Source organism: Micromonospora sp. NPDC002717 (genome assembly GCF_040295705.1).
Taxonomy (GTDB): Bacteria; Actinomycetota; Actinomycetes; order Mycobacteriales; family Micromonosporaceae; genus Micromonospora.
The window spans coordinates 1-57,671 of the sequence record NZ_JBEOVW010000017.1; the positions used below are offsets into that span (position 1 = coordinate 1).

A 57,671-nucleotide genomic window follows, 5' to 3' on the forward strand; every position below is an offset into this window, starting at 1 on the left:
TAGACAGGCTTGAGCGCCTTGGCGATCTTGTCCCAGTCCTGCCGGGCCGCGTACCGGAACGAGTTGCGCAGCAGGTGCACCACACACGTCTGCACGATCGTGCGCGGCCAGACCGTCTCCACCGCCTCCGGCAGGCCCTTGAGCCCGTCACACACGAGCATGAGCACATCGGCGACGCCGCGATTCTTCAGCTCGGTCAGCACGTGCAGCCAGTGCTTGGCGCCTTCGCCGCCGTCACCGGCCCAGATGCCGAGGATGTCGCGGTGGCCGTCGACGGTGACGGCGAGGGCGAGGTAGATCGGCCGGTTCGCGACCTGACCATCCCTGATCTTGACGTTGATGGCATCGATAAACACGACCGGATAAACCGGGTCGAGGGGCCGGTTCTGCCACTCAGCCATCCCGTCCATCACCTTGTCGGTGATGGTGGAGATGGTCTGCTTCGACACCTCGGCGCCGTACACCTCGGCCAAGTGGGCGCTGATCTCGCCGTGGGTCAGCCCTTTGGCCGACAACGACAGGACCATGTCGTCAACCCCGGTCAGGCGCCGCTGTCGCTTCCGCACGATCTGCGGCTCGAACGTCCCGGCGGCGTCGCGTGGGACCCGGACCTCGACCGGTCCGACATCGGTGAGCACGGTCTTGGTCCGGCTGCCGTTACGGGTGTTCCCGCTACCTCGACCTGCCGGGTCGTGCTTGTCGTAGCCGACGTGGTCGGTGATCTCACCGTCCAGAGCGGATTCGAGGACCCGCTTCGTGAGCTGCTGCAGCAGCCCGCCCTCGCCGGTCAGCTTCAGCCCGTCACCACGAGCTCGATCGACCAGCATCGCGATCAACTGTTCATCCGTGACCGCACTCACCGACCCGCCGGCCGGTTCCTGCCCCGAGGTGATCTCGGTCGTCATCTGGCGTCTCTCCCTTGATCGGTCGATCAGCCGTTATTTGTACAGTCCCCAGAGGGGTGCCAGCTGTGTGCGCTGCAGCCCAGGTGATGGCCGGCTGGTTGGTAGGTCGGAGGATTACCGAGTTTCCCGGGTCATGGTCTGGTCAAGGTGGGTTCTGCGGGTGGCATCAGGGCGATGACAGTTGTCCGGTCACGGCGAGGAACCTCTCGACCAGACCTGGTCGATGCTGCATGCGTTGCTCGCCGGACCCTGATATGCACCCGGACCCACCCTAACGCCGCGTCGATGATCGGAGACACTTGCACCGTGCGAAACGACCTGCACCAGATCGAAGCGGCGTTCGTCGGCACGCCATTGGCCGGCCTGCCGATCGGGCACGGTCCGTCGGGCACTGTCCTCGTCGCCGACATCGACCCCAATCGCCTGCACGAGGCCTGGCAGGCTGCCGACGCACTGGTGCCGGTCATCGGACGCCGGCCCGTCATGGTCACCGACGACTTCAACGACACACTGCGGATCCGGCCCGAGCCCGAGCCGGGTCCGTCGGAGTCGGAGCTGCGCGCGTTCGCCGAGGCGGCCGAGTCTTCCGAACCCTGGCTGACCTACCGCCACTACAGCGAGGACGACGAGGTCGACGAGTGTGAGGTCGAGTACTACACGCGTGGCATGGACCGCGTCGACCTGACGGACCTGGTGTCGGATGTGGTGCTGCCGACTCCGCGCCCGGTGCTGGAGCGGGCGCTGTACGGTCGGCTGCTCGCCGACGCCGACCTGTACGCCCGGGTGCTTGACAGCGTGCGGTTCGTGACGCAGACCGACTACTGGTATACGCCTACCAGCGTCCTGCTCATGTTGTTGCCCACCAGCGACGTCCGCAGCTCGGGGTACTGGGTGGACTTCTTCGGTGCGCTCACCCCGGAATACCAGCGGACGCTCGCCGAGGTGTTGGCGCAGTGGCATCACCGGTGGGACGCCCGCCTGGTCGCTTCATGGGGCACCATGCTGCAGTTCCAGGTGGGTCATCGCCCGGCACCGGGCGACGAGGCGTGGACCGCAGCCGGCCAGCTCGAGGCACTCGCCCCGAACCTCGGCCTGAGCCGCTGGGAGGTCGCCGTTGCCTTGCCCGCCGGTGACGCGTGGTTCGTACACAATCGCCCCTGACAACTCGGACGCAGATCCTCCGCAAGGTCTGTCGCGGTGGCTAGCGCTCGGCCGGCGGCATGAGCGTGCCCGTAGAACATGGATCGGAGGACATACTCGCAGGCATGTCTCTTGCTATTGATCTCGCGGAATGGACCGACTGGGACGGGGCTGCGTTCGTCTTTGGGCGAGCCCTTGGCCTGTTCGGGGACGACGGGTTCACTCGCGCTAAGCACGTCTTCTGGTCTGATACTGCCTTGGGCGAGGGACTTCATGACGCGCTGCTGGCCCTAGTCCGAGCGGGTGTGCTTGACCGGCGTGAGGCACCTGATGAGCAGTTCCGTTGGCACAGCAGCACGTAGTGGGAGGCCAACACCGGCACCGTCGGTGTGCGGACCCGACCCGGAAGCGGAAGGCGCCGTACCGCCGCCGTTGGCGCACGTCGGGTCATCGACATCGTCGAGCGGCGGCCCACCGACGTTGAGTCACGTTGCGTAACGCGCGGCTCGCGGCATGAGCGGAAACGTGATCAAGCGGTCCCGTATCCAGTTGGTCCGACCATGCTGAGCCGGAGACTGAGGACGCGCTCGACTATTCCTGCCCGGGCTGCAGCCAGCGTTGTGGTACGAGCCTCCCCGACCGCGTCGGCGCGCCCTGCCATCTCTGCGCCGCCGCCGCGACCTGGGACCGCCTGCCAGCCGGCACTCGGAAGGCCATCGACGACGCGATTCGCCGCGGTGCTATCGCCGGTCTCCTGGCGATGCGGGCAGCCGATCCGCCGATCCGGCTGCCCGACGCGGCAGACCTCCTCGCGTTCCGCCACAACGCCGGAGTCACCAGCGACATCTCAAGCCAATAGGCCACCTTCAGGAGGCCATGTTCCGCCGGACACGCTAGACGAAGTGCCGAATTTCGGATCCGCCTTCGCCGGGTTGGTGGTGACGGCTACGGCAGTCCGGCCGCGAGGGTCACCGGGCGTCGGCCGCGCGGCTGACGCGTCATCGCGGCGATAGCCAGCAGCGCCACGGTCATCGCCACCAGGTACCCGATCCGGAACGGGGCCGGGCTTCCGGCATGCTGCGCCGAGATCAACGGCGTCCACAACCCGGTTGGATTGTCATCGCCGGGCAACGTGAAGAAGTGCCACTGCGTCCAGTTCCAGCCGAGGTGAAGGCCGAGCGGGAGCGCGATGCTGCCGGTTCGTAGCGCGGCGACGCCAAAGACGATCGCACCGATCAGCGGCCCGGCGGCGGTCCAGAGCAGTTCGGTGCCGCCGCTCTTGACGGCCGGGCTCGAACCGATGCTGAGCAGGTGGTAGCCGCCGAAGATCGCCGCGAGGAGCACGACGGCCTTGATCACGCCGATGCCCTCGGCGAGCCGTCGTAATGCGTAGCCGCGAAAGATCAGTTCCTCGACCAGGACAGCGGCCACGAAATAGGCGGTACCCGAGGCCATGAGCGGGGCGGTGAACGACTGGTTCGGCTGCCAGTACAGGACCCCGCCAAGCATCAGCAGCCACGCCGGGCCGCCGACGAGCGCAACCCCACCGGCCAGGCCGGCGACGAACTGACCGAGCCGCCTCCCGTCGGGCACCAGACCCTCATCTGCCCAGCTCCGGCCTTCAAGCCGGAGGCAGAGCGCCCAGACACCGGCGATCAGCAGCGCGCTGACCGCCACCACCGGCCATGGCTGCCCGTCCTGCAGCGCCCAGGCCGGAGCGAACATTCCGGTGAGTACGGCGGCGACCATTATGGACACGAGGGACAGTACGAGGAAGCCTGTGACCTTCCACCCGGAGCGGACGTGGCCGGTTCGCCCCACGAAAATCCTCTTAAGCGCCACCGGTACACGTAAGCACGTGTGCTCAGGCCCGTCAACGAGATGTCCCCACCCACCGCATCGGCCGATGCGGCCACCAGCCACGCGGTCCGCGACAATCGGTGCATCGCGTATCCGCTCATCGGCAGAAGCGGACGCCGAGCGGCTCGCCTCGCTGGATGGTCGGTCGTTACACAACGTTACCGATCACCCCCGCGACCGATCCCGTCCACCCGGCGCTGCGCCAAGTACCGGCAAAGGTTCAGCGCCATAGACCTCTGAAGGTCACAGGTCTGCGATGCGGTTCGGCTGAAGCAGCATCTACCGGGCGTTCGAGGGGCGCGACGCGGCGTCGTCAAGGTGGAGAGCCAGAGTCGTCACTCATATCCCATGGCCGGGATGATCTTGCCGAGTGCTTCTTCGATGAACTCGCGGGTTTCGTGGTCGAGTTGGTTGTTGCGGTTCGTCAGCTTGTGCGACTGAAACGTTGAAGGGGTGGCGTAGTCGTCGACGTCGAGCCGTTCGAACAGGGCGCGGCGCTGGCCGGGCCAGTCGGCTGCGAGATCTTCTGCTTTCACCTCGATGTATCGCCTGCCCGTGAGGTCGACCGTGTTCTTCCAGGTGAGCCATCGGTGGTAGACCGGCTTGAGGTAGGCGAGCGCGCCGTCGACGGTGGACGGTGCCCATGGCTGGGCCAGGTGGGATGCGAGCACTGAGACCGGGTGACGCTTGATGTGCACGATGGTCGCTTCGGGGACCAGTTCCCAGAGGAACTCCATGCACAGCAGGTTGAACGGTGTCTTCTCGCACCAGGTCGGCTTGCCCGCGTCGGCGGCTGCTCCGCCGAACAGGGTGTCGATCAGGCCCCGCAAGATTCCGAGCAGTTCGTCCCGGTCGCTGAAATACCTGGGAAGTACCCGGCGGCGGCTCAGCGGCTCGAACGGCCCGGCAGGCCGGTCGGCGTTCCCGAAGCCTTCCGCGGGCGCAGGTTCGTCGTATGTGTACGCGATCAACTGCGGCCAGAGCTGTTGCACCGCGTCCCGGTAGCGCCGCTCGCCGACAAGTTCGGGAACGGTTTTGCCGCGATCGTCGCGCCGGCCCGGCACTCGTACGGTGAGGAAGTCGCTCACCCGGTGCAGGGCGTCCTCAGCGACGGTGGGGTCGTATCGATCGGTGAGCGCGTCGGCCAGGTCCCGCAAGCCACCCGGGTCGATGAGAAACCGGGTCTCCATGGGAATCCGATGGATCAGCGGATGTTCGCCGATGATGTCGGCGATCCGTGACGTTCCCGAACGACCCGTTCCCGCGACGAAGATCGGTGAGGGGGAAGGCATGGCGAGGAGTCAAACTCTCAACCCGGCGCCTGTGCAAGCCATTTATCCCCCTCACCCGCTGCTACGGGCCGGACCCGCACCCGCCGCGCCGAGGAGGTCCTCGCCGCTGGTCACGAAGCACCCGAACATGTCGCCGAGGACGGCTCGTTGATGTTCCGTGAGCGGGTTTACGAAACACGGCGGCACCGACCTCTGCGGCCCGGCACGCTTGCGCGATTTCGCGCGCTCTGCCGGGGCTAAACAGGGCGCGCCGCGAGAACGGCACGGCCACGAGCGGTGCTTCGTCGCCGGCCATCTGGTCTGCGAACCAGGTCAGATCACGATGTCCGGCCAGGGGTGAAGTCCAACCAACGCTCAGACCAGGCGAGGAAGTCCAGGTCGGTGTGGGAGTGAGGCGCGAAGAAGCCCTCGGCGTTGACCTCGACCAGACAGCCGCGGCCGGCTCCGGTGACGACGAGCAGGGTGAAATCGCTGCCTCCCCGGTAGACGACCGCGATCGCGCCCGCGAGAGCGGGCGCGGCGCCGCCTTGCCTACCGGCAGACCATGCGGCGGTGTGCACGTCAGGAACGTGGGAAATGGCTCGGCCAGCTTTCCGTTGACTCCCGCGGCCCCGAACACCCACCGTTCCGCTTGTTCGATCCGTCGGACGACGTGGTTGACGCGTTTCTGTGAGTGGCCGGGCCGGGGGTTCGCCCGGCCCGGCCACTCACGTACTGCCCGGCCTCAACGCTGGCCGCATGTCGCGGCGACCGCAGGAACCCGCGCCCTTCCGGCAGGCTGCCGATGACCCGGTTCGGTTGCGGTTCCCGCGCTGGTTCGGCGCGCGGTGACGAGCTCGCAAGAGGCGTGGCGCTGTCCCTGGCCGAGATTGGTGTTGGGGCCCGCCCCCACCGGATCGCGCGTCCGGTCGCTGGCCTAAACCCTAGTCGGCGCGGTGCGGCGCGACCACGGCAGCCGTCACGCCGTCACGCCCGACACGACGTCCGCGACGTTGCCCTGATAGCAGGTGGTGGTGGAGATGCTGGGGGCGGTAACCACCGGGCCGTAGACGACGTATCGCTGGCCTGTCTGCACGTTGCGACACTGGATTTGGACCCGGTAGGTGCCGGTGTCGCACTGGGCGGTACCGCGGCCGTACCAGTGGCTGCTCCCCTGGTGGACCCACTCGGCCCAAGAGACGCAACCGGTGACGCCGACCGTGGGCAGTGGGTCCTCGACGGGGTACACGCCCTCGGCGACGTTACCGCTGTAGCAGGTGGTGGTGGCCGTGCCCGGCGCGTTCACCGCATAGCCACCGTAGATGACGTACCCCACGCCCGTCTGCAGGTTGCGGCACTGAAGCTTGACCTTGTAGCGGCCGGTGGCGCACTGCACGTTGCCGCGACCGTAGTAGTAGCTGTTGCTGCCCTCCTGCACCCACTGCACCCACGTCGTGCAGCCTGTGGGGGCGACCTGAATGCCGAGGTCGGATTGCGCCACCGCGTGGGCCGGTGCCGGGGCGGCCTGCGCGGGTGCGGCCACGGCGGAAAGGCCGAGAAAAGCCGCTGCGACCAGCGAAAGCGAAAGCCTGATCAAGTCTGTCTCCTGACGGGGGATAGGGATATTTTGCCGAACGGCAGGGACCATATTAGGAAGAGCTTTGACCAGCGTCTATGGAGTCATCTTCATCGTCGGTAGCGGGCGCCTTCGGCGGCGGCTTGGAGGACGAGGATGGCCTGCGCGATCTCGGTGGCCCGGCGGGGTCAAGTCCGGCATCGCCACAGTCCTCGACCGGATCGTCAGACGCTGATCGACGGCACCCGGTTCGGCCGGGCACCCCGCCGGCTCTTCCCCAGCCGGCCCGCCCCGGCCACCTTTCCGCGGTCATGTGCGGGATCGGCGTCCCGGTCGCAGCCGTCCGCGGTGCCGCCATCCGACAGCAGTTCCTCGAACTGCCCGCCCCGTCATCGCGGACGCTCTCGGCTACCACGACAAGACCACCAGCCGCCTCCTCGAGGAGACCGGCGGGACGCGGAGCCGTGCGCGGCTGGCGATCACACAAGGTCACCAGCCGGTGGGACTCCTCGGAGAACTGGCGACAGTTGAATACGAGAGCCCACCAGTAGTCGGCCCATCCGGTGTCTGCCACGGCGTCACTCCCACCCGTCTCCGCGAGCAGCGGGGCAGAGTACGAGGTGTCGGCCCGCGACGGCTCCCGGATAAACGTGGTCAGCGTGCCGGTGACGCCCGTAACCGCCGGACGCTGAGCCCGCCGGTAGTTCCGGCGCGGGAATCGCTCCATCAACCGTCTTGTGGTGCTGGGCGCCGATCCCCTCGCATCCGAAGCCGCTGCGCGGACGGAGTCCCACCAACTACCGTGGGACGTGACACGGGTTTCGCGCCGGTCACATCCCAGGCCCCCGCCTGTCCCCGCTCGCCGATGAGGCCTTCCTGACCCAGGTGGTCGCTCCCCACCCCGCCTGACCGTCCCGACGTACACCGCCGGCAACGAGTCTTCACGGAGGCTGCCCCATGCCCGGAACCACCTCGACCGGCCCCGGCTTGCCCGGCGCCGAGGCGGCGGCAGCGGCGCACCCGCGGCGTTGGGTCGCGCTCGCGGTCATCGCGGTCGCCCAACTGATGGTGGTGCTGGATGCCACGATCGTGAACATCGCGCTTCCCCAGGCCCAGGCCGACCTGGCGATCACCGACGCCGACCGACAGTGGGTGGTCACGGCGTACACGCTGACCTTCGGCGGCCTGCTGCTGCTCGGCGGCCGGATCGCCGACTACTGGGGCCGCAAGCGAACCTTCCTGGTCGGCATGGCCGGCTTCGCGCTCGCCTCGGCTGTCGGCGGGCTGGCCACCAGCGGCGGGATGCTCTTCGTGGCGCGTGCGTTGCAGGGCGCGTTCGGTGCGCTCCTCGCCCCGGCCTCGCTCGCGCTGCTCACCGTGATGTTCACTGAGACGCGGGAGCGGGCCAAGGCCTTCGCCGTCTACGGCGCGATCGCCGGTGGCGGGTCCGCCGTCGGCCTGCTGCTCGGCGGCGTGCTCACCGAGTACGCCAACTGGCGGTGGTGCCTGCTGGTCAACATCCCGATCGCCGCCGTGGCGCTGGCCGCCGCGATCCCGCTGGTGCCGGAGAGTCGGGCGCACGGCGACACCCGGTACGACGTGCCCGGCGCGCTGGTGGTCACCGCCGGCCTGGTGAGCCTGGTGTACGGGTTCACCCGGGCCGCCAGGAACGGCTGGGGCGCCACCGCGACGATCACGCTTATCGTGGTGGGCGTCGCGCTGCTCGCCTCGTTCGTGCTGATCGAGCTGCGCTCCAGGCACCCGCTGCTGCCGATGCGGATCCTGCTGGACCGCAACCGCGGCGGGGCGTACCTCGCCTCCACGCTGATCGGCGCCGGCCTCTTCGGCGCATTCCTCTTCCTGGCCTTCTACTTCCAGGTGGTGCTGCGGTACACGCCGCTGGAGGCCGGCCTGGCCTCGCTGCCGGTAACCGCCGGCGTGCTGCTCGCCGCGGGTGGCGCCAGCCAGCTGCTGCCCCGCGTCGGCGCGAAGCCGCTGATGCTGGGCGGTGCAGCGCTCGCGACGTTGGGCATGCTCGTGCTCACCCAGATCGACGTGAACACCTCGTTCGTCACCCACCTCCTGCCTGCCCAGGTCGTCCTCGGCCTGGGGCTCGGCTTCACGTTCGTGCCACTGTCCAGCCTCGCCCTGTACGCGGTGCCCGAGCACGACGCGGGCGCCGCCAGCGCCACGCTGAACGCCACCCAGCAGATCGGCGGCTCGCTCGGCACGGCGCTGCTCAACACCATGTACACCAGCGCGGTCACCGGGTACCTCGCGACCCGGGCGCCGGGCCCGGCCACCCAGGTCAGGGCGCTGGTCCACGGGTACTCGGTGGCCTTCGCCTGGGGCGCCGGGTTGATCCTGCTCTCCGGCCTGACGACCCTGATTTTGATCAAGGTCCACCGGCAGGACGTCCCCGCCGGCGGCGCCGTGCACATGGGCTGAGCCGTTACCTCTCAGTGCGCTCTGGTGAGCACATGGTCGGCAGTCCCGCCTGATGGTGGGACGGTCCCGGTCTTACCCGTGTTGGTGGTGCCGGGTTGACGTTTCACGGCCATCTGCCCACCGGGGCGGGTCTCATGGTCGGCTCCACGTCCTGCCACCGGGCCACTCCCGGCGGTTGTGGCTTCACGCGCGATCGCGGCGAGGTTGCGTGCGGCGTTGAGGTCCCGGTCGAGGACGAGGCCGCAGGAGTTGCAGGTGTCGGTGCCAGTTGTAGGTCTTCCCGGACGACGATCATGGATTCATGGTCGTGATCGCCCCTCGGACACAAATTTGCGGCATCGATGCCGTCTCTTACGTACTGGTGGTCAAGGCTCCTTGACCACGTGAACCTGATCTTCGCGACCAACCTCGCCGACCTCTGCCGCAGGCCCCGCCCGGCGAGGCGGTCGAGGTCGACCGGACCGTCAGCCGCAGTGGTCACGTGTCCCGGGGCCAGCACATCACTCTGGCCGTGCACCGTCGTAGCCGGCGTCAGCCAGTGCCGGGCCACTGAGGTGCGCGGCGGAGTAACTCAGGGCGACGGTCACGCCGAGGTCCCGGGCGCAGCTCAGGTCGTGCAGATGGCCGGGTATCGCGTCGGAAGTCGGTCCGGAATCATGACCGCTTGGATGTTGGCGCCGAAATCGCGGTGCTTCCGGAGTGCCAGGCGTCGATCGTGCTGCCTTTGACGCTGGTGGTCGTCTCGGCCAGCCGGTCGCTGGCGACCAGTTCCCGTCGAAAATGACGAACGTCCAGTCGTCGTCGGCGGCCCGGCGCAGGGCGTCGTGTAGGTCAGGTCGTTGCGCGGCCAGGACCGCGATGCCTTCGGCGATGTAGCGGTACGCGGCCGCCTGCCGATGTGGGCCGAGGAATTGTGCTTCCCGGCGGGGCCGGGGAGGAGACGGTTGACCACTTTCAGGGGTGGGGGATCATGCGAAGGTGACGTTCGCGGTGCATTACCTCGTGCCGGCGGCCGGTCTGCTGCCCGTGCCGGACGGCGACGATGTGCTGGTGTTCGACGTGACGCTCGCCGTCGGTGCGGGGGAGCGCACCGTCGTGTTCTCGGTGTTCGCCGAGGGCGCCGGCCTGCGGATCGCCACCGACCTCGACCACACCGCGCTGCTGCGCCGCGAGCCGGCCGAGGTCGGCGCCGTCGCGGCGGTCGACGCGTGGGTGCTGGAGCGGGCGCCGCGCGCGATCCGGCTGCACGAGCTGCTGCTCGACGTGCTGCCGCCGCGGGCGGACGCCGAGCGTTGGTTGGCCGCCCGGGACCCGGCCGGCGATTACTGGCGGGTGCTGGGGCGGCCGCGGTGAGGCTCGGTTCGGCACCCGCAGGTCGGCCCCGGCCGGGGTCGACACCGTGTGGACGTGCACGAGCGAACAGGTCGCACTGATCTTGTACCTGCTGAGAATGCCATCTGGGCAGCTCAGGCGGCGTGCTCGTATTCGTGAAGGACACCACCGAGGCGGTCGCGCCGGTGGATGTTCAGCCGGACGAGTTGGTCCGGGTCGGTGATCGGTTCGGGGAGCGGCTTCAGCGGCCGGAGGTTCGCGATCCCCTGATGCGGTCGGTGTAGGTGCCAGCCACGGCCGCGCCGCCGAAGATGTAGAGGTCCGCGGCAGGGATGGGGGCCGCCTCCAGACCTGCTCTAGGCCGCGTTTCAGGAGCGGGGTAGCCACTCGTTGATCGCTGCGACGTGCACGGTGACCTCGTAGCGGACGGCGAGCTTGTCGTACCGAGTCGCTACCCCGCGGTGGCGCTTAAGCCGGTTGATGCCGCACTCCACCACGTGACGCTGCTGGTAGGTCACCGGGTCAAACACCGGCGGCCGGCCGCCCTTGGAACCCTTCTTCCGCCGGCTGGCCGCCTGGTCGACCTTGATCAGAATGGCCGCCTTAATGCCGAACGCGATCAGCATGCTCACCTCGCGGAGCGATTCCGTAGGCCGGCATCGCATCGGACGTGTCGAAGACAAGATCGGGTGCCCTCATCTGCCGCGCAGGGCGTGTGTCGACCAGCAGGGCAGGGCTGCATGGCTGCCGGTTACTCGGCCGTGAGCAGCACGTCGACAGCTTCGGCGACCGACGTGACAGTGGCGTCGGGCGCTGGCGGAAGGAAGAAGTCTGGTCCGTATGTGGCGTGCTGGCGGGCGAGACGGGGCTCGGGGATCCACACCGTCCGTAGGCCGGCGCGGGCGCCGCCGGCGATGTCCAGGGTGAGGCTGTCGCCGATCATCCACCCGCCGCCGTCGATGGTGAGGCCGCAGCGGTGGGCCGCGAGCTGGAAGATGCGTGGGTCGGGCTTGCGGATGCCGACGTCGTGGGAGATGCACCAGGCGTCGACGTGTCGGTCCAGGCCGGTGTTGCGGATCTTCCCGAGCTGGTTGTCGGTCATGCCGTTGGTGACGATCCCGACCTTCCAGTCCCGGCGGCGGAGCTTGGTCAGCCCTGCGAGGTCCTCCGCAGAGCACGAGACCAACTGTGGCATGCGGTGTCGGTACTGTCGCCACAACTGGTCTGCGGGAGTGCTCAAGGCGAACTCGTCGCGAACGAGGTCGAAGAACGTGTTCATCGGGCCGTCGTGATGCGCGTCGGCGAAGATCAGCCAGGTGGCCCACTTGGGGTCAAGGTCATGCTCTGCGGTGAACTCCTGCGCCCAAGCGGCGAATGCCTGATCGCGCGGGACGAGGGTGTTGTCGAGATCGAACAACGCTAACCTCTGCATCGCCACACCGTATGGCAGCAGCAGGCCTTGACTGGCATGACGACGCCAAGATCAAGCGCGCTCTCGTGCGCTCGTTACGTACGGTAACCAGCTCACGGGTCATGCATCCGGACGTGCTAGTGCCGTGACCACGAACGTTCACGGTGTTGGTTGACACGCCGTCCGGCCTGCCGGTCGGGCGGTGTCGCCGGAGTCAGGCTGTGGCGGTGGCAGATCTTGTACGTGTGCGGCGGCTGAGTGACCAGGAAGTCAGCAGCTGCTCAGAATCACTCGCCGGGGAACCGGTTCCCCGATCCGACTACGGCGGGCGATGGTCGTGCTCGCCTCGGCCGGCGGGAACACGGTGCCGGCGATCGCCCGTCTCGTTGCGGCTGATGAGGACACGATCCGGCAGGTCATCCACCGGTTCAACGAGATGGGGATTGCCAGCCTGGACCCTCAGTGGGCGGGTGGCCGTCCCCGCCAGATCAGTCTTGACGAAGAACAGTTCATCGTCGAGACGGCCAACACCCGCCCCGAGAAGCTGGGCGGCCGTTCACCCGGTGGAGCATCCGCAAGCTCGCCGATCACCTGCGTGTCCATGCCGCCCGCCGGATCGTGGTGGGGCGTGAGCGGCTGCGGCAGATCCTGCACCGGCACCGGATCACCTTCCAGCGGACCAAGACGTGGAAGGAGTCCACCGACCTCACCGCGATACCAAACTCGCCCGGATCGAGTACGTGAGCAGCCACTTCCCACAACGGGTCTTCGCCTTCGACGAGTTCGGCCCCCTGGTGATCCGCCCACAGGCCGGCACTGGTTGGGCACCAGCCGGGCACCCGCACCGGCTGCCTGCGAACTACCACAAGCTGCACGGGGTCCGACAGTTCCACGGCTGCTACTGCGTCGGCGACGACCAACTCTGGGGCGTCGTCCGCCGTCGCAAGGGCGCCGCGAACACCCTCGCCGCACTCAAGTCAATCCGCGCCGCGCGCCCAGACGGCGCACCGATCTACGTGATCCTGGACAATCTGTCCGCGCACAAAGGCCTCAAGATTCGCAGGTGGGCGGCCCGGAACAAGGTCGAGCTCTGCTTCATCCCGACCTACGCCTCCTGGGCCAACCCGATCGAGGCCCAGTTCGGGCCACTCCGCATCTTCGTCATCGCCGGATCGAACCACCCCAACCACACCGTCCTGACTCGGCGGCTGCACGCCTATCTACGCTGGCGCAACGCCAACGCCCGCCACCCCGACGTCCTGGCCGCCCAACGCCGCGAACGCGCCCGCATCCGCAGCGAACGACAACGACGCTGGGGACAGGCCGCCACCCACGCAGCCTGACTCCAACACCTCAAACGTTCGTTATCGGGGCACTAGTCAGGGCCGACCAGGAGGACGAAGGTGCGTGCCAGGCCGAAACGGTCGGTGCGTGGCCAGTCCAGGGCGGCGAGCGCCGCAGCGGACGGTTCGTGCCGCCGGCCGTTGATCCGGACCTCACAGTCGGTGAAGTCACCACCTTGGCCGACCAGCATGCGAACGCCATTGAGGTATGGGCGGTCGAGCCCGGCCGCGATCACCGGCGCCAGGGTCGACCACGGCATCGCCTCGGCGAACCACTCCTGCTTGCCCTGCGATTCGTCGGCGGACCATCCGGTCGCACTGCCAACGATCGCATGCCAGCCGGCGAACCCGCCCTGGTCGCCAGATCTGAAGTGGCTCGCCAGTCGCCCTCGCTGCTCGATCATCTCCAGGACCGTCACCAGGCAGGTCTCAATCCACGCCTGGATCGCCTGACGGGCCGCCTCGACCGGATCGGCCGCGAGGCCAAGCGTGCAGTCGACGACCGTCGGCACGTCAGGCCGGTCCACATTCAGCAGGATCTCCAAGTCCAGGTGACGGTAATCGTCGCTGTCCGCCGGAAGAACCCGAACGCCCAACGATCCCGACCGCAGCATCGGCCCGTCGGTCAGCCGCCACTCGCCACCCACCTCTGCAAGCATCGGCGCGGCAAGCTCCAGCACACGCTCGGCAGGGAGGGGCTGTGGAGTCGGCCTCGAGTCGATCATGATGGTTCAGCGTACCGGCAATGCTCGGTGCCGTGGGCCAAGCAAGACCGTGAACGTTTGTGGTCACGGCACTAGTGAGCGAGCGTCGGCGCCTCGTCGGACGACGCGGAACGTGATGTCGGAGGCGTCGAATGCCTGAAAGAGCCTGAAGAAACGGCTTACCCGCTGCGTGCCGTCGGTTCGGATCCACCGGTCTTCCCGAGCGGCAAGCTCTACTGCGCCGAGCTTGAGGATGGCAGCAGCCGAGCGTAGGTTGCGTTCATCGGTGCGGAACTGCACCCATGCCGCGCCATCATCAAATGCCGCGGACGCCATCAACCGCTTCGCCCGGCGATTGACGCCGCTACCCCACAGTAGCGGCGACAGGTACGTCGACCCGATCTCCACACCGGCATCGTCGTCGGGGTCAAGGATGAAGGAGCTGGTGCCTACCACGTCGCCAGCGACTTCGATGACCCACGTTGAACGCAGGCCGCCAGCCAGGCGCCTCGCAAACCGGGTAGCCAGCGTGGCGGCTGAGTCAGGAGCCCCTCCGGGGATGTGCAGCCAGACGATCGGGTCATCCAGCACCCGGAACAGGTGTGGAGAGTCCCGCTCAGCGTTGTACGGGCGCAACACCATGTCACCGTCAACGATCGGGGTCCGCACCCTCAAGGGCCACTCCACCCCGGCATTATGTCCGCCAGAGACAGTCGACCCCCCTGCTGAAGCACACACGGAAGCCGGAACCACCACGCGACGCGGCGGCCCGCCTCGGTGCACTCTCATGCGCCGGCTGCGCGAGCGAGCATCGTTTGGCATGTGTCCCTATCGCTGTGCTTCGAAGTGCTCCTTCATCGCGGGGTAGTAGTCGTCGAAGTCCGGTGCCGGCTGGCCATCGCGCGAGGCCACCAACGCGTCCAGGTAGTACTCCCAGCCCGGTCCGACCTCGCCGACGCCCTCCGTACCGGTCAGGTGCTGCGTGAACCGAAGCTCGGTCACGCCCGCACTCTCGACCAGCACCATGTCCAAATGCCAGCTGCCGTGCTCGTCCACCGCGGAAACCGCCAGCCGGCGCGGCGGTTCGCACGCGTCGATGGTCATGTCCATCCAGGGATTGCCCTCCTCGTGCACCATCTGGACCTTGATCGTGCGTCCCGGCGCGGCGTCGCCCTGCCACGGGCCGAACCAGCGTGCCGTGCGCGCCGGATCGGTGAGGCTGGCCCAGACGTCAGCCATGGGAGCGCGGAATGTGCGGGTCAGCACAAGGTCGTCGCCGATAAGTCGGCCGGTGGGTGTCGGGCTCATGCGGTCTCCTTCTGGGATGGGTGCCGCCCGGCGGCCGTCTGCCGTTCGCGGCGGGCGCGGTAGACCTCGGTCTCCAGCGCATCGAGGCGGTGCTGCCAGCCGGACGGGCGCATCAGCCGGCCCAGCCATCCGGCCAGCTCGTCGAGCGGCGCGGCGACCAGTGTGTAGACACGCCGGCGTCCGTCGGCTGTGTCGCGTACCAGGCCGGCCTCGCGTAACACGCGCAGGTGACGGCTGACGGCCGGCCGGCTGATCACGAACCGGTCGGCGATCTGGCCGGCCGAGAGCGGTTCGTCGCGCAGCATCAGCAGGATTTCCCGCCGCACCGGATCGGCGATGGCGGCCGCTACCTCGTCCACGCTAAAAGCGTAACCAAGCAGTTACGCTTTTAGCAACGTCGCGCCCATCGACGCCTGAGTGCGACAAGTCGAGCACCTGCCATGCCTCCGACCTACCCCAGAGCCATGATCGGATGCACGGATCTGCCGCAGAGCGAGCGGTGGGGTGCGCGGCTTGGATCGCCGGGCGTCGCCGGCTCGTACGGCGTCTGGCAGCCACCGTGGATGGCGCTGGCGATTGTCAGAGGCCTGTGGTCGTGGACGACGCTCGCCGTAACCGGCACGTGCACGAGGAGTCCGGCATGCCGGCCCGACGTCGCCACCGTCCTGAGCATCGAGGTACTGCCCCGACGGTCCGTCGAGCGACCGGCGCGCCGGCAGCCCGACGAGCCGGGCAGTCCAACAGGCAGAAGCTGCGGCCGCAGCGCAGCGATAGCCTGCCGTCATGGCGAGTGCAGAACTGGAAGAGTTGATCGTCGCGGACGCCGACGCGCTGCGCGCGTGGTTGTCGGCCCACCACGCCACGTCGCCCGGCGTCTGGCTCGCCCTGACCAAGAAGGGCGGCACGGTCACGACGCTGACCTGGCAGCAGGCGGTCGACGAGGCCCTGTGTTTCGGCTGGATCGACGGGCAGGCCCGTAAACGGGATCAGCAAACCTCCTGGATCCGGTTCACCCCTCGCAGGCCGCGCAGTTCCTGGTCACAACGCAACGTCGCCCACGTCGCTCGGCTGGAAGCGCAGGGGCGAATGCTGCCCCCAGGTCGCGCCGCGGTGGAAGCCGCGAAAGCGGACGGGCGGTGGGCGGCCGCGTACGCTCCGCCGTCGGAAGCCGAGATGCCGGCCGACCTCCTCGCCGCCATCGCTGCCGACCCCGCCGCCCAGGCCATGTTCGACGTACTTACCAAAACCAACCGGTTCGCTCTCATCCACCGCGTCAATGCCGTCAAACAGGCGCAGACCCGCGAGCGGAAGATCAGCGAGTTCGTTGCCATGCTGGCCCGTCACGAGACGATTCACCCGCAGAAGGCCAAGCCTTCGAACTCGCCGTAATTGGAGCCTTGCCGAAGCGAAGCGCCGAGGCGCGGGCGGCGCCGCTGTCGCCCGTCGGGATCGGGGAGCCGCCGGGCGCAGGCGGGTGTGCTGAGCGGCGTTGAACTGCATTCAACAGCACGCAACGGCGCTCAACTGCACCCGCGCCCACCTGCGGGTTCTCGCTTCTGCAGGTCAGAGTTGGTGCGCCGTCCTGCTTCACACAACTGCACTCAACGGCAGCGAACGGCGTTCAACGGCACTCTATATCGCCTGATAGGCGAGTATCCGCAGGTCAGAGCGGTAAGGTCTGCTGGCTGAGCGGGCCTTACAGGTGGGTGCAGAGGGGGTGCAGCTCGGCGAAGTGGTCACCGCGTCCGAAGTACTCATCGGCGCTGCACATAGGGAAGCGCTGTGACCTGCGACGATGCCGGCGAGCAACCCGGCGTGACCACCCTGAGAAGACCGAAGTGGTCAGGGTCTGCTGCTCCCCGCCCGGCCGGTGCCGGCTGTCGTCGAGGGCCCGACGGCGCCGGTCGCCAGGTCCTGCCGTATCGGCGCACGGCTCTGCCTGCGGGGTGGGGGCATCAGCATGCATCCGCTGAGATTGAATCCCACCAGCAACCCTCTGGCCAGTGGTGCGCTCCGAGACCTCTTCGGCGTGGCTGAAGAGGTCAAGCGTGCTGGGAACGACCTCGCCGCCCTGGCGCAGCGGTTCGGTGGGCCGTACGAGATAGGCCAGGATGCGCCCGAGGGCTTCATGGCCCGGGGCGCGCCGGAGGAGGTGGGCGCCGATGCCGGTCAGCCCGGAGATGATGTCGTACTCCGCCATCCGCGGCAGCCCTATAAGGCACGGGTTTCGAACGCGGGTCTATGAGCCGGAGCCCGTCGTACGTCGCGTAGTCGGCGAAGTCTTTGACGTTGAATGTGATCAGCGGAAGCCGTTCGACGATGCAGCAGGCTGCGATCCACGAGTCGTTCACCGGGTGCGGTCGGCCCGGGTTCCTGACCGAAGGGCAGAGCTCTGCGGCGAGAGCCAAGAAACCGAGGCGAACTGGGGCAACACAAGCACGCTACCCCCAGTTAACCTGGCGTCCACCACAAACGACTCCCGGCACACATCACCGCGATGAGGGTCCTGAATCGCCGGGGCATTGTGGCTCGCCAAGTACTCGGACCGCAGCGACAACAGAACATGGGGAAGAGACGAAGATGCCAGTGCGACCCACCCCGCTCACCCTGATATCGGCCCCCAGATCGGGCTCACGGAGCGCGGCGACCTGTCACTACCGTTGTGGTGACGCCTGCAGCAGTCCGGAGCCCAACACCTCCGACAACGTGCACTTCTCCGATCTCGTGGAGCGGTCGCTCACGCGGCGCGCACTGCTGCGGGGTGCCGTCCTCGGTGCCGGGACCCTGGTCGTGGGACACCACGCGGACATCCCCGCGGCGGCCGCAGCCGAGCCGACCGCCGGCCACCCCGTCGGCGGACCGGGTGGGATCAGCGTTGCCCGAGGGACGTGGACGCCGGTCCCCCCGAACGTTCGTGACGAGGTCACCGTCGCGCCGGGGTTCCGCTCGCAGATCGTGATGTCCTGGGGTGACGCCGTGCTCCCGGCCGCGCCCGCGTTCGACGTGCTGCGCCAGACCCCGGAGTCAGCGGCCCTACAGTTCGGGTACAACTGCGACTACGTCGCAGTCCTGCCTCTGGAGCGCGATCGTGTGCTGCTGGTGTGCAACCACGAGTACACCAACGAGGAGCTGATGTACCCGGCAGGGGTGTACGACGCGGACACCATCAGCAGGATCGCCATCCAGTCGCACGGCATGTCCGTAGTCGAGCTGACGCGTCGACGAGACGGATCGTTCGTGCCGGTCCCACCGAGTCGGTCCAGGTTCAACCGTCGGATCACGGGCTCCACCGAGTTCCTCGTCGACGGGCCGGCTGCCGGCGATCCGCGGCTGAGGACGGCGGCCGACCCGACCGGTACACGGGTGCTCGGAACGCTCCAGAACTGCGCAGGCGGCACGACGCCCTGGGGCACGATCTTGTCGGGGGAGGAGAACTTCAACGCCTACTTCGACGCCCGTGACGGTGCGACGCTGGACCCGCGCTACACCGAAAGCTACGCCCGCTACGGGGTCGAGGTCGAGGAGTTCCGCGCCTGGCGGAACGTGGATCCCCGATTCGACCTGGAGATCGAGCCGCACGAGCCTTTCCGGTTCGGATGGATCGTGGAGATCGACCCCTACGATCCTCGCTCGACGCCTCGCAAGCACACCATGCTCGGGCGCTTCAAGCACGAGGGCGCCAACATCGCAGTCTGCAACGAGGGCCACGCCGTCGCCTACATGGGGGACGACCAGCGCGGCGAGTACCTCTACAAGTTCGTCTCGCGCGACAAAATCGACACACGCAAGACGCGTCGGGCTCGGCAACGGAACATGAGACTGCTCTCCGCGGGCACGCTGTACGCCGCTCGGTTGACCGGTGATGGCACGCAGGACGGCGAGTACGACGGCTCGGGCGAGTGGATCCCACTGGCCAGCGACACAACGTCCTTCGTCGAGGGCATGACGGTCGCCGACGTCCTGATCGACACTCGCATCGCAGCGGACAGGGTCGGGGCGACCAAAATGGACCGGCCCGAAGACGTCGAGCCGCACCCCACCAGCGGGCGGGTCTACGCTGCGCTGACCAACAACTCCTCGCGTGGCACCGCCGCCTACCCGGTGGACGAGGCTAACCCTCTGGGTCGGAGCAACGTCCGCTCCGAGCTTGGCGCGCCCCTGACTGAGACGAGCGGAAACCGGAACGGCTACGTCGTGGAGTTGGAGGAGAGCGGCACCGACCACGGCAGCACGACGTTCTCCTGGCGCCTGCTTCTGGTGTGCGGCGACCCGGAGGCACCGGAGACCTACTTCGCCGGATATCCCAAGGACCACGTCAGTCCGATCAGCTGTCCGGACAACCTGGCCTTCGACAGCGTCGGCAACCTGTGGGTGGCGACCGACGGCAACGCCCTCGGGTCGAACGACGGCCTCTTCCGTGTGCCGCTGGCAGGGCCCCGGCGGGGACAGGTGCACCAGTTCGCCACCGTTCCGGTGGGGGCCGAGCCGTGCGGGCCCTTCATCAGCCACGATGACCGGGCTGTGTGGTTGGCTGTGCAGCATCCCGGCGAGACCGACGGCTCCACCTTCGAAAGCCCCTCCAGCACGTGGCCGCACACCCACGCGTTCCCGCGGCCGTCGGTCGTCGTGATCACCTCCTGAGACGAACGAGGCCGAGAGGGCCGATCTTGTGAGACCGGCCCTCTCGGTCCTCGCCTCAGGCCATCGCCGCGCGAGTGACGAGCATCGGCGCGCCGTACACGGTGAACATCGTGAAGCCCCAGTACGTCGAATCGATCGATGTGGCGCCGAGGGCGGTGATCATGGACTCCCACTCGGCCGCCGACCGGTACGACATGGGGTAAGCGACCGTCTCCTCCTTCATGAGGCAGGAGGAGACGTCGATCAGCGACAGGGCGGCGACTTTATCCTCATCGCTCAGCTTCCGGTACTGCTGCGTCAGGGCGTTGTCCGTCAGGCCGGGCCGGTCAGCCCACGAGTCCTCGACGATGACGATCTCTCCGCCGGGGCGCACGATGCGAGCCGCCTCGGCGAGCAGCGCCTCCTGCACGGGCTTGGTCCAGTGGTGGAGGGCCACGCGAAATGCCACGGTGTCGGCACTGTCGTCGTCCAACGGGACCTTGGTCACGTCGTCCTGATGGACGAAGTCGAGGCGCTCGCCCGTGAGGACGTTCGGATCGTTGCGGTGGTCGACTCCCGTGACGTGCTTGACGGCTGGGTTCACTCGCAGCAGGTAGTCACCGAACCCGTTGTTGTGATTGCCCATGTCCACCACGTGGCCGTGCGCACGGTCGAGGCCGGCGACCAGGAGGCTCCGGTGCCAGGCGCCCTCCTTGTCGTTGGTGAGACGCGCGCCGAACCCGGCTTCGTCCCACCTCGCGCGACAGTCCGCGAAGACAGCGTCGACCTCCTCGACACTGCCGCACGCCTCCAGGCGAGCCAGGCTGTCGCTGACCAGGCGGCCGGCGTCCGAGCCGGCATGCAAGGCGTACGTCACCGGCACCACCTCCCGGATCAGGTCGAACGCGGCCGTACGCTCACGGAAGTCGTAGTAGATCCTCTGTGCTTCGACACCGAGGTAGGGCTCGTCGAGCGTGGCAGACACTGCTTGTTCCCTTCTTGACGCGAACTCCGCGTCGCTGAGTGGCGACCGGTAGGCCGAGTGGCACCGACGCATGCGGGTGATATCCACGCGGAGGCAGGGTCCAAGCCCTTCGAACCGCAAGCGGTGCGCAAGCGGCTCGTCCCTTCCTCTTCCACGGGCAGAACTCGGGGTTCGACGGGGGTCAGCGCGCGCCGTACTCGGCGAAGATCTCATCGAGCACGCGGCGGGAGTTCACGGCGTCCGCGTCAGACTCGCCCACACTGTTGGCGCAGGACACCAGCGTCTTCCACAACGCCCAGCCGCGGCCGCGCGACCACAGCGCGTCGTCGACGGCCAACCGCTCCCGGAAGACCCCGCGACCTTCAGCGGTCAGCAGCGTCCACGCGATCGCCAGGTCACACGCGGGGTCGCCCACGCCGCAGGTGCCGAAGTCGATGACGGCCGAGAGGTTGCCCTCATCGAGCAGCAGGTTGCCCTGCGCCAGGTCGCCGTGGAACCAGACGTCGACGCCGTTCCACCGCGCGTCCAACGCGTGCTTCCAGATCTCGAGAGCCAGCTTGTCGTCTATGTGGCCGCGCAGGTCATCCAGCGCGTTGTGCGTCGTCTGGTCGTAGGTGAGAAGTGTCGCGCCCCGGAACCAGTTGTGAATTCCCGGTTGCGGCCCTGCAGTGGCGTCGACGCGTTGCAACGCACCGACGAAGTCGGCCAGGTCCTCCGCGAGACCGATCGGATCAGCCACCGTCTCGAAGCTCGCGGGCTGACCTTCGATCCACTCGTAGACCGACCAGGAGAACGGGTAGTCCGCTCCTGGCTCGCCCTTGGCGAGCGGAACGGGGATCGGACGCGGCAGAGACCGGGCCAGCACCGGGAGCCACTGGTGCTCCTTGTCGACGGCCAGGGCGTACTGCCGCGCACTGGGCAGGCGAAGCAGCATCGTGTCGCCGAGGTGGAAGGTGAAATTGTCCCAACCACCGTTCTCCACCGGCACGACCGGGAGGGAGGCCCACTCGGGAAACTGACCGGCAACAAGCCGCTCGACCTGTTCCACGTCGATGGAGACGCGCTCCGGCCTGGGACCGAGGTCTGGGATGTCGTTCAAGAGGAACCCTTGTCTGAGTCGGGGACATGGCCGGGCACACGGACGATAGGCTGCCGCGAGTAACACGACATGGCACTCGTCGATGAGGAATCCTCCGCATGACCGACCTCAGCTTGCCAGATTTCGACGAATTGCGGGAAGTCGCCGAGGCGGCCGCCGCATCGGCGGGCAGGGTCATTCTCGAGCACCGCAATGACCGGCGAACGCTGCACCTGAAGTCTTCTCCGTCCGATCCGGTCACCCAGCTCGACAAGCGCAGCGAGGCGCAGATTCTGCGGCTGCTCGCCCGCATGCGACCCGATGACGGAGTTCTTTCCGAAGAGAGTCCTGAGAAGCCATCGGCGAGCGGGGTCCGATGGGTCGTCGACGCTTTGGACGGCACCGTGAACCACCTCTACGGGATCCCGCACTGCGCCGTGAGCATCGCGGCCGAGGTCGATGATGGACACGGCTGGAGGGCGGTCGCCGGCGTGGTTCACGACCAGGTTCGGGCAGAGACCTTCTCCGCGTCCCGGGGAGGAGGTGCCGCGCTCAACGGACGACCGCTGCGAGTCAACGAACCGGTGTCGCTCTCGCAGGCTCTTGTCGCCACTGAGTTCTCCTATGCGGTGGAATCCCGCCGTCGGCAGGTGGAGGTGCTGCGTCGCGTGCTTCCAGGCGCACGTGACACCCGGTGCACCGGAAGCTCTGCCCTCGACCTGTGCTGGACGGCGGCCGGTCGCTTCGACGCGTTCTATGAGGACGAGCTGCAGCGGTGGGACTGGGCGGCCGGCCGGTTGATCCTGGAGGAGGCCGGCGGCCGTACGGTTCCCCTCGGCACCGGCGTCCTGGGGGCAGGACCGACGTTGTACCACGAGCTGGCGGCGATTCTCGGCATCGCATGACGGCGCTGTCACCCGTTGCGCAGGAAGTCGTCGACGGCGTCCTGTGCCGCACGGCGGCTGAACCCGGCGAGAATCGGATTGCTGTCGTGGTAGTAAGCGGCGGCGATCACGCCGATGCACAGTGCCCAACCGCGTCCGCGGGCCCACGTGTCGTCATCGATCGTCAGAGAGTTTCGGAAGGTCTCCCTGCCGGCTTCCGTCAAGAGCATCCATGCACCCGACAGGTCGAGCGCAGGGTCGCCCACGCTGAGCATCTCCCAGTCGATGACCGCACTCAGCACGCCGTTGTCCACCAGAACGTTTCCCGGGTGCAAGTCGCCGTGCGACCACACCGGCGGACCTTGCCAGGCCGGAGTCCTGACGGCGGCCTCCCACGCAGCGGTGGCGGCCGCGGTGTCGAACGACGTGATGTTCGCCAGGGCCTGCCGGACCACCGGATCCCGCACCGCCAGTGGCAGGCCCCGCATCCCGCTGTGCTCACCGGAAAGAGGCCCGTCGGTGATCGTGACCTGCTGCAGCTCTTCGATGAGCGTCGCCAGCTGGCGTGCCATCGCGTGCTCGTCGGTCACGGGCGTGTGAACGGCCTCGTCACCATCCAGCCACCCGTAGATTGACCAGTGCCATGGGAAGTCGCCTCCCGGCTCGCAGGCGTGCACCAGGGTCGGGATGCGCAAGGTCACGTGTTCGCCGAGCGCGGGCAGCCATCGCTGCTCCTTGCGGATGTGGTCGGCGCACCACGCGGTCTGGGGCAGTCGTACGGTGAGATCGTCGCCGAGCCGGTAAATGGTGTTGTTGACGCCCGCGGTCGCGAGGCGCTTGAGCGGCATCTCCGCGAGCTGTGGCGCCTGGGACCGCAGGAGCCGTCGCACCAGTTCGTCGTCCGCCTCGATCCGCAGTTCAACGGACATGGCGAGGTACTCCCTCCAGTGAGGTCCGAGCTGAGCCGGACATGCCCGGCGACCGGACAGTGGCCGACCGGTTATGCCACCGACGGGTGACGGAGGAACAGGCCCCGGTACATGCAGCGGCGCTGGTCCGCGGTGTCTCGGTAGGCGGTGCGCCCATGGGAGATCCTTGTGTTGTCGAAGATGATCGCCTGCCCGGTCGCCACCTTGAACTCCGCGTAGTGGGGACTACCCGGTTCGCTGGCCTCGGCGAGAAACTTGATTCCACGCCGCAGATCGTCCTCGTTCACTTCGTCCGGCACTGCCCACGAATCGGTGTCCGTCACGCTGTACCGGGATACCAGAGCCCCGTCGATGACGGAGACGGTGGGGCCGCGATTCTCATCGGTGCATCCGTTGATGTTGGCCGTGCGGACGAGCGTTCCGGGCATCGCCATCGCGACGGCGGCATCCGGGTCCAGAGCCAGGAGCTCCGCATAGGCCGCGGAGGCGTCGAACAGCATCGTTTCGCCGCCCTCGTCGGCGGCGCACTCGCAGACGAGCACGCCGGCCTTGACGAACCCGATGTCCTGCAGCGTGCCGTCAGTGTGGAGCTGTTGGCAATCGGCTCTGCCGAAGGACGGATGGTCGGCGTCCGAGGTGCCGGAGTTTCGTGCCGCGGAGATGGTGGAGAAAGGTTTGGGCTTGCTCGCGCCCATCGTGTACAGCGGTGGTATGAACGGATCGCCAAGGCGCAGCGACGCTCCGAGGGCCTTCAGCGTGGCCGGCACCGGGTCGTCGGCGACCAATTCGACGACGCAGAAGCCGTTCCGATCGTAACGCTGGACGACCTCGCGGGCGGTCTCCGAGCCGAGGTCGGACGCGTCCGCGATGGCGACCGGCCGCTCAGGAATCGCGTCGAAAGCTGTGATCACTGTAGCGGCGGCGGCTGACAGTTCTTGCAGGCTCGGGACGGTCGACATGCTTGGTTCCCCCCTGGATGTGCGCCTTCAGGCTGTCGTTGTGGCTGCTTCGTGGTGCCCTGGGTCGCGGCGCGAGAAGACGGCTCCGGTCAAGATCTAGTCGACCGGAACGTTCGACTCGAAGATCTGGTGGATCATGGGTGGCGCCTCGACAGGCTCGTCACTGATGTCGAAGGCCGAGGTCAGCAGGTTCACGGCCATGTCGTGATCGCCACCGTTGTAGTGCAGCTCGGCCAACGTCTGACCGACCTCGACCCGACTGCCGACGCGCGCCGTCACCCACACACCAGACCCGTGGTCGAGCGGTGCTCGATGTGCGAGGCGACCAGCACCCACGTGGACGGAGGCCATACCGACGGCGCGGGGGGCGACATCGCGGACCCAGCCCGCGCGGACGGCGGTGATGGGCACAACGTGCTTCGCGCCTGGCAGAAGTTCTGGGCGCTCAAGAGTCCGGCGGTCCCCACCCTGCGCGGATGCCCACTCCAGGAAACGCTCGTAAGCCGCACCGCTGGCGACGGCCTTCGCGACTCGAGCATCCGCCTCAGGGTCGGAGAGCGTGGGATCCGCGCTCTGCAGCATGAGCCGGGCCAGGACCGAGCAGGCTTTCCACAACCCAGGAACCTGCTCGCCCCGCAGCGTGGACAACGCCTCCTTGATTTCGAGCGCGTTGCCCACCGCGCACCCCAACGGCTGGCTCATGTCACTGAGCACTGCCCCGCAGGTCAGCCCGAACTGCCTCGCGAGCCGCAGCATCGTCTCCGCCAGGAGCCCGGCTCGGGAAAGGTCCGGGATGAGGGCCCCAGCGCCTGTCTTGACATCCAGCACGAGCCCGCTGGCCCCGACAGCCACCTTCTTGCTCACGATGCTCGCCGCGATCAGAGGAATGCTCTCCACGGTGCCTGTGACGTCGCGCAAGGCATATGTGGCACCGTCGCCGGGTGCGAGAGCCGGACTCTGGCTGACAATGGTCATGCCCACTCGCTCGACGAGCGCGTAGATGTCGTCCGGCCCCAGGTCCAGGCGGATGCCTGGTATCGATTCCAGCTTGTCGATCGTGCCGCCGGCGTGACCCAGCCCGCGCCCGCTCATCTTCACCACGGCGACACCGCACGCGGCGACGATCGGAGCCACCACCAGACTGACCTTGTCGCCGACGCCACCGGTGCTGTGTTTGTCGAGGACGACGCGGTCCATCCGGTCGAGGTGCAACCGCTCCCCGCCGCTGACATAGGAGTCGGTGAGCTCCGTGAGCTCGGCCAGGTCCAAGCCGCGGCACGCGATGGTGGCCAGCCAGGCAGCCATCTGATGGTCCGGGACGCGGCCGTTCACGTAATCGTCCACCACGCCGCGTATGTCCGAGGCGGGAAGCCGTTCGCCCTCCCGCTTGGCGACGATCGATGCCTGGACCCGGAACGAGGCCCGCGCTTCCTCGGTTTCCGTGTGATCGCTGCTCATCTCAGCCTTCGACTCCGTCCAGCGCCGAGGCCATGCGGCTTACGATGTCGTCGATGACGTCGGCGTCCGCGGTCAATGGCGGAACCACCATCACGACGGGCCCTTGCTGGCGCACCAACAGACCATGCTTTCGGGCGCCCTCCGCCAACGCGGTCGCGCTGTCGTGGCCGTCCATCTCGAGGATGGCCAGCATGCCCAGGCCGCGGACGTCTCGGACGAGGGAGTGGCCGGTCGACGAGGCAAGCCCGTCCAGGAGACGTGTCCCCATGATGCGGGCGTTCTCGACCAGGCCGTCGTTCTCGATGACGTCCAGGACCGCGATGCTCGCTGCACATGCCACGGGGTGACCACTCGTCGTGTGTCCGTATCGAACGCCGCCGAAGAAGGCGTCGTCGACGAAGGTTCGGTAGATGTGGTCCTGGATCGCCACCGCCGCGATGGGAGCGTAGCCGCCGCTGAGCCCCTTGCTGCTGACCACGATGTCGGGCGTGATCTCCTCGTGCTGGAATCCGAACATGCGCCCGGTGCGGCCGATCCCGGTGAAGACCTCGTCGATGATCAGCAGGACGCCATGCTCGTCGCACAGCTCGCGCAGGCCGCGGAGGAATCCCGGCGGCAACACCACGCCTCCGCCGACGTTGATCAGTGGTTCGACGAGCACGGCCATCGGCAGGTCGGCTGGATCCTGGGTGATGGCCTCGGCGAACGCGGCGAGCAACAGAGGGGTGGTCGCGGGATCGCGAGCGTCCCGGTCGGTTCCGGGGATGGTCACCGGGGTGACCCGGAGCGGGTCGGTGAACCAATGAGCGGTCGGTGGGAGCTGGGAGAGGCTGCGCGCCAGGGTGGTGGAGCCGTGGTAGCCACGAGCGAACGTCACCACCCGCGTTCGAGGCCGGCCGATGTGCGCATAGTACGAGGCGGCAATAAAGCAGGCCGCCTCGATGCCCTCGCTGCCGCTGTTGGTGAACAGGATGCGCGAGAGTCCGTGAGGCAGGTGTGCCGACAGCCGTCGCGCGAGCAGCCCGGCGATGTCGTGATCGTGCATGGACAAGTCGATGCCCTGCAGGCGGGCCATCTGGTCGCTCGCGGCCGCGACGACCTCCGGCCGTCCGTATCCGCACGCGGCGTTCAGCGAGGACGCATCGATGTACTCCGTCCCGTCGAAGTCCCACAAGCGTTCGCCGAGAGCGCGGTCCGCCACGACACGGCCGGGCGATTCAACGATGGGCGACCAAGGACGAATGACGGGATGGTCGATCGCGACGCCGTGTCCTGAGTGGGCATCCCGCTCCCGGCGGTCCGATTTGCTCAAGATTCCCATGAGTCAGCCTCCCCGCCCCAGTGAATGGGGGCCGTCCTCGGTGCTTGTTCAGCGGTGCGCCACACGATACAAGCCGGTCGATCGGTCCGTCAGCCCCGATGTCCGACCCCTGATGTCGGCGGGAGAGAGGTGCAGGGCGAGCTCGCGATCACGCTGCCGCATCACGCCCGGACGGCTCGATAGACCCAGCGCCGGCTGTCGGGGCGCGGAGGTTCGGCGCGATAGTCGGCTGTCACCTCGATGTCGCAAAAGCCCGCCTTCCGCAGCACGTCGGTGAACTCGTGCACGTTCCAGTGCTGCAGGAAGAACCGACGTAGCTCTGTTGCGATCAGCACACCGTCCTGCCACTTCTCGTAGCGGGTCAGCTTGGCGGAGAAGTTGGAGACCGGGTCGTAGTCGATGCGGACATCCTGACGAGTCCATATGGTCGAGCCGGCCTCCCAGAACTCGATCGGACCCAGCTGGGTCGCCACGTTGGGCGGGCTGAGGTCGAGCAGGAGGGTGCCCCGGGGGGCCAGTGACCGATGAAAACAGCGCAGCGCGTCCAATGTCGCCTCGCGGCCTCTGATCGCCCGGATCGACCCGCGCGGAACGATGACCGCCGCGTACGCGGCCTCGCGCACGAACTCCGTCATGCTCGCGGTGAACAACTCGGCGCTCACACCATGTTCGCGGCAGTTCCGCTCGCATGCGGCGATCATCGCCGCGGAGTCGTCCACACCGGCCACGGTGTGGCCTGCCACGGCGAGAGGGATGAGGACGCGACCCGTGCCGCAGGCCGCCTCAAGGATCGGGCCGTCCACATCCGCGAGCCGCGCGCTGTAGTACTCGACGTCGCCGACGCTGTGACCGATTGGTTGAGAGATCTCGTACATCTCGGTGACCAGGTCGGAGTAACTCACATCCATTTCGGCTCGCTCCGTTGATGAGGGTTCGGGGTATCGCCGCTTCCCAGCGGGATCACGCTCCAGGAGGGCTGGTGCCCACGCGTCGACCATAGAGCAACGAGACGTGGCGCGTGCGGTGCTGCCGACCCGGCATCGCCGGACCCGCAGGCCCTGCAGGGCGGCTCGACTTTCCTGGTTTGCGGGCTGGGGCGCGGTGGAGGCGACCTCACCATTGCCCATGCCGGGAATAGACGCTCAACTGTGGAACGCTGGTGAGCGGTAGAGTGCGGGTCGGTGCCGCCACGGCGGTACGCGGCTTGGGTTGCACGGGCGACGTCGTGCAGCATCGACGAGGGGGGTGGCCGTTGCCGGCGCTGTTCGAGTGCGACACGTACGTCCGCAGAGCCGACAACCTGGAGCGGGCGTGACGACACCCGCCGTCCAGCCAATCGCGACACCGCGGATCGCCGTGATCGCGGGCGCACCCATGCTGGTGGGCGCAGCGCGTGCTCTCGGCATCGAGACGGTGTTCGTCCATGACGCGTTTCAGCCGACACCGTCGGTGGCCGCTGAGGCCGACCTGGCGATCGCCGTGGACCTGTCGGACTTCGAAGCTCTGCACGCAGCGCTGGCTCCCCTGCACGCCGCGCATCCGTTCGCGCGGGTGATGTCGCTGACCGAGCTCGGTCTCCTGCCCGCGGCTGCGGCCGGCGAGCGGCTCCAGGTGCCGGGCAACTCGGTGCACACAGTGGGCCTGCTGCGGGACAAGCGGCGCATGCGAGACGTCCTGAACTCGCACGGCATCAGCCCGGTCCGGGCCGCCACGCCGGCGAACCAGGCCGAGCTCGGCTCGTTCTGCCGGATGGTCGGTGGGCCGGTCATCGTGAAGCCGGCGGAGGGGACCGGCAGCGGGGCGGTGATCCGCGTGGCGACGGCGGATCTGGCCGCGGATGCATGGCGCGCGTTCGAGGCGGCGGGCGGTGTCGACCCGATCGCCGAGGAGTACCTCGACGGGCCCGAGGTCAGCGTCGAGACCTTCTCTCACGACGGCAAACACTCCCTGCTCGCTGTGACCGACAAGCTGGTGAACGCCTCGTTCGTGGAGGTCGGCCACACGCAGCCCAGTGCCCTGGCCGAGTCCGCTCTGGCGGAGGTCGATGCGCTCGTGCGCGCGTTTCTCGACGTGATCCAGCTGACCGAGGGACCCGCCCACACGGAGATCAGGATTACCGCACAGGGTCCTCGCATCATCGAGTCGCACAACCGCATCGGCGGTGACAAGATCAACGAGCTGCTGCGGCGGGTCTATGGACTGGACATGCTGGCACTCACCGCAGGCTGCCCTCTCGGTCTGCTGCGGCCGCCCGCTGATGCGCCGGTCGCCCGGGGCGGCGCCGCCATCCGCTTCCTCATGCCACCAGCCGGAACCGTCCGTCGTATCGTCGTCCCGGACACCGTTGGCACGACGGCGGACATTCACCTCAAGGTCGCCGTCGGCGATCACGTCCGCCCGGGTCAGACCACGAACGACCGCGCTGGATACGTCATGGTCGACGGCATGGACGCTGCCGACGCCGCAGCCGTCTGCGAGGATCTGGCGGCTCGGGTGCTGATCGAAACGGGCGTGTGACAGTGGTGCTCTCCACCAGGCGGGTACTGCTTCTCAGCTCGGATCGCCCAGAGGTCCTCCGAATTCTGCGCGCTCGCGCCGATGTGGACCTACGTGTGATGACGCGCCGGGCGAACGCCGATGTGTACCGTGGCCACCCGCTGGCGGTGGTCGACAACTTCTCGGACCTGACGCAGGTTCAAGCAGCAGCCTATGAGCTGGCCGCACACGGACCTGTCGACTGCGTGATCGCCGCTACGGAGAAGAGTGTGGTCGCCGCGGGCTTGGTCCGTTCCCTCCTCGGCGTCCCGGGGCCGGGATTCGAGCAGTCCCTCTGGAGCGCGCACAAGCGGGCGATGAAGGACATACTGCATTCCGCGGGTCTGCCCGTCACCAGCCATGCCCAGGTCGCCACCCTCGACGAGGTGCCTCACGGCGCCCTGCGGACCGGATGGCCCGTCGTCATCAAGCCCGTCCTCGGCACCGGCTCCAACTACACCTATCGCATCGACACACCCGACGAATTCGCCGAGCGTCACCGCGGCGGCGCCTTCACCGATCTCGCGGACCTGCGGCTGCCGGTTCAGGTGGAGCGAGCAGTGCAGTTCACCCACGAGTACCACTGCGACGGTGTCGTGCAGGACGGTGAGGTGACGCGAGCGGCCGTGTCCCGCTACTTCACCCCACCACTGCAGCGCTCGCCCTACTTCGACGCCGGATACCTCGTGGACCAGACCGAACCGTTCTCGATCGAGGTCCTCGACCTGCACCGGCGTGTGGTCGCGGCGCTCGGCCTCGAGGCGGGGGTGACGCACCTGGAGGTGTTCCGCACCCAGTCGGGCCCGGTGATCGGAGAGGTGGCCATCAGGCCCGGCGGCATGGGCATCGCCCGGATGCTGTGGCACGCCCTGGGGGTGGACCTGTGGGAGGAGTTGGTCCGGGTCTCGTTGGGGGAGCCTCCGGCACAGTCGGTCCGGGAGCCGCTTGCGCAGACGATCGGACGCACCCGGCTACCGGCGCGCGACGGTCTGCTGGAGCGCGTGTCGGGTGTCCCCGGCATCATCGAGGTCTTGGATCCCGAGCAGTGCGCCAGCGCCGGATGCCTCGAGGCGTACTTCACAGTCGCCGATGAAGCGACCGCGGAGGCGCTCATCACCAGGCTCCACCGGTTGGCGGAGTCGTTTGGTGACGACGAACCCGGCACCTTGGTCGATCCAGCTCGCGCCGAGGGCGCGCACCAGCCCGTCCCGTCCCGTAGGAGTTCACGGTGATCGCTGACTCGGACATCTCGGGTTTCGCCGAGACCCACCGGAACGAGGGTGAGACTCGCATCCCGGCGACAACCACCCAGACCAAACGACTGGCGGTCCTGCGCGGCCCGGACCGCTGGTGGAAGCACCCGATGGTCTACGCCTTCGCCTACCCCGGCCGCCTTGACGTGCCTCGGCTCGCGCAGGCCCTCCGCCTTGTCGCTCGCCGGCACAGCAGCCTTCGGACGTACTTCCTCGCCGACGGACCGATCGACACTGTCGGTTGCCTGCTCCCCGACGAGGCGGTCTGGCCGCTGCGTGAGATGACCGCCGGAGCCGATCCCGACAGTGCTGCCGCCGAGGCGTACGCGTGGCTGCAGCAGCCGTTCTCGCCGGACGAGCGGCCGCTCATCCGGGCGGTCGTCCTTCATCGTGCCGAAGCGGACATGTTCGGGTTGTCGATCGAGCACAGCATCATCGATCCCGCAGGCGTGAGGGTTCTGTTCGGCGACCTGGCCATGGTGTACGAGGGATTGCTCGAGCAGCCGCCCTCGGTATTCGACGCGCTGGTCAGCGATGCAACCGGGTTCGCCCGGGCTGAGCGCGCGTGGATCGCCTCTGCGGCAGGCGAGCGCGCGCTGTCATGGTGGGACGAGCAGAACGCCGGTCTCGGCGCCTATCCAGGCTTGGACCTGCCTGAGTTGGGGCAGTGCGATTCTCTGGCTCCCTACATCAGTCACCAGGTCGACCTGTCGGTCGACGACGTCGACCGCTTGAGGAAGAGCGCGGCAGCACTGCGTCTAACGCCTTCCATGCTGGCCTCCGCGGCCACGGCCGTGACACTGCGATCCCATGGACACTCCGCCGACGTCCGCTTCCACTTCGCGACCTCGCGACGCCTGTGGCCGCAGACGCAGGAGCTGGTCGCGTACTGCTCGAATCGGATGATGTTGCGCGTCCAGGTGGATGCGCACGATACCGTTTCGTCGCTGGCGCCGAAGGTTCGTGCCGGGATGCTGGAAGCGGTCGAGCACAGCATGTTCAGCCACGAGGAGTACGTCCGCGCCCGATTCCCCGACGCCTACGTCAGGAAGCCGACCACCTACGGATACCTCAACGTCAACACCCAAGGCCCCGGGATCCAGCTTGACGGTGTGCCACTCACCAGGGAGTCGCTCCCCGTCGTCGCGGGGGACTACCACCAGCCCGGTTTGGCGATGCTGCTGTTCCTCTACAAGGACGGCACCGGCGTGCTCGACTGCTCGTGCGCGCAGGGAATGTACGAGAGTGCCTTCGTCGAGCAGTTCGCCAAGGACCTGGCACGGTGCTGCGTCGGTGGCTCCTGACGGGGGGCCGCCGCGGTCCGGCGATCCCCCCGTCTCGGCGGTCGTCTCAGGAAGCCTTGTCGGAACCCTGCCAGGACTTCCACAGCTCGGCGTACTCGCGCCCCGCCTCGATGAGCTCCTGATGTGAGCCCAGTTCGACGATCAGACCGTCGCGGACGACCGCGATGCGGTCTGCGTCACGGCTCACCTGCAGGCGGTGCGCGACCGACACCACGGTCCTGCCGTCGAGCAGGGCCTTGAGCGACCTCTCCAGGTTTCTGACCGAGGTCGGGTCGAGCATCGACGTCGCCTCGTCGAGAACCAGGGTGTGCGGATCGGCCACTATCAGACGAGCGAGCGCGACCTGCTGCGCCTGCGCGGCGGTTATCCGGTGCTGCCCCGAGCCGACCATGGTGTCCAGGCCGGCAGGCAGCTGCTCGACCCATCTCCACGCGTCAACCGCCATCAGCGCGTCGCGCACCCGGGCATCGGTGGCGGCCGGATCGGCGAGTACGACGTTCTCCCGCAGCGTTCCCATGAAGACGTGGTGTTCCTGAGTCAGCAGCGCCACGTGGCCACGCAGGTCCCCGAGCGGCAGCTCGACCAGCGGCACGCCGCCCACGGTCACCGACCCGCCGCTCGGTGGGTGGATTCCGGCCAGGAGGCGGGCGAGGGTCGACTTGCCCGCACCACTCGGCCCGACGATCGCCAGGCTCTGCCCCGGATGGAGTTCCAGATCGATCCCGCGGAGCACCTCGACGGATGAGTCGTAGGAGTAGCGCAGGGACGTGGCCACCACGCGCTCGTCCTGCACGGTGGCAGGGCGGGCCTCGCGATCCGGTCTCACCTGCGCCACTCCCAGCAGCCTGGCCAGGGAACCGGCCGCGACCTGCAACTCATCGACGTAGCTCAGGAGCTGGCCGAGTTGGTGGGACAGCATCTGTGCATATACCGTCGCGGCCACCAGGGATCCGATCGTGGCCCAACCGTGAAGGACGAACAGCCCACCGAGACCCAGCGTGGCGCCGAGCAGGATCACGAAGCTTCCGTCGACCTGGGGGAAGAAGAAGGTGCGCAGGCGCAACGTGGCCTTCTCGGCCCGCCACGCACGGCGCAGATCGTCGTCGGTCTGGTGCACTCGTTGTCGTGCCAGGTCGAACGCCTCGATGGTGCGAGCGCCGTCGGCGCTCTGTGAGATGCCTTCGGTCAACTCGCCCCAGGACGCGTTCTCGGCTAGGTAGGCGTCGCCTGCCCGGCGTAGGTACCAGCGCCCTGCCCAGAGCAGGGTCGGAATGACGATCAGGATCGGCAGGGCGAGCAGCGGCCCGTTCACCACCGTGGCGACCACCAGCATTCCCGCAGTCACCGTCGCGATGAGCACCTCGGGGACGGCCGATCTGATCGACTTCACCATGGCGTCGACGTCACGCGTGGTTCGTGTCGTGAGGTCGCCGTTGCCTGCCCGCTCGACGGTCGAGAGAGGCAATCGCAGAACACTCCGCACGAAGTCCTCGCGGAGCTCGGCCAGCACCAGTTCGCCGAGGACCGCCGAAGCTCGTGCTGCGAAGGCCAGGAGCAGCGCCTGCGCCACGGCGAGGCCGGCGATCGCGAGCGCGAACCATGTCACCTGCTCCGGCGTGGCGCGATGGTCCGTCAGATCCTGCGCGATGGCACCGAGCAGCCGCGGTGGGATCAGCGCCGTGGCTACCGCGGACGCCTGCAGGCCCAGGACCCCGAGAAACCTCCACGGGAATCGCTTGGCGAGCGTGCGCAGATAGTCGCGGATGTCGCTGCTTGTCGCGACGGGCAGGATCGGCCGATTCGTCTCGACGTTCACTGGCTGTCCCTCGCTACCATGCGCGCGTACTCGGGATGTGTCTTCAGCAGCTCGGCGTGAGTGCCTTCAGCGACCACGCGCCCGGCGGAGACCATGACCACCTGGTCGGCCCGGGAGAGCACGATCGGGCTCGACGTCACCACCATCGTGGTCTTGCCCGCCCGCGCGGGACCGAGGCGCGAAGCGATCTCGGCCTCCGTGTGCGCGTCCACCGCCGTGGTCGGCTCGACGAGCACCAACACCGGCACCTCGGTGATCAGCGCCCGTGCCAGCAGCAGCCGCTGGAGCTGCCCCCCGGAGAACTCCTGGCCCGCCGCGTGAAGGTAGGAGTCGAGGCCTGCCGGAAGCTCGTCGACGACATTGGATGCCGACGCCACGTCGATGGCGTCCATGATCGCCGCGTCCCGGGACCTGCTCGCGGTCTCGCGCACGCTGGCGTGCGGATCGAGTTGTTCGCGGAGCGTGCCGGAGAACAAGCGGTCCTCGGGCGTGGTGACTATGATCGTCTTACGAAGGACGCCGAGTGGCAGATCGGTGATTTTCTGCTCGCCGTAGAGGACCCTGCCGTCATTACTGAGCCGACCGATCCGATGGGCGATGGCGGCGGCGTCAGCAGGGTCTGCCGCCGTCACTGCCGTGAACCGTCCGGGCGCGAGAGTCAGGCCCGACTCGACATCGACGATCCGCTGAGGTGACGGCCCCCGAACGTGGACCGGGCCGGCTCCCGACACATCGGTGATCTCGGGCTCGATGTTCAGCAGTCGCACCAGTCGTTCGGCGGCGACGTGAGCCTTGGCCCACTTGCCGGCCATGGCCGTCAGCGTGCCGAACGGCGAGATGAGGTAAGCGGTGTAGCCGTAGGCGGCCACCAGCTCTCCCGGAGTGATCGCGCCGCTGATCGCCTGCCGGGCACCGACCCAGACGACGAGAGCCACGAGGAGTCCCGGCAGCAGAGCCTTGTAGCCGACGAGCAGCGCGTCGACCACGGCGACCCTGATTCCCGCCCTCATCGTCGCTTGTGACTGCGCACGGTAGCGGTCGAGGAAGACGTCCTCGCCCCCGATGCCGCGTAACGCCCGCAGGCCGGCGACGATGTCGGAGGCTCGGGTCGCGAGACCGGCCTGCGCCGCCCTCTGGTCCTGCTGCCTGCTGTGCAGCGGTCGCAGGAGCCGACCGATCCCGAAGGCGGCGAGTGGCACCGCTGCCACCGCGACCCAACCTGCCTCGGGCACCGTCGAGATCAACAAGCCGCCCGCCACGATCAGGCCGGCCAGCGCACCGACGCCCCTCCCGGTGATCACCATGGCGTCTCCGATCCGGTCGGCATCGGACACTCCGATGCTCAGGATCTCGCCTGATGCCAGACGCTTGGGGAGGGTGTTCCCGAGCTGGACGATCTTCCGCACGGTCAGGATCACCGTCGCGAACGCTCCCGCGAGGTAGTTGCGGGCGACTACTCGGTGACGCAACATCGCCGTCGCGGTCTGTACGGCGCCGAGGGCGAGCACCACCCCGGTCCACGCCATCAGCGCACCGGGATCGCGGGCATCCAATCCGGCGTCGATCGCCTGGCCGATGGCGGCCGGCACCAGAGCGGTCGCCACCATGGTGGTGACGCCGAAGACCGTGGCAGCCACGAGTCCACGAACCTGACCGCGCGCCAACCACAGCAGAAAGCGGGTGGCTGATCTGGAGTCGGGGTCACCGACTGGCTCTGGCAGATCCCGCATCCCAAGACACCCCCGAACGGGTCCGTGCTCGAAAGCTTGTGGCACCTCGATCCGCGGGCGCCGGCCGGTCCGAACGGATGCTATCGCGATCCGGGGTATCCCACGGTGCGCTGCCGGGACACCGTTGTCGTCTTCGAACCCGGTCAGTGGAACCGTTGCACGTCAACGTCGACGTCCGGATGCGCGGCGATGACGGGGGTGCAACGCGGCGGCCCATCGTCCGGCGAGGATGACAACCGGGATCCGCGAGCAGAGCGAGCCGGGAAGACTCGGAACCGATCACGGCTGGGCAGACAGCGGGATCATTCGGACTTCGAGCCGGTCGACCCCGTTCAGGAAGGAGGAGGCACTTCGGGCGGCCTCACCGCACAGTTCGAGGCGCTCGATCCTGGCAAGCATCATCTGCAGAAGCACACGAATCTCGAGGCGTCCCACGGCCGCCCCGATGCAGTAGTGGGGACCCGCGCCGAGGCTGAGGTGCGGGTTCGGTCGTCGCTCGATCCTGAACGAGTCCGGTTCGGTGAAAACCGCCTCGTCGCGGTTGCATGAGGGCAGCCAGACCACGACCCTTTCCCCGGTTGCGATCTTCTTACCCGCCAGCTCGACATCCGTCGTCGCCGTGCGCATCACGTGCATCGGTGGACAGGCCCACCGCAGAACCTCTTCGACAGCGCCGCTCAGGAGAGAGGGGTTCTCGCGAAGTCTCGCCCACTGGTCCGGGTGACGCGCGAACGCCTCGACGGTTCCCGACACCGCGTGCCGGGAAGTGCCCAGCCCTCCATTGACCAGCCCGTCGCAGTTGAGCAACAGCTCTTGACTCGTCAGTTGTGTGCCGTCGGCCAGAGGTCTCATGAGATGACTGACGACGTCATCGCCGGGACACGCCCGCCGCGCGCGCACCAACTTGTAGAAGTACGCGAACACCTGGGCGCTGGCGGCGGCGTGCTCGGCTGGATCCTGAATGTCCGCAGGCCCAGACGAATCGTCGAAGCTGGTGCGCACCTGCCTGCTCAGCTCGTGCGTCTCGTCCAAATCGGTGCCGAGCATCTCGGCCATCACATAGGTGGGCACGGCGTCCGCCAACACGTCGACGATGTCGACGGGCTCGCCCGTGGTCAGAGGTCGCAGCAGGGCGTCCAGGTGGCCGGACAGGGCTTCGCCGACCAGCTTGACGTTCTTGCTGGTGAACCAGGGCGCGTGCGCGCCACGGAGGCGCGCGTGAGCTTGTCCGTCGGCCACGACCAGCATGCGATCCGCGGCGGCGGCCACGCCCGCGGGTCGAGCGCCCAACCTCATGCCACGAGTCGATGTGAAGGTGCTCGGATCCTCCAGGATCCGCGTGGCCAGGGCATGCGTGGTGACGGACCAGAACGGCCCCTGTGTGTCCGACTCGACCCATTGCAGCGGATGCTCGCGGCGAGCGCGTTGCCACAGCTCGAGATGGGCGGTCTGGGTGAAGAACCGCGGATCGGCGAGATCGGGTGAGGGGAAGAGCTGCATGCCGAGCGGTCTCCTCTCCTGGTCCCTGCGCTGCTCGTCGCAGCGCGTACGCACTCTACTCGACAGAGCGCACCTGTTCAGCCCGAGAACAGCGCGTATCCACCGACCGGAGATCCACTCTAGAATCTGCGCGAGCTGTCCGCCTCTCACGTCTGTTAACGTCGGTCATCTGATGAACTCTCCCCCTCCGGCGGCTGAGGCGAGCCGCAACCCCTTTCCCGCCTTGGACCTGGTCCGTGGCATGCGTGACCTGAGTTTCGTGAGCAGAGTCGGAAGCCGGTCGTACTGGGTGGAGACCGATCGGGACTCCGGGGCTCCGGGTCGTCTCATGTGCTCCGACGGCACAGGCGGAACGCGTCCCGCGCTGCCGGATGACATCCGGGTGAGGTCCAGCGTCTACGGCTACGGGTCTCGCCCCTACGTCGTCTCCGGGGGCACGATCTTCTTCGTCGGCGCCCGCGATCAGCTGTTGTACCGCTGGTCGCCGGGAGGTGAAGTCACCGTGCTCTCACCGCCGACCGACGAGGTGACCCACTACGCCGCCCCAGCGCCCAGCCCTGATGGCAGCCTTCTCTACGCGGTCCGCGAACGGGAGCTCGCGACGGGCGTGAGTCATGACATCGTCTCGGTCACGACGGACGGGCGTGGGCGGATCGAGGTGGTCGCATCGGGCCACGACTTCTACGGCGCGCCCGCGGTCAGCCCCGACGGCAGCAGAATCGCCTACGTGGCTTGGGACCATCCTTACATGCCTTGGGACCAGTCGGTGCTTCGTGAGGTCGGACCGGCGGGCGACGTCGTCATCGACGGGCGACCCGGGGTCTCCTTCACCCAACCCCGCTACAGCCCCGCCGGCGTCCTGCACGTGATCCACGACGAGAGCGGCTGGTGGAATCTGTACGCGGCCGACGGGGTCGACGGCGCCCTGCGCGCCTTGGCACCGATGCCGGCGGAGTTCGGTCGACCCGACTGGTCCTGCGGACTGGCCACCTACGCGTTCCTGGACGACGACAGCATCTTAGCCGCCGCTCGGAACGCTAGCGGGGACGTGGTCTGCCGGATCACTCGACGCGGGCCGCTCGAGATCCTCCCCGGCCCGACGTGGGTGGTCGAGGGTGTGGCGGGCTCGGGCAGCGACGTCACCATCCTCGGCGGATCCGCCGTCCAGCCGATCGAAGTGTCCGAGCTGTCCGATGGGAACCTGCGGCTGCTGCGCGGCGCCTCGGCCAGACGTCCTGATGGCATCAGCATGCCCGAACGCCTGAGGTTCCCGACCCACGACGACTCGTTCGCCTACGCGATCTACTACGAGCCGCCAACAGGCGGCAGCCTGCCGCCGCTCATCGTTTCGTGCCACGGTGGACCGACGGTGAGCTTTACCGGGGTGCTCAACGGTTGGGTGCAGTTCTGGACCAGCAGAGGCTACGCGGTGGTGGAGGTCAACTATCGCGGAAGTGCGGGGCACGGTCGCGCTTATCGGCAGGCCATCCAGCACCAGTGGGGTCATCTCGACGTCGCCGATTCGATCAGCGCCGCCCGCCACCTCGTCGCGCAGGGCAGGGTCGACCCTCGTCGGATCGCGATCCGCGGCCTCAGTTCCGGTGGCCTCACAGCTCTGCGGGCGGCGCAGAGCGTGCCCGACTTCGCGGCCGTGACCAGTTTGTGCGGCGTGGTCGACCCCAGTGCGCTGCCGGACAACACCCACAAGATGGAGTCACGCTATCTGGACGGGCTGATCGCGCCCTGGCCCGCCGGTCGAGCGGAGTACGAGCGTCGCTCCGTACTGACCGACGTCGGCAACCTGCGTACCCCCACGCTTCTCATTCACGGACGCGACGACGCGATCGTTCCGCACTCCCAATCGGGCAGGCTGGCGGACGAGCTCCGACGCGTCGGCACTCCCGTCCAACTCGTGACGTACGAAGGAGAAGGTCACGGGCTCAGCAACCCCGACAACGTGGTCGACGCCCTGCTCCGGGAACATGAGTTCGTCGAAAGACACCTCGGGCCGGGGGCACATCCCTGACGAGGATACCGAGGCGAACGGCCGGCGACACGAGTCAGCTGCGATCAATGTGGATTCCGCGAGTACGGTCTGTACCTTCGGTGGGGCAGAGGCTAGAGTTCGCTCCGCGACCTCACACTGGCCAGCAACGTGAGCACTCGCGCAACTCGGGGGGTCAAAAGGTGGTCTCGAAGAGCCTCCCTGCGCTCTCGTCAGCGCAGGGCCGAATGTGGTTTGCCTACAAAGTCGATTCCTCCAGCGCCGAGTTCACCGTGGTGTGGGCGGCCCGTTTGATCGGTGCCGTCGACACCGGGAAACTCGCCGCAGCCTGGCGGAGCGTGTTGATCAACCATGATGAGTTGCGACTTCGCTTATTGGACTCGTCAGCCGAGCCGAGTCGCGACTACTGGCCTGTCGACGACATGGACATGTCCATTCGCGTGGTCGCTCCCGAGCAACTCCAGCTGGAGTTGGAATCCGCGGTCGGCCGGGTGTTTATGCTGGACAAGGAGCCCTTGGCCGACCTGGCGCTCCTGCGGCTCGGGTCCCAGGAACACGTCTTGGTCCTCAGCGCCCACCACGCGGTGCTGGACGGCCGGTCGCTTGACATCGTCATCGACAACCTGTTCGCCAGCTACGACGGCCGGTCCGGCTCGCCGGCGGGCCCGTCCTATCGCGACTACATCGAGGAAGAGGCGGCCGAGTCTCCTGATCCTTCCCGCATCGACCGCTGGGTCGAGGAGCTTCGTCTCGACGAGGAGGAGGACGAATCCACGCCTCTGGGGCTGCCATTGCAGAGCCTGTCGCAGGACAAGAATGCCGGCACCGTAAGGGAGAGGCTGTCCCCTGAGGCGTGGTCGGCGATCCGCGATCTCGCGCGAAGTCGTCGCACCACTCCACACGTGGTCGGACTGGCGGCATTCGCGCTGACGCTGAGCCGATACCGCGACACGGAAAGCCTCCTGATCGGCGCGTCGATGGACACGCGCTCCGCTCGTTTCGCGGACACGACCGGCACGTTCGTCAACCCTGTGCCGGTGCGACTGCGCGATCTCGCAGGTGCCTCTGTCGCCGATCTCGTGCGGGGAGCCCACGCCAGTCTGCTCAGGTCGTACGCCAATCGGGCGATCCCCTTCGACCAGCTGGTGCGCCGCGTTCATCGGGGTGCCGACGCCGGCACGACTCCGGTGTTCCAGGTGCTGTTCAACTTCGAGCCCACCCGGGCGATCCCGGACGTCGCCGGCGTGACGGTGCAGCCCCTTGACCTGCCAACACGGATCGCGCAGTACGAGCTCACGTTGACGCTACGCGAAGGCGGCAACGCGGCCGAGCTCGTCGCGGTCTTCCGGCGGGAGCGTCACGCCGAGGAGGACATCCGCCGCCTGCTGAACAGCGTGCGATCGGTCCTGCAACGGTTCGTCGAGTCGGATGATGCTCGGAACGAGCTCGTCGTCTCGGCCGAGGAGCGCCGCCACCTCTTGGCACTGGGGCGGGGAGCCGGCGTGGTGGGCGACCTCCGACCCATCCACGAGCAGGTGGTCGACGTGGCCGGCCGGTGGCCGGACAGGACGGCCGTGGTGGCCGGAGCGAACTCGCTCACGTACTCCGAGCTGGCACGGCGCTCTCTGGCCCTGGCCCACGTCCTGCACGGTCATGGTGTCGGTCGTCAGACCCGGGTCGGCGTGCACTTGTCCCCGTCGGTGGATGCGGTGGTGGCGGTACTCGCCGTGCTGCGTGCGGGAGGTACGTATGTGCCCCTCCACCCGAACGATCCGCAGGCGCGCATCCGGGCGGTCCTAGACGACGCCGGGGTCGACCTGCTGGTCACCGAGTCGACGGACATCCCGGGTGTCACCGCCGTTCAGCCGCGGCACGACGCCGGCCACGACGCGTCCCACGTGACTCTGCCCGAGGCTCGGCCCGAGGACGCCGTGTATGTGATCTACACGTCGGGGACGACCGGGGAGCCCAAGGGCGTGGTGGTGGAGCACGCCTCACTGGCGAACTCGACGGCGGCGCGCCACATGACCTACCCCGGAACGCACACGTTCCTCCTGCTCTCACCGCTGTCGTTCGACTCCTCGATGGCTGGACTGTGGGGCACGCTGTCGGCTGGCGGATGCCTCGTCGTCGCCGAGGCCGACGAGATCAGGGACCCACGCCGGATCCTCGAGATCATTCGCCGTCACTCGGTGACGACCATGCTCAGTGTCCCGGCGCTCTACGCCTCCGTGCTGGACGCGGCCGAACGGGACGCCATCGATCCCGCGATGTCGCTGTCCACCGTCATCCTCGCCGGCGAGTCGCTTCCCGGCGCAACATCGGCCCAGCACTTCGCCTGGCATCCCGACGCCGATCTGGTCAACGAGTACGGCCCGACGGAAACGACTGTCTGGAGCACGTTCCGCCGTCTGCGGCCCGGCGATCGCGTCGACATCGGCGGGCCCGCACCCGGCTCGCACCTCTACGTCCTCGACCGGCACGGCAACCTGATGCCGAGAGGCGCCGTGGGTGAACTGTACGTCGGCGGTGAGCGCGTCGCTCGAGGCTATCTGGGCAAGCCGGAACTCACCGACCGGGTGTTCGTCCGCGATCCCTTCGCGCAGGAGCAGTCCCGGATGTATCGGACCGGAGACTGGGTCCGCTGGAATGACGACGGCGGGCTGAGCATCTTGGGGCGCCGCGACCAGATCGTCAAGCTGCGTGGACATCGTGTCGACCTCGGGGCGGTCGAGTCGTCGACGCGCTCGCTGCAGGGCGTGGTGGACATCGCGGTGCTCGTGGCACCGAACGGCGCCACGTTGGAGGCGTTTCTGGTCCTCGACGGCGACCGCGACGTCGAGTCGCTTCGCGCGCGGCTCGGGGAGCTGCTGCCACCGGTCATGGTGCCCAGCGTCCTTCACCGTGTCGACCGGCTGCCGCGGACGTCGCGCGGCAAGGTGGATCGAGATGCCCTCATGGCGCTCCGGAGCAGCTCGGCAGGCGATGCCGACCGCACCGCCGTGGCGTCGGAGGCACACGGCGACGCACTGGCCGCGATCCATGCCGCGTGGTGCGAGGTGCTGGAAGTCCCGACCGTCGCCCACGACGTGAACTTCTTCGACGCGGGAGGGCATTCACTGCTGGTTCCCCTCCTCCAAGCGGAAATCGAGGATCGTCTCGACATCACCATCGACATCGTCGAGCTCTTCTCGGCCACCACGGTGGCGGCGCAGAGCGCGGCGTTCGGTCGCCTCACCGGCACGGCCGAGGTCAGCCCCGTGGTCGATCCGCGACAGGCCAGACTCGCGGCTGCCGGTCGTGCCCGACGAGGGCGTGGCGAGGGCGCCCAGTGAGGGATCGGTCGCTCGACATCGCCGTGACGGGTGTCTCCGCGAGGCTTCCCGGGCCGGCGGACCTCGATGCCTGGTGGGCCGCCGTGTGCAGAGGGGAGGCGCTCACCACTCGGCTCGACCCCGCGCAGTTGCTCGCGGCCGGCGTCGCACCGAGCGTCTCCGAGGCCCCGGACTATGTCCCCGTGCGCGGCTTGATCGCCGACATCGACCGCTTCGACGCCGAGCGTTTCGGCATGAGCGCTCGCGAGGCGCAGCTGACCGATCCCCAGCACCGACTCATGCTGGAGGCGACCTGGTCGGCGCTGGAGGACGCCGGACGCAATCCGCTGGAGGACCAGCTCCGCACCGCGGTCTTCGCCTCGTCGAGTCCCAGCCGCTACGCGGCACAGATGCTGCGCAGGCCGGATCTCGATCCCGATGTCGTCGAACGGATCGACATCGGCACCGGGCGCGACTTCATGGCCACTCGGATCGCGTACCGGCTCGGCCTCCACGGGCCTGCGATGGCGGTCTCGACCGCCTGCTCCTCATCGCTGGTGGCGGTGCATCTCGCGATCCAGGCGCTGACCAACGGCGACTGCGATCAAGCGGTGGTGGTGGCCGCTTCCCTGGGGTGGCCGGCGGCGGGCCACCGGTACAGCAGCGGCGGGATCATGTCGAAGGACGGGGAGTGCCGCCCGTTCGACGTGGACGCGACCGGCGTGGTCGGTGGTTCGGGTGTCCTGGCCGTCGTGCTGCGCCGCTTCGTCGACGTCGGCGACGAGATCGCGTTGCACGGCGTGCTCCTCGGCTCGGCCGTGAACAACGACGGAGCCGCCAAAGCGGGGTTCAGCGCGCCCGCCGCACGGGGACAGGCGGACGCGATCCGGTCGGCGCTCGTTTCCGCGGATGTGCGGGCGACCAGCCTCGGATACCTGGAAACCCATGGCACAGGGACGCGGGTGGGCGACTCGATCGAGTGGTCGGCCGCGACGACCGTCCTGAAGGAGGCGGGCGTCCCGGACGGACAGGTCGCGGTGGGCGCGGTCAAGGCCAACATCGGGCATCTCGACGCCGCCGCCGGTCTTGCCGGACTCGTCAAGGCCATGCTGGTGCTAAGTCATGCGCGCATACCTCCCGTGGCGAACTTCCGCAGGCTCAACCCCCTACTCGGCACGGCCGCCTCGCCCCTGCACGTCCCCTTGGAAGCGCAGCCCTGGTCAGGTCCCGAACCACGCCGCGCGGGTGTCAGCTCGTTCGGCATCGGGGGAACGAACGCGCACGTCGTCGTTGAACAGCCCCCGTCCGTCCGGCCACCGGCACCGCACTCCGGCGACGAGCGGCTCAGGGTGATCGTCCAGTCGTCCGGTCGTCAGGACGCACTCGAGCGCGATGCCGAGCGCTTGGCCCGGCATCTGGAAGACAGCGACCAGGGGCTCGCCGACGTCGCCTTCACGCTGCGAGTCGGGCGGGCTCCGCAGATCGAGCGACTCGCCTTGGTCGCGCGCAGCGCGGCGCATGCGGCACAACAACTGCGCACCGGTCGCGGCGTCGCGCGAGGACAGTCGCGAACCGGAGCGACGCGCCCCCTGATCTTTCTCTTTCCTGGACAAGGAAGTCAGCGTCCCGGAATGGCCACGCCTTTCCGGCGGTCCCTGCCCGGGTTCGACGGCTACCTCGAACAATGTCTGCACTACTTCGACGCCGCGCTGGCCGACCGGGTTCGCGCGGCCATGACGGATCATCATTTCCCCGATGACCAGATGCGGGACACCTCGCTGGCGCAGCCGTGCCTGTTCGCCCTCGAGTACGCCGCGACAAGGGCATTGGAGCAGTTCGGACTGCGCCCCAGCGCGTTGGCGGGCCACAGTGTGGGTGAGGTGACGGCGGCCTGCATAGCCGGAATGCTGGATCTGAAGCAGGCGGCGAGCCTGATCGCCCTGCGCGGCCGGTCGATGCAGGACTGTCCGCCGGGATCCATGCTGGCGGTCAGATGCTCGGTGGCCGAGGCCGGGGAGCTCATCGAGGCGTCGGGTGGCCGCGTGGAGCTGGCGGCGGTGAATGGTCCGCGCGAACACGTGTTGAGCGGCACCGACCTGGCGATGGACGAGGTCGAGCGTCACCTTGGTGGGCTCACCGGAAAACGCCTGCGGACCTCCCACGCCTTCCATAGCCGGCTGATGGAGCCCGCAGTGAACGATCTCCTCGTGCACGCGGGTGATGACTGGGGCGACGAGATCGAGATCCCCTTCCTGAGCTGCTTGGACGGCGTGATGATCGAGCGGGGCTCGCGGCGCCGGCTCGACATGTTCGCCAGGAGCGCCAGGGGCACGGTGCGGTTCGGCGACGGCTTGGCCACGATCGCCCGCACCTTCCCCGACGCGATGGCTGTCGAGATCGGGCCCGGGCGCGCCCTGTCCGGACTGGCCGCGGCTGCCGGGATCGATTGCCTGCCCTTGACGGGCACCGCGCACGAGGACGATGACGCCCCCGCACGAACGGTGGCAGCACTCTGGGCACAAGGACTGCCCGTCGATCTCGCTGTCCTCGCTCCGCCTGGTCGGCGGGTGCACCTTCCCGGCTCCACCTTCGCCGGCAGCCCGAGACACGTCGCACCCGAGGCAGAGCTAGCTGTCGAGACAGCGGCGCCTCTCTCCGAACAGCACCTGGCCGAGGGGCGCACCGCCGAACCCGCCGGGCGCACCCCCGCCGAGGAAGTGCGCGCGGCGTGGGCCGAGTTGCTCGGCACCCAGTCTCCGCGGCCGACCGATGACTTCACGGCCGAGGGCGGTGACTCGCTGACGCTGATCCGTCTCGCTCGCCGGCTGGAGAAGGTGTTGCCGGTGACCCTCGAGCTGGCGGACCTTGTCGACGCGCGGACCCTCGGCGATCAGATCACGTTGGTCGAGCGGCTGCTCGACCGTCGCGGCATGGGAGACGACTCGTAGTGGGAGAGCATTTCGAAGGCATCGCGGCGGCGTTCGAGCGCCAGGTGCGCCTGCGCCCCGCCAAGATCGCGGTCCAAGACCCGCTGGCTAGCGCGACATTCGCCGAGGTCTGGTCCGAGAGCAACCGCGTGGCATCGGCCTTGCGGGCCAGAGGCATCGAGCAGGGATCGGCGGTCGGGATACTCGGCGTCGGCTCGCGGGACAGCATCGTCGCGATGCTCGGGTCGTGGATCGTGGGAGCCCACGTCGTGCCGTTGGCCCCCGAGCATCCGGTGGACCGGATCTCACGGACGGTGTCGGCGGCGTCCGTACAGCTTGTTGTGGAGACCGACGCGTACTCCCTTCCTTCCGGCGTCGCGGCCCCGACACGCGGACACCTACGACAACTGGTGGAAGAGGGGCAACCCCGGGGTCCGGAGGCCATCCCGGTCGACCGGGCCGATGCGACGGCCTACGTGCTGTTCACGTCGGGTTCGACCGGGGACCCCAAGGGGGTGTGCGTCCCTCAGGGTGCCCTGTGCGCCTTGGCTCTGCGAGACAGCCCGACGCGCTTGAGCGCCGACGACACCTTCCTGGTCCACACGACCCTCGCCTTCGACCCCTCGATGTTGGAGATCTGGTCGGCACTCCTCGTGGGCGCGGGCGTGCTGTGCGCCCCGGGGAGCGGAATGTCGCTGCGCTCGACGGCCGACCTGCTCAGCGACGACCGCGTGACGGTGGCGGTGCTGACGCCTGCCGTGTTCGCCCTCATGGTCGAGCGATACCCGGAGTCTCTCGCCGGCCTCCGCCGGTTGATCGTCGGAGGCGACGTCATGCCCGTGGGGCAGGCGCGCGCGGCGAAGGCCCTGTGCCCGGACGTCGACATCATCAACTGCTACGGGCCGACCGAGAACACCGTCATCAGCACCGCCTTCCGGCTCCAGGAGTGGGACGGAACGGGTGATTCGGTGCCCATCGGTGTTCCCGTCGCCGGTGCCACGGCCCATGTCGTCGATGCCGAGTTCCAGCCGACCGCGCCCGGAGTCGTGGGCGACCTCGTCGTCGGCGGTGACCGCCTGGCCAGCGGCTACCTCCAGGACCCGGAGACGACCCACGCGCGGTTCACCGCGGACCACTTCAGCTCGCTTCCGGGAGCGCGCCTCTACCGCACCGGCGACAAGGCGTCGCGGCGTGCGAACGGCGTCCTCGAGTTCCACGGTCGTGCCGACCTCGAAGTCAAGATCAGAGGTGTCCGCGTCAACCTCACCGAGGTGGAATCCGCCGTCGGATCGGACCCCGCGGTCGCCGAGGTGGTCGCGGTCGCCGTCGGCTCGGGACACGAGCGCCGGGTCGTCGCCTTCGTCCGAGCCGCCGACGGTCTCGACGGAACGGACGCGAAGGGCATCCGTACGAGGGTCGCGGAGCGTGTCCCGACCTATCTGGTGCCCGACCACATCGAGCTCGTCGAGGAGTTCCCGCTCACCGGGTCCGCCAAGGTCGACCGCGACGCGCTCGCCGGCAGCGTCGGTGTCCTCGGGCACGACGACGGTGCCCCGCAGGAGCCGAGCAGTGCGGACCTCGCGGCCTTCTGGCTGCGTCGCACGGGTTCTGCCCCCCGCGCGGGAGAGAGCTTCTTCGACGCGGGAGGAAACTCGCTGGACCTGATCCGCTTCATCGACGACGTGGGCGCCGCCTACGGCGTCGAACTGGAGTTCGAAGACGTGTACGGTGTGGCGAGCTTCGAAGAGCTGCGGCGTCTGGTGGTCGCGGCCGCAGGGGAGCGACGCGATGGGTGACGGCCAGTGGCTCCGCACCCTCACGCCGAACGTGGCAGCTCGCCGTCGCCTGGTGTGCTTCCCGCACGCTGGAGGGTCGGCGAACTTCTTCCGCTCGTGGGTGCCCTTACTCTCCCCGGACGTAGCGCTGGTGGCCGTGCAGTACCCGGGGCGCGCTGACCGACTGCGCGAGCCCTGCGCCACTAGCCTTCTCGAGATGGCCGCCGAAGTGGCCGAGTCGTTGAGGGCGGCGCCGGCCCAACCCACGACGTTGTTCGGGCACAGCATGGGCGCGATCGTGGCTTACGAGGTCGCGCGCCTGTTGGAGTCGTTCGGACAATCCGTCGAGCGCATGGTCGTCTCCGCCTCGCGAGCGCCGCACGAACGCGACGGTGTCGCCAGCCTCGACGTGTGGAACGACGACGCGGCGCTACGCGCGCTGGTCTCCCTCGGCGGGACCGTGGATGATCCTGAGCTGCTCGCAGACCCACGGGTTCGTGCCCTCGTTCTTCCCTACCTGCGCGCCGACTACACGATGCTCCAGCGCTATCGACACCCGTCGGGCGCCGGCCTGGGCTGCGAGCTGCTGGTGGTCAGCGGGGAATCGGACACCCATGTGACCCCCGATCATTGCGCTCGGTGGGCGGATCTGACACATGGACGGTTCGCGCACGTTGTCCGTCCTGGCGGGCACTTCTATCTGGCGCCCGATCCGCCCACGGACCTGTTTCTGGGCCCCCTGCCCGACGGACTGGGCCGCTCCTCGTCGAGTCGCGACCCGCTAAATGTTGCACCAGGTCGGTTCGATGCCCCGACAGGCGACGACGCCGAAATCGGTGTCCACGGTCCTCGAAGGGTCGGCTGACGCGTGCTCACAGAACTGTTGGTGGCGCCGGTTCGTGCAGTCGCCGCGCACACTCCCTCGGCACCGGCCATCGCCGATCCTGATCGGACGACCTCCTACGGTGAGCTCGTGTCGATGATCGACGCGACCGCCGACTCCCTGCGTCGGGCGGGCGTGAGGGCGGGGGAGACTCTCTCGTTGCACGCGGAGCGTCATCGGGATCTGCCGATCATGCTGCTCGCCGCCTGGACGGTCGGAGTGAGCGTGCAACTCATCGACACGACGTTGCCCCGCATGCGGATCGAGCAGAACGAGCGAGCCGTCAGGCCGAGGTGGCGTCTGCGGCGCGATGGCCTATCTCGGCTCGACGATGCGCTTCCCGCCCACCCCGAGTGCAGTCACATCCTCATGACCTCGGGAAGCGCCGGCGTCCCGGCAGCGGTCGCCGTGTCGGCTGCGGGTCTGGCCGGTCCGATGCGGTGGTACTTGTCCGAGTTCACTCCGGGTCCCGATGACCATGTCGCACTCGTGTCCGGTTTGGGGCATGATCCGCTGCTGCGTGACATCCTGGTTCCACTGCACAGCGGTGGAACGCTGGTGATTCCTCCGGCCGACGTTCTGCGCAACCCGAGGGCCGTCGCCGAATTCATCGACTCGACCGGCATCAGCATCCTTCATTCGACGCCTGCTCTCCTGGAGTTGGCGATGGCTGGTCGACCCGCGCGACTGGACCACCTGCGCCTGGTGGTCTCCGGCGGCGCACCTCTTCCGGTCGGACTGGTGCGGCGACTTCGGGGGATGACGGACTCGGTCGTGGTCAACGCCTACGGCGCCACCGAGACACCTCAAATCGCGTCGTGCTTCATCCTCGGCCGCGGGGTCGTGCCGGATCCGGCGTTGTCGGACGCAACGACGCTCGGAGTGGGCGAGGGGGTCGCCGGCGCCCAACTGCTCCTCGTGGACGGCGAGGTGGTCGTACGCAGCCGGTACCTCGCTCTGGGCTATGTGAGCCCGGGCGGTCGCGCCGATCGGTTTATCGACGATCCGCTCGCGGAGCCCGGGTATCGCGCGTACCGCACCGGTGACCGTGCCGTCGCGGGCGACCGGGCTGACGGCCCGAGGATCACGGGCCGACTCGACAGGCAGATCTCCGTCAACGGCCTCCGGATCGCACCCGAGGAAGTCGAGGCCGCGGCGCTCGGGCATCCGGCTGTGCAGCAGGCGCACGTCGCGCCGTACGACGGCCCAGCAGGGACGCTGGTCGGCCTGTCGGTGGTGTTGAGCGAGCCGGTCGAGCCGGAGGTGTTGCGCGCGTTCTTGAGGGCGCGACTGCCCAGCCGCGCTGTCCCGGTCATGATCTCGATCCGGCAGAGTCTCGCGCTCAACCACAATCACAAGGTCGTCGGGGTGCCGAACGTAGAGGTGGCGGAATGAGTCTCGAGGTCTCCCATGTCCTGCAGGTCGTCCTCGACGCGTGGGAACGCACCCTGGGCATCGAGGGAATTCACCGAGACGACAACTTCTTCGAGCTGGGGGGAGACTCGATCACAGCGATCAGGATGGTTCCCCTCATCAGCGATGCGACCGGAGCCGATCTTGGCCCGATGGCCGTCTTCGACTATCCGACGCCGCAGGGAATGGCTGAAGGAGTCGTCAGCCTTCTGGAGTCTGAGTAGCCCGCGTCCCGGCCTCGTGCGGCTGGACCAGCGTGCCTGGGGCGGTATGCCCCCGGCGCCACTGACGGATCCCCTTACGCCACGTCTCGGCCCTGCCGATCCCCAGCCGAGCCGCCACCGCCGTGATCGCCGCCCAGTCCGACTCGTAGTTCGGCCGCACCTGTCGCGACCAGCCGCACCGCCCGCTCCCGCAGCCCCTGCGGATACGGCTTCGTTCCTGTCATCTCTCGATCCTTCCCAAGCGGGGAAGTCTCTACAAATCCGGGGCGGTTCACCTGCAGCCGCTAAAGACGAACTTAAAACAGGCGAGTCCGATGGCATGGTTCGCCATCGGGCTCGAGCAGTTCACCGCCGCTCGTTGCGCGGTGTCGCCGGCGGATACGTCGCTTCAATGATCAACGTTCCAACTGGCACTGCACGGCTCTGTGACGTGCCCCCGGCGCGGCACCAACCTGCGCCAGCATCCCGTTCCCCCGAGGGTCTGTCAAACGAACGACCCTGTTTCACGTTCGGTGGTGACGGCGGGTAACGGGTCGTTGTCTTCTCCTATGTCGAGTCCAATATTCCCAGGTCAGAGGGGCGAGGCCGCCGGCGGATGCCTCGGATCGGTGGTTAGCCGACCTTGCGTTGTTCTTCCCCCTCGCCTGTTGGAACTTCTTCCGTTCGGACAAGGTAACGACATGCCGCATCAGTCAATAAGCAGCCGCCTAGCCATGAGACTGCCGCGACGACCAAGAGGTCAAAAAGTCCGATATCCGTGAGGCGTCCGAGGATCCACGAAACCGCGGCGATTACCGCTGCGGGCCATGTGAGCCATTGCGGCCGAACCTCGTGAACGTCGGTACGCACGCGCACCTCTCAACGTCGTCCGCCTACTCATGTCTTGCATGGAACCACAACCATATTGGTTGAAGTCGCTGGGCGGCAACCTGGTATGCCAGCCACGGCATACTGGCTCATCGAACTTGATCGGGCAGGCCGGCGTACTGGCGTGAGGGGTTGTGGTGGATTGGGTCGAGTCGGACGAGGACGGAATCCCGGTGGTGTACCTGGCCACCCGGGATGAGCAGGCGCGATGCTGCTCGCAGCGCGGGGTGCGGGCGCGGCGGGTGAAGCAGTGGACCACGACCCGGCTGCGGGATCTTCCGATGGGAGGGGGCGCCCGACGCGGCTGCGGTGGCGCAAGCGCACGACGGTGCGGGTGATTGGCACGTCGTCCAGCCCGGCGTGGCGCTCGCCCAGCATGAATTGGACGTTCTGGCGCTGCCAACCGCGGGCCAACTGCAACGCCGTCATGCCGTCGCTACTGATGGTGTCGGTGGCGGCGCCTGCCAGCAGCAGGGCAGCGATGACCTGTCGTTCGTTGCGTTCGGCCGCGTGCATCAACGCGGTCCGCCCGTGCTGGTCGCCGGACTCCACGTCAGCGTCAGCCTGCAGTAGCACGTCCACTGCAGCATGGTCTCCTCGCCGGGCGGCTATGACGATCGCGCTCGCCCCGGCGTCTACCAGCAAAACAACGATTTCCAGCCGGCCGCTGCGGGCGGCCTCGACGAGCACGGACCCCCGGAACCGGCCCACTTCCGCATTCGGATCAGCCCCGTCGGTCAAGGCCTGCGCGACGGCTGCCCCGTCACCGGCTTGCACCGCTTCGACCAGGTGTTGATTGGCGGTGTGGTTCATCGCTCGTCACCTTCTGCCACGCCAGAAAACGCGCCGAGACGCAGCCGCGCCGCTACATGATCGACGAACCAGGCGAAGAAGTCGCTGGTGGGGCCGAGGCCCGCGCGGACCGCGTCACGCCAATCCGGCCGGTCGAGTACTGCGAGGTAATGCTGCACGATGCTGTCCCGCTGCTCGGCAGTACAGCCGCATCGGTTCGGAGGCTTGGCCGCCAGATAGTCGGCGATGATCGCGCCGTCGGCGTACCGATTTGCTGTCGGCGTCTGCTGGGCGAGGTGAGCAGCATGCGCGGCCAGCACGACAGGTGCCGGCGGGTAGTGCTCGAGGGTCATGCCCATGCCATTGCAGTCGGCCATGGTCCTCCGGAGCCGGCCGGTGTGATCGATCAGCTCGTCGTCAGCATCGGGGCGGGTGATCGCTTCGTGCAGGTGCGCTGTGGTGGCGACCTTGCCGGCGAAGTAGCCGTTGAGGTAGTCGCCATCGCAGGCATGGCGCAACAGCCACGCCCGGGAACCGGCGGCGCCTTGTCGGCATAGCGCCTCGACGACGTAGACCCGGCCCCAGCCGGCGACGCGCTCGGCGAGCCACAGCAGCGCTTCTGCACCTCCACGGCGGCGTTGCAACGCCTCTGCGGCCAACGGGCCGAACCGGTTCGACAGCAGACCGATGGTTTGGATCAGCGGGATGTCGTCCTCGGCCCAGTCTGCGGCCAGCAGCGCGAGTCCGACCGTGGCGGCGCTGCGGTCGGTGCTGTGCCGCACCAACCACCGGCCGGTCTGTCGCACTCGCTGCCGGTCCGCGCGCAGCGCCGCGGCAACGATGTGGTCGTTGCGATGGATTGGGACGTGGGCATCGCGGAAGGCGTCGACAAGTTCACTCGCCTGCGCGTCAGGCTGACTGAAGTGACTGTCGAGGATGACAGCGACATCGGCTCCGTCGAGTCGTCGATCCCTCGCGCGCCGGGTTGACGGCCGCGAGCGGTGACGTACTTCGTCCGGATACGGCTCACCGTCGCGAGGCAGAACACCGTCGGGATGTTGCTGATGGAGACGTAGAGCGTGTTCGAACAAAGTGATCTGGGGTCCGAGCAGTCCAGGCTCGGTCGTCACGCTCACCGGCGGACGGAGGACTCGATTCTCTCGATCATGGCCGCGATGATCCCACCCCCACACGGCCTTCAGCAAGCGGCAGCGCCCCGTCAAGCACGTCGGGCTGATCGAGGTCGTCCACGAGTTCCGGCCCGACAGTGGGCCGACGGGTGACCGGCGTTGGACGCGTCTGAGCGGCTCGCGAGGGTTCAGCATCTCCTGGCCGGCTTACCAGGGCCCGACGGCAACCAGCTACACCGGGACGCTGCGTGGTCGCTCCGAGCGCACTGGCCAGCCAGTGCGCTCGGAGCGACGAGATGAGATCGTCCGGGGTGCGAGTTCCGGCATGGGCGCCCGAGATGGTCGGCGCCGGGTCAGATGCCGAGTGAACTCCGGGTGGCCTGGACGGTGTCGAACAGTTCCTCCGTCCGGGACCGAATTCGGTGGCGGCGGTCGCAGCGGCCGTGCAACCTGGAACTGTTCGCCCTGCAACCGAATGGGCAGGGTGCCCAACCGCCAAACCGTGATGAGGAGTGACAATGCGAGCAGCTTCCACGCTCCGGACCCTTGCCCGTCCTACCGTGGAGTCCTGCCTTGGCCTTGTTGAACCTCGGAATCGTCGCCCATGTTGACGCTGGAAAGACCAGCCTGACCGAACGCCTGCTCTACGAGGCGGGCGCCGTGTCCCAGCTCGGGAGCGTCGACGCCGGCACGACGCGGACCGACTCGATGGAGCTGGAGCGCCGGCGCGGCATCACCATCCGGGCGGCCGTCACGTCGATCGTCATCGGTGATCTGAGCATCAACCTGCTGGACACCCCCGGCCATCCCGATTTCATCGCGGAGGTCGAGCGTTCGCTGGCCGTGCTCGATGCCGCCGTGCTGGTGGTGTCGAGCGTCGAGGGGGTCCAGCCGCAGACCGTCGCCATCTGGCGGGCGCTGCGCCGCATCGGCGTACCGACGGTGTTCTTCCTGAACAAGGTGGACCGCCGCGGCGCCGACGTCGACCGGGTGATGGCCCAGGTACGCCAGCGTCTCGGCGCGCGTCCGGTCCTGCTCACCACGGTCACCGGCCAGGGCGGGCGCGACGCCCGGGTGCGGGTCGTCGGCCTCGACGCCGAACCGGTGCTGGAGGCAGTCGCGGAGGTCGACGACGCGGTGGCGGCGCGGTGGCTGACGGACCGGCCGGTACGCGTCCGCGACGTCCGGCGTGCGCTACGGAACGCGGTGCGCCGCACCGAGCTCACCCCGGTGGCGTGCGGCTCGGCGATCACCGGAGCAGGCGTACGGCAGCTGTGCCATCTCCTCGCCGACCTGCTGCCGCGCGGTGAGAAACAGGACGGTCCGCTGGCGGGTACGGTCTTCGCCGTCGACCGGGACGGCCACGGCCGGCGGGCCTGGCTGCGATTGTGGTCTGGGCGTCTGCGCGTACGGGATCGGGTGCAGCTCGGCGGAGCCCGCCCCCAGACGGTGACCCAGATCGCCGTCATCGAGCCCGAAGGCGTGCTGGTGCGCCCCTCGGTCTCCGCCGGCCAGATCGCCGCGGTGCGCGGCGTGTCGGCCCGGATCGGCCAGCACATCGGGGACCCGCCGCAGCGGCACGCCTACCGGTTCCCGCCGCCGACCAGGCAGGCGGTCGTCGAGCCGGTCGAACCGGAGCAGCGGTTGGCGATGTTCGCCGGCCTGGCCGAGCTGGCCGACGAGGACCCGCTGGTGGACCTGCGGCTCGACGAGCAGCAGGCGGAGGCGGTGATCCGCCTGCACGGGGAGGTCCAGAAGGAGGTGCTCGCCGCCCTCCTGGAGCAACGGTACGGCGTCCGGGTGCGTTTCTCCGGCACGCTGACGGCCTGCATCGAACGGGTCGCCGGCACCGGAGCAGCCGAGGAGCGGGTGCACGAGCGCGGCAACCCGTATCTGGCCGGGCTCGGGTTGCGGATCGAGGCCGCCCCGGTCGGGCACGGCATCGAGTTTCTTCCCGGTATCGAACCCGGCCGGCTGCCGCCGGCGTTCGTGGCCGCCACCGAAGAGGGCGTGCGCGCCGCACTCCGGCAGGGCCGTCACGGCTGGCCGGTCACCGACTGTGTGGTCACCATGATGGCTTCGCGGTACTGGCCTCGGCAAAGCAAGCCGCACCAAAAGTTCGACAAGTCGATTTCGACCGTCGCGGCGGATTTTCGCAATCTCGCCCCGGTCGTGGTCGCCGCAGCGCTGCGGCGGGCCGGTACCCGGGTGTGCCAACCGATCGAGCGGTTCGACGTGAACCTTCCCCAGCACACGGTGGAGACGGTGCTGGCGTTGCTCGGCCGGCTGGGAGCGGTGGTCCACGACACCGCTGTCGCCGGCGGGTACCTCGAGGTGAGCGGCACCCTGCCGTCATCCCGGGTGCCGCAGGTCGTTGCCGCTCTTCCCGACCTCACCGGTGGCGAGGCGGTCCTGACCACCACCTTCGACCACTACGCGCCGGTCACCGGTGAGGACCCGCCGATCTTGCCCCGGCGCGGACCCGACCCGGGCGACCGGGAGGCGTGGTTCCGTGCCGTACCGCGGTAGGCCGGTCGAGACGTCGCGGGATGCCCGCCGGTCCTGCTGCCGGCGGGGTCGATGGGTCAAGCATGCCGGCGTCCCTCCTACGCGACCGATCGCGGCGCTACCCCGGCACGGGCCCTTCGGGGTCGAAAGCCGTTGTCGCAGCCGGCCGTACCCTGGGTGCCGCGCTGGGCCGTGCACGCCGCGTCGATGATCCGCTTCAGCCGGGCGTCGTTTTCGTCGGTCCAGGCGAAGGGAATGTTGTCCCGATCGGCCACCAGTTCGTCGTTTGATCACCTCCGCGTAGACCTTCAGGCTGTTGTACCACTCGCCCTCGTCCGCGCCCCAGTTCTCGAACGTGTCGAAGTCGGTGTCGTGATGGATCGGGTACTCGAGGAGACCGTGGATGCCGATCGTCCCGGGGAAGAGGAGCTCGAGCAGGGCCCACAGCGAGAGTCCGATGTCGGTCCCCGAAAAGCGTGACGACGACCCAGGAGGTGCCGGCGGCGGCAACGGGCGCGACCGCGACGAGCCGAACCGTCTGAACAGCTATACCGTGTCGGCGGCTGTGTGGGTGGCCGGGCGCCTGGTGTCGACGTTGCCGGTCATGGTGTTGAGGATGGCGGGTAGTTCGGCCACGGTCTGGGCGGGCAGGCCGGTCACGGTTTCCTCCGCCAGAGCGTGCCATAGCTGCTTGACATGGTCGGCGAGTGCCTTGCCGCTGTCGGTGAGTTCGACGATGCTGGCGCGCTTGTCGAAGGGGGCGGGTTCGCGGCGGATGTGGCCGGAGGCTTCGAGCTTGCGGGTCATGAGCGTGACGCTGGGCGGTTCGCAGCCGAGCGCCTCGCTGAGCTGGGCCTGGATTCTCGGACCGGTCCGGTCGAGTTCGAGCAGGAGCGCCTCTTGGCCGGGGTGCAGGCCGAGCGGGGCCAGCAACGCGGCGGCCCTGGCCCGGTGGCGCAGGCTCAGCAGGCGGATGGCCTGGTTGAGGGCGTCGGCGTACGCGAAGTCCACGGGCTCTCCTTGACAGGTTAGTTACGCGCATAACATTATGCGCGTAACTAATTCTAGCAACACCGAGGAGCCGGACATGACCGTGAAGGTCGCTGTCATCTACTACAGCGCGACAGGCAGTGTGCACGCACTCGCGCAGGCCGTCGCCGAGGGTGCCGCCTCGGCCGGGGCCGTCGTGCGGCTGCGGCAGGTCGCCGAGCTAGCACCCGACAGCGCGATCGACCAGAACCCGCAGTGGCGGCGGCACGCCGAGGCGACGGCGTCGATTGCCCAGGCCTCACTTGAGGACCTGGCGTGGGCCGACGCGTACGCGTTCGGGACACCGACGCGGTTCGGCGCGCCGGCCGCGCAGCTGAAGCAGTTCATCGACCAGGCCGGCGGTCTGTGGCAGGAGGGGAAGCTGGCCAACAAGCCGGTGACGGCCTTCACCTCAGCGTTCAACCGGCACGGCGGCAGCGAGGCCACGATCTTGTCGCTGGGCAACGTCTTCTACCACTGGGGGTCGCTCATCGTCCCGCCCGGATTCACCGATCCGGTCGTGTACGCCGCCGGTGGCAACCCCTACGGCACGTCGCATGTGACCAGCCCGAACGGAGACGGCCCCGATGCCGCGGCGCTGGAAGCGGCCAGGTACCAGGGACTTCGGCTGGCCAAGATCACGCTCCAGTTGCTGGGGGATCACGTCGTCGCCGATGCCGCCGTGGGCAACGGGAACAGCCACGGAGCCCTGGCCGAAGCAGCCTGCCGGACCGCGTGAGCGGCGGGTTAGCAAGGAGAGAAGTCATGACAAGCACCAGCACCGCAACTCAGCGGGCCAGGCTGCAGGCCGGATCCTCCTGGACGGTCCTGGCGCTGGCGTGTGCCTGCCAGTTCATGGTGATCCTGGACGTGTCCATCGTCAACGTCGCGCTGCCCTCGGTCCAGCGGGATCTCGGCTTCACCGCCACCGGCCTGGCCTGGGTGGTGAATGGCTACGTGCTTACCTTCGCGGGCTTCATGCTGCTGGGTGGCCGCGCCGTTGACCTGTTCGGCCCGCGCCGGATGCTGGTCGCCGGGCTGTTCCTGTTCTCCGCCTCAAGTCTGGTCGGCGGCCTGGCAACCGCTCCCGAGATCCTGGTGGGGGCCCGCGTCGCGCAGGGCGTGGGCGCCGCG

Annotated in this window: 43 protein-coding genes and 2 pseudogenes (1 of these 45 running past the window's edge); 20 read left to right on the forward strand and 25 right to left on the reverse strand. The window is 68.2% G+C overall.

Translation table 11 applies throughout. The annotated features are described in order from the left end of the window. On the reverse strand, positions 1 to 827 hold an 827-nt coding region (locus ABT006_RS23610), incomplete at its 3' end, for an IS256 family transposase (protein WP_350709837.1). Positions 828 to 1,211: 384 nt separating this feature from the next. Here ABT006_RS23610 and ABT006_RS23615 point away from each other — a divergent pair. Further along, positions 1,212 to 2,066, forward strand: coding sequence for a DUF4253 domain-containing protein (locus ABT006_RS23615; RefSeq protein ID WP_350709644.1), 855 nt, complete (start codon positions 1,212 to 1,214; stop codon positions 2,064 to 2,066). 924 nt (positions 2,067 to 2,990) lie between these two features. On the opposite strand, the gene ABT006_RS23620 is transcribed toward ABT006_RS23615, so the two are convergent. The 4 genes from ABT006_RS23620 to ABT006_RS23635 form a co-directional block, all read right to left on the reverse strand. Then, entirely contained in the window at positions 2,991 to 3,794 is an 804-nt protein-coding gene (locus ABT006_RS23620) for a CPBP family intramembrane glutamic endopeptidase (RefSeq protein WP_350709839.1), read from the reverse strand. A gap of 446 nt (positions 3,795 to 4,240) precedes the next feature. Then, entirely contained in the window at positions 4,241 to 5,197 is a 957-nt protein-coding gene (locus ABT006_RS23625) for a sulfotransferase family protein (protein ID WP_350709645.1), read from the reverse strand. 317 nt (positions 5,198 to 5,514) lie between these two features. Beyond that, positions 5,515 to 5,757 carry a hypothetical protein gene (locus ABT006_RS23630; RefSeq protein WP_350709647.1) on the reverse strand — a complete coding sequence of 81 codons (243 nt, stop codon included), beginning with the start codon at positions 5,755 to 5,757 and terminating at the stop codon, positions 5,515 to 5,517. Positions 5,758 to 6,155: 398 nt separating this feature from the next. Beyond that, positions 6,156 to 6,773 (reverse strand): hypothetical protein, encoded by a 618-nt coding sequence (locus ABT006_RS23635; RefSeq protein ID WP_350709649.1) that lies wholly within the window; start codon positions 6,771 to 6,773, stop codon positions 6,156 to 6,158. A 936-nt stretch (positions 6,774 to 7,709) separates the two neighbouring features. Between ABT006_RS23635 and ABT006_RS23640 the strand changes: the two genes are divergently transcribed. Both ABT006_RS23640 and ABT006_RS23650 read left to right on the forward strand, forming a co-directional pair. Then, on the forward strand, positions 7,710 to 9,200 hold the full coding sequence (locus ABT006_RS23640; RefSeq protein ID WP_350709650.1) for an MFS transporter: 1,491 nt from the start codon (positions 7,710 to 7,712) through the stop codon (positions 9,198 to 9,200). A 978-nt stretch (positions 9,201 to 10,178) separates the two neighbouring features. Then, a complete protein-coding gene (locus tag ABT006_RS23650; RefSeq protein WP_350709652.1) occupies positions 10,179 to 10,553 on the forward strand; it encodes a hypothetical protein in 375 nt (124 codons plus the stop codon). A gap of 347 nt (positions 10,554 to 10,900) precedes the next feature. Here ABT006_RS23650 and ABT006_RS23655 read toward each other — a convergent pair. Then, positions 10,901 to 11,143: pseudogene (locus ABT006_RS23655) on the reverse strand (IS5 family transposase); the annotation flags it as partial. Positions 11,144 to 11,283: 140 nt separating this feature from the next. Beyond that, complete coding sequence (locus tag ABT006_RS23660; RefSeq protein WP_350709843.1) at positions 11,284 to 11,964, reverse strand: HAD family hydrolase; 681 nt, start codon at positions 11,962 to 11,964, stop codon at positions 11,284 to 11,286. A gap of 206 nt (positions 11,965 to 12,170) precedes the next feature. On the opposite strand from ABT006_RS23660, the pseudogene ABT006_RS23665 reads away from it, so the two are divergent. After that, a pseudogene (locus ABT006_RS23665) lies at positions 12,171 to 13,286 on the forward strand (IS630 family transposase). Positions 13,287 to 13,318: 32 nt separating this feature from the next. Here ABT006_RS23665 and ABT006_RS23670 read toward each other — a convergent pair. The 4 genes from ABT006_RS23670 to ABT006_RS23685 all read right to left on the reverse strand — a co-directional run bounded on the left by ABT006_RS23670 (position 13,319) and on the right by ABT006_RS23685 (position 15,657). Continuing rightward, positions 13,319 to 14,011, reverse strand: coding sequence for a DUF6348 family protein (locus tag ABT006_RS23670; protein ID WP_350709654.1), 693 nt, complete (start codon positions 14,009 to 14,011; stop codon positions 13,319 to 13,321). A 63-nt stretch (positions 14,012 to 14,074) separates the two neighbouring features. Beyond that, positions 14,075 to 14,677, reverse strand: coding sequence for a GNAT family N-acetyltransferase (locus tag ABT006_RS23675; RefSeq protein ID WP_350709656.1), 603 nt, complete (start codon positions 14,675 to 14,677; stop codon positions 14,075 to 14,077). A 141-nt stretch (positions 14,678 to 14,818) separates the two neighbouring features. Then, complete coding sequence (locus ABT006_RS23680; protein WP_350709657.1) at positions 14,819 to 15,298, reverse strand: SRPBCC family protein; 480 nt, start codon at positions 15,296 to 15,298, stop codon at positions 14,819 to 14,821. Continuing rightward, positions 15,295 to 15,657 carry a metalloregulator ArsR/SmtB family transcription factor gene (locus tag ABT006_RS23685; RefSeq protein WP_350709659.1) on the reverse strand — a complete coding sequence of 121 codons (363 nt, stop codon included), beginning with the start codon at positions 15,655 to 15,657 and terminating at the stop codon, positions 15,295 to 15,297. The genes ABT006_RS23680 and ABT006_RS23685 overlap by 4 nt, the downstream gene beginning before the upstream one ends. Before the next feature lie 424 nt (positions 15,658 to 16,081). On the opposite strand from ABT006_RS23685, the gene ABT006_RS23690 reads away from it, so the two are divergent. Then, complete coding sequence (locus tag ABT006_RS23690) at positions 16,082 to 16,687, forward strand: YdeI/OmpD-associated family protein (RefSeq protein ID WP_350709660.1); 606 nt, start codon at positions 16,082 to 16,084, stop codon at positions 16,685 to 16,687. A gap of 307 nt (positions 16,688 to 16,994) precedes the next feature. On the opposite strand, the gene ABT006_RS35145 is transcribed toward ABT006_RS23690, so the two are convergent. Continuing rightward, complete coding sequence (locus ABT006_RS35145) at positions 16,995 to 17,498, reverse strand: hypothetical protein (RefSeq protein ID WP_502891018.1); 504 nt, start codon at positions 17,496 to 17,498, stop codon at positions 16,995 to 16,997. Positions 17,499 to 17,878: 380 nt separating this feature from the next. Here ABT006_RS35145 and ABT006_RS23700 point away from each other — a divergent pair, with 380 nt between their 5' ends. Further along, positions 17,879 to 19,939: a PhoX family protein gene (locus ABT006_RS23700; RefSeq protein WP_350709662.1), complete on the forward strand. Its 2,061-nt coding sequence runs from the start codon at positions 17,879 to 17,881 to the stop codon at positions 19,937 to 19,939. Positions 19,940 to 19,994: 55 nt separating this feature from the next. On the opposite strand, the gene ABT006_RS23705 is transcribed toward ABT006_RS23700, so the two are convergent. Together ABT006_RS23705 and ABT006_RS23710 are read right to left on the reverse strand one after the other, a co-directional pair. Then, the gene (locus ABT006_RS23705; RefSeq protein WP_350709664.1) at positions 19,995 to 20,903 is read right to left on the reverse strand and encodes a class I SAM-dependent methyltransferase; all 909 of its coding nucleotides are present in this window, start codon (positions 20,901 to 20,903) and stop codon (positions 19,995 to 19,997) included. 181 nt (positions 20,904 to 21,084) lie between these two features. Continuing rightward, positions 21,085 to 22,002, reverse strand: a complete 918-nt coding sequence (locus ABT006_RS23710) for an aminoglycoside phosphotransferase family protein (protein ID WP_350709666.1) — start codon at positions 22,000 to 22,002, stop codon at positions 21,085 to 21,087. Positions 22,003 to 22,100: 98 nt separating this feature from the next. On the opposite strand from ABT006_RS23710, the gene ABT006_RS23715 reads away from it, so the two are divergent. Further along, complete coding sequence (locus tag ABT006_RS23715) at positions 22,101 to 22,886, forward strand: inositol monophosphatase family protein (protein WP_350709668.1); 786 nt, start codon at positions 22,101 to 22,103, stop codon at positions 22,884 to 22,886. An 8-nt stretch (positions 22,887 to 22,894) separates the two neighbouring features. On the opposite strand, the gene ABT006_RS23720 is transcribed toward ABT006_RS23715, so the two are convergent. The 5 genes from ABT006_RS23720 to ABT006_RS23740 all read right to left on the reverse strand — a co-directional run bounded on the left by ABT006_RS23720 (position 22,895) and on the right by ABT006_RS23740 (position 28,440). Further along, the gene (locus ABT006_RS23720; protein WP_350709670.1) at positions 22,895 to 23,794 is read right to left on the reverse strand and encodes an aminoglycoside phosphotransferase family protein; all 900 of its coding nucleotides are present in this window, start codon (positions 23,792 to 23,794) and stop codon (positions 22,895 to 22,897) included. A gap of 71 nt (positions 23,795 to 23,865) precedes the next feature. Beyond that, positions 23,866 to 24,753: a TauD/TfdA family dioxygenase gene (locus tag ABT006_RS23725; protein ID WP_350709671.1), complete on the reverse strand. Its 888-nt coding sequence runs from the start codon at positions 24,751 to 24,753 to the stop codon at positions 23,866 to 23,868. 96 nt (positions 24,754 to 24,849) lie between these two features. Continuing rightward, the gene (locus tag ABT006_RS23730) at positions 24,850 to 26,211 is read right to left on the reverse strand and encodes a thymidine phosphorylase (protein WP_350709673.1); all 1,362 of its coding nucleotides are present in this window, start codon (positions 26,209 to 26,211) and stop codon (positions 24,850 to 24,852) included. A gap of 1 nt (position 26,212) precedes the next feature. Beyond that, positions 26,213 to 27,532 (reverse strand): aminotransferase family protein, encoded by a 1,320-nt coding sequence (locus ABT006_RS23735; RefSeq protein ID WP_350709675.1) that lies wholly within the window; start codon positions 27,530 to 27,532, stop codon positions 26,213 to 26,215. Positions 27,533 to 27,693: 161 nt separating this feature from the next. Then, a complete protein-coding gene (locus ABT006_RS23740) occupies positions 27,694 to 28,440 on the reverse strand; it encodes a class I SAM-dependent methyltransferase (RefSeq protein ID WP_350709677.1) in 747 nt (248 codons plus the stop codon). A gap of 403 nt (positions 28,441 to 28,843) precedes the next feature. On the opposite strand from ABT006_RS23740, the gene ABT006_RS23745 reads away from it, so the two are divergent. Genes ABT006_RS23745 through ABT006_RS23755 form a run of 3 tightly spaced genes read left to right on the forward strand, consistent with a single transcriptional unit; the run spans position 28,844 to position 32,624 of the window. Further along, complete coding sequence (locus tag ABT006_RS23745) at positions 28,844 to 30,049, forward strand: ATP-grasp domain-containing protein (RefSeq protein ID WP_350709679.1); 1,206 nt, start codon at positions 28,844 to 28,846, stop codon at positions 30,047 to 30,049. A 2-nt stretch (positions 30,050 to 30,051) separates the two neighbouring features. Beyond that, positions 30,052 to 31,299 carry an ATP-grasp domain-containing protein gene (locus ABT006_RS23750; RefSeq protein WP_350709681.1) on the forward strand — a complete coding sequence of 416 codons (1,248 nt, stop codon included), beginning with the start codon at positions 30,052 to 30,054 and terminating at the stop codon, positions 31,297 to 31,299. Then, entirely contained in the window at positions 31,296 to 32,624 is a 1,329-nt protein-coding gene (locus ABT006_RS23755; protein WP_350709682.1) for a condensation domain-containing protein, read from the forward strand. The genes ABT006_RS23750 and ABT006_RS23755 overlap by 4 nt, the downstream gene beginning before the upstream one ends. A 46-nt stretch (positions 32,625 to 32,670) precedes the next feature. Here the strand turns inward: ABT006_RS23755 and ABT006_RS23760 are convergent, their stop codons facing one another. From ABT006_RS23760 to ABT006_RS23770, 3 genes are all read right to left on the reverse strand, one after another. Continuing rightward, the gene (locus ABT006_RS23760) at positions 32,671 to 34,440 is read right to left on the reverse strand and encodes an ABC transporter ATP-binding protein (protein WP_350709684.1); all 1,770 of its coding nucleotides are present in this window, start codon (positions 34,438 to 34,440) and stop codon (positions 32,671 to 32,673) included. Further along, the gene (locus ABT006_RS23765) at positions 34,437 to 36,077 is read right to left on the reverse strand and encodes an ABC transporter transmembrane domain-containing protein (protein WP_350709686.1); all 1,641 of its coding nucleotides are present in this window, start codon (positions 36,075 to 36,077) and stop codon (positions 34,437 to 34,439) included. Before ABT006_RS23765 ends, ABT006_RS23760 begins: the two co-directional genes overlap by 4 nt. A gap of 372 nt (positions 36,078 to 36,449) precedes the next feature. After that, a complete protein-coding gene (locus ABT006_RS23770; protein WP_350709688.1) occupies positions 36,450 to 37,670 on the reverse strand; it encodes a cytochrome P450 in 1,221 nt (406 codons plus the stop codon). A 382-nt stretch (positions 37,671 to 38,052) separates the two neighbouring features. Between ABT006_RS23770 and ABT006_RS23775 the strand changes: the two genes are divergently transcribed. Genes ABT006_RS23775 through ABT006_RS23805 form a run of 7 tightly spaced genes read left to right on the forward strand, consistent with a single transcriptional unit; the run spans position 38,053 to position 50,211 of the window. Continuing rightward, entirely contained in the window at positions 38,053 to 39,696 is a 1,644-nt protein-coding gene (locus tag ABT006_RS23775) for a S9 family peptidase (RefSeq protein WP_350709690.1), read from the forward strand. Between the two features lie 47 nt (positions 39,697 to 39,743). Further along, complete coding sequence (locus tag ABT006_RS23780) at positions 39,744 to 43,010, forward strand: non-ribosomal peptide synthetase (RefSeq protein ID WP_350709691.1); 3,267 nt, start codon at positions 39,744 to 39,746, stop codon at positions 43,008 to 43,010. Beyond that, a complete protein-coding gene (locus tag ABT006_RS23785; protein ID WP_350709693.1) occupies positions 43,007 to 45,937 on the forward strand; it encodes a type I polyketide synthase in 2,931 nt (976 codons plus the stop codon). Before ABT006_RS23780 ends, ABT006_RS23785 begins: the two co-directional genes overlap by 4 nt. Further along, positions 45,937 to 47,712, forward strand: coding sequence for a non-ribosomal peptide synthetase (locus ABT006_RS23790; protein ID WP_350709695.1), 1,776 nt, complete (start codon positions 45,937 to 45,939; stop codon positions 47,710 to 47,712). Before ABT006_RS23785 ends, ABT006_RS23790 begins: the two co-directional genes overlap by 1 nt. Continuing rightward, complete coding sequence (locus tag ABT006_RS23795; RefSeq protein WP_350709697.1) at positions 47,705 to 48,556, forward strand: thioesterase II family protein; 852 nt, start codon at positions 47,705 to 47,707, stop codon at positions 48,554 to 48,556. Before ABT006_RS23790 ends, ABT006_RS23795 begins: the two co-directional genes overlap by 8 nt. A 21-nt stretch (positions 48,557 to 48,577) precedes the next feature. Beyond that, positions 48,578 to 49,969, forward strand: a complete 1,392-nt coding sequence (locus tag ABT006_RS23800; protein ID WP_350709845.1) for an AMP-binding protein — start codon at positions 48,578 to 48,580, stop codon at positions 49,967 to 49,969. Next, positions 49,966 to 50,211, forward strand: a complete 246-nt coding sequence (locus tag ABT006_RS23805; protein WP_350709699.1) for an acyl carrier protein — start codon at positions 49,966 to 49,968, stop codon at positions 50,209 to 50,211. The genes ABT006_RS23800 and ABT006_RS23805 overlap by 4 nt, the downstream gene beginning before the upstream one ends. Positions 50,212 to 51,087: 876 nt before the next feature. Here the strand turns inward: ABT006_RS23805 and ABT006_RS23815 are convergent. Beyond that, positions 51,088 to 51,891, reverse strand: a complete 804-nt coding sequence (locus ABT006_RS23815; protein ID WP_350709701.1) for an ankyrin repeat domain-containing protein — start codon at positions 51,889 to 51,891, stop codon at positions 51,088 to 51,090. Continuing rightward, positions 51,888 to 53,006 carry a hypothetical protein gene (locus ABT006_RS23820; RefSeq protein WP_350709703.1) on the reverse strand — a complete coding sequence of 373 codons (1,119 nt, stop codon included), beginning with the start codon at positions 53,004 to 53,006 and terminating at the stop codon, positions 51,888 to 51,890. The genes ABT006_RS23815 and ABT006_RS23820 overlap by 4 nt, the downstream gene beginning before the upstream one ends. Before the next feature lie 567 nt (positions 53,007 to 53,573). On the opposite strand from ABT006_RS23820, the gene ABT006_RS23825 reads away from it, so the two are divergent. Next, positions 53,574 to 55,529 (forward strand): GTP-binding protein, encoded by a 1,956-nt coding sequence (locus ABT006_RS23825; protein WP_350709705.1) that lies wholly within the window; start codon positions 53,574 to 53,576, stop codon positions 55,527 to 55,529. A 525-nt stretch (positions 55,530 to 56,054) separates the two neighbouring features. Here ABT006_RS23825 and ABT006_RS23830 read toward each other — a convergent pair. Then, a complete protein-coding gene (locus ABT006_RS23830) occupies positions 56,055 to 56,519 on the reverse strand; it encodes a MarR family winged helix-turn-helix transcriptional regulator (protein ID WP_350709707.1) in 465 nt (154 codons plus the stop codon). A 76-nt stretch (positions 56,520 to 56,595) separates the two neighbouring features. Between ABT006_RS23830 and wrbA the strand changes: the two genes are divergently transcribed. Then, a complete protein-coding gene (gene wrbA, locus ABT006_RS23835) occupies positions 56,596 to 57,276 on the forward strand; it encodes an NAD(P)H:quinone oxidoreductase (RefSeq protein ID WP_350709709.1) in 681 nt (226 codons plus the stop codon). Between the two features lie 26 nt (positions 57,277 to 57,302). After that, positions 57,303 to 57,671, forward strand: the beginning of a protein-coding gene (locus tag ABT006_RS23840; RefSeq protein WP_350709711.1) for an MFS transporter. The gene runs 1,059 nt beyond the window's last position; the window shows 369 of its 1,428 coding nt (coding positions 1-369); the start codon lies at positions 57,303 to 57,305; its stop codon lies beyond the right edge, outside the window.

Bases quoted from the DNA above. Each gene is read 5' to 3' on its own strand.
- ABT006_RS23620 (WP_350709839.1), bottom strand. From the start codon at position 3,794: ATGGTCGCCGCCGTACTCACCGGAATGTTCGCTCCGGCCTGGGCGCTG.
- ABT006_RS23625 (WP_350709645.1), bottom strand. From the start codon at position 5,197: ATGCCTTCCCCCTCACCGATCTTCGTCGCGGGAACGGGTCGTTCGGGA.
- ABT006_RS23640 (WP_350709650.1), top strand. From the start codon at position 7,710: ATGCCCGGAACCACCTCGACCGGCCCCGGCTTGCCCGGCGCCGAGGCG.
- ABT006_RS23660 (WP_350709843.1), bottom strand. From the start codon at position 11,964: ATGCAGAGGTTAGCGTTGTTCGATCTCGACAACACCCTCGTCCCGCGC.
- ABT006_RS23670 (WP_350709654.1), bottom strand. From the start codon at position 14,011: ATGATCGACTCGAGGCCGACTCCACAGCCCCTCCCTGCCGAGCGTGTG.
- ABT006_RS23680 (WP_350709657.1), bottom strand. From the start codon at position 15,298: ATGAGCCCGACACCCACCGGCCGACTTATCGGCGACGACCTTGTGCTG.
- ABT006_RS23690 (WP_350709660.1), top strand. From the start codon at position 16,082: ATGGCGAGTGCAGAACTGGAAGAGTTGATCGTCGCGGACGCCGACGCG.
- ABT006_RS35145 (WP_502891018.1), bottom strand. From the start codon at position 17,498: ATGGCGGAGTACGACATCATCTCCGGGCTGACCGGCATCGGCGCCCAC.
- ABT006_RS23700 (WP_350709662.1), top strand. From the start codon at position 17,879: ATGCCAGTGCGACCCACCCCGCTCACCCTGATATCGGCCCCCAGATCG.
- ABT006_RS23715 (WP_350709668.1), top strand. From the start codon at position 22,101: ATGACCGACCTCAGCTTGCCAGATTTCGACGAATTGCGGGAAGTCGCC.
- ABT006_RS23720 (WP_350709670.1), bottom strand. From the start codon at position 23,794: ATGTCCGTTGAACTGCGGATCGAGGCGGACGACGAACTGGTGCGACGG.
- ABT006_RS23725 (WP_350709671.1), bottom strand. From the start codon at position 24,753: ATGTCGACCGTCCCGAGCCTGCAAGAACTGTCAGCCGCCGCCGCTACA.
- ABT006_RS23730 (WP_350709673.1), bottom strand. From the start codon at position 26,211: ATGAGCAGCGATCACACGGAAACCGAGGAAGCGCGGGCCTCGTTCCGG.
- ABT006_RS23735 (WP_350709675.1), bottom strand. From the start codon at position 27,532: ATGGGAATCTTGAGCAAATCGGACCGCCGGGAGCGGGATGCCCACTCA.
- ABT006_RS23740 (WP_350709677.1), bottom strand. From the start codon at position 28,440: ATGGATGTGAGTTACTCCGACCTGGTCACCGAGATGTACGAGATCTCT.
- ABT006_RS23770 (WP_350709688.1), bottom strand. From the start codon at position 37,670: ATGCAGCTCTTCCCCTCACCCGATCTCGCCGATCCGCGGTTCTTCACC.
- ABT006_RS23780 (WP_350709691.1), top strand. From the start codon at position 39,744: ATGTGGATTCCGCGAGTACGGTCTGTACCTTCGGTGGGGCAGAGGCTA.
- ABT006_RS23795 (WP_350709697.1), top strand. From the start codon at position 47,705: ATGGGTGACGGCCAGTGGCTCCGCACCCTCACGCCGAACGTGGCAGCT.
- ABT006_RS23805 (WP_350709699.1), top strand. From the start codon at position 49,966: ATGAGTCTCGAGGTCTCCCATGTCCTGCAGGTCGTCCTCGACGCGTGG.
- ABT006_RS23815 (WP_350709701.1), bottom strand. From the start codon at position 51,891: ATGAACCACACCGCCAATCAACACCTGGTCGAAGCGGTGCAAGCCGGT.
- wrbA (WP_350709709.1), top strand. From the start codon at position 56,596: ATGACCGTGAAGGTCGCTGTCATCTACTACAGCGCGACAGGCAGTGTG.